Below are 57,671 nucleotides of genomic sequence, written 5' to 3' on the forward strand. Positions count from 1 at the left end.
TGCCATGTCCCGAGATCACGCGGTCCGCGAAGGCTTCGGCGCCGAAGGCCGTCTGGATGACGTAGTGCATCAGCGAGGCCGGATAGCAGCCGAGATTGTAGAGCGTTCCGCCGCCCGCGGGATTGACGACCCGCCAGATATCGGCGGCATAGGCGCCCGAAATCGAGCGTATGGTGCCGAGACGGCCGGACCGGATGATGTTGCCAAGCTCGGCGATCGCGGGATGGCTGAGATACATCAGCCCTTCGAGAAAAAAGATGTCGGCCTGCTCGACAGCCGCGGCAAGCGCATGCGCTTCTTCCATCGTCGTGGTCAGCGATTTTTCCGACAGCACCGGCTTGCCGCGGGCCGCCGCCTCGATGACCGCGTCGTGATGCACGTTGTTGGGCAGTCCAACGTAGATCACGTCGATATCGGGGTCGTCGACGATCGCATCGATGCTGGAATGCCTGACGGCGATGCCGTAGCGGTCGGCGAATGCTGCGAGGCGCTCGGGATCGCGACCGAAGACCGCGCCGATCACCGATCCGTCGCTGCCGTTTATGGCCTCTGCCACGGTATTCGAGATGAAGCTCGTTCCGAGAATTCCCCAGCGCAGCATTCCGTGTCGCCTTTCACCAGCATTTCCGTGTGACTGTTGGTTCTATAGCTGGATCGGCCGACCAGTACAGGGGCTTCGTGCTCCGACGGCCATATCGAGAGCTCCGCGCCAAGCGCATGGCGCATGGCTGCCTTGCGCAAACTTGCCTACCGTTTAGGCGCAGAGGTGTGTATATACATATCCATCGAAGCGATGCATCCTCCTCCCGCAGAGCTTCGACTTTGCAAGTGCCTCACTCCTCCTCCCAGAGGGACTTGCGCGAACAGTAGCACTCCTCCTCCCAGCTGCTGTTCATTTGTTTTAAAAAGCCTGTCGCACCTCCTCCCGCGACAGGCTTTTTTATTTTCTGCTCTATCCCAAGACGATCTCAGGACACCGACACAGGCTTCGAGCGCAAACGGCTCGCCGTTGCCGGATCCGCACGCCGGCAAAGCTGCGGTGGCAGGCCTTTCATGATAAGTTCGGCGTCGGCGACGGCCATCGTGCCGAGTTCGTAGAAGGCATCGCGGGTGCCGCCGGTGCGATGCGCCGAGAGCAGCAAACCCGGAAGCTCGCGTACCGGATCGTCGGCGGCCACGGGCTCTTCCGGAAAGACGTCGGTTGCGGCGATGATGTGGCCGGATTTCACGGCCTCCAGCATGGCGGGAAAATCGACCACTGCCGCGCGGCTCATCAAGAGAAAGGCGGCGCCCGGTTTCATCAGCTGAAACTCGCGGCGGCCGATGAAGCCCTCGTTGTCGCTGGTCACGCTGGCGAAGACGAAAACCACCTGGCTCTCGCTCAATGTCTCGTCCAGACTGGATGGCACGCAATCCAGGCGCTCGATGATCTCGTTGGGCAGCCATGGGTCGAACACGCGCACCGTGTTCTTGAACGGGCGGATCAGATCGCGCAACTGCCTGCCGAGATCGCCGAAGCCGATGATCCCGACCGGCGCGCCGGCGAAGCGGAAGACGCCGTCGTTGCCGGCCAGCCCATATTGTTCGCTTCCCTCCCGGAAATTGCGGTCGGCCCGGGTGATGCCGCGGGCAAGATCGAGCGCCATGCCGAGTGCAGCCTCAGCCACGGGCGATGCGAAGGCCGATGCCGGGGTGATCACCCAGATGCCGCGTTCCACACAGGCTTGATAATCGATATTCGGCATGAAGTTGGACTCGACATTGATGATCGCCTTCAGCTTCGGTGCCCGGTCCAGTCGCTCGCGCGGCATATCCGTCTGCCCGAAGATCAGCACCGTCTCGGGAAGCAATGCGTCGACCTGCTCAGCCGGCATCTGCCGATCTTCGGAAATCACCAGCTCGCCGAGATTTTCCAGCCGGCGGCGAACATCCGGCTTCATGATCAGATCGAGCGTTCGTGGCAAAGGGTCCACCAGAACAATATTGCGGCTCATCACGTCCTCCTCCATTCCCTGAGAGCAAGACTTATCAGCAAATGCCGCTTGGAACAGGGGGGCTGTCGGCCGGTCATCGCAAAACGACGAGAGGCCGCTGCGCGGGCAGCGGCCTCTCATTTCTATTCTGTTTGACGCCAGACAGCTCAGTCAGACGATGTCGTGCATCTCACGCAAACGGCTCGGTCGGGCTCTTGCCCGGCTGCGTGAACCATGCCGCGCCGGTCTCTGTCATGTGGATATGATCTTCGAGGCGGATCCCGTAACGGCGGGGGAAAACGATCATCGGTTCGTTCGAGAAGCACATGCCAGGCTCCAGCACCGTCTGGTTGCCGCGCACGATATAGGGCTCCTCGTGAATTTCCAGGCCGAGACCGTGGCCGGCCCTGTGCGGCAGGCCGGGCAGCGCGTAATCAGGCCCAAGCCCATGGCGAACCATGACCGCGCGGGCCGCGTCATCCAGGCTGGAGCAGGCGGCGCCGAGCTTGGCCGCGTCGAAAACGGCCTGCTGCGCTTCGCGCTCGATCGCCCAGGCGCGGGCGAAATCCGCATCCGGCTCGTCCAGAACATAAGTCCGCGTCAGATCCGAATGATACCCGTCGATACGGCATCCGGTGTCGACCAGAATGACATCGCCGGCCGCGTAGGTCTGCTCGCCGTCCGCGCCATGCGGCAGCGAGGTCGCCTCGCCGAAGGAGACGATGCAGAAGCTCGATCCGCCCGCAGCACCAAGCGCGCGGTGCTGTTCGTCGATATAGCGCACGACATCCGAAGCCAGGACGCCGGGCTTGATAAAGGCGTGCGCACGGCGGTGGACTTCCAGCGTCAGGTTCATCGCGTATTGGATGATGCCGATTTCAGCCGCGGACTTGAGCAGGCGGATATCGCGGATTAGCCGCGCGCCATCGACAAGGCGCTCCGCGCCGAGCGCCTTGGCTAGCGCGTGATAGACGAATAGCGGCAAGGCGTCGTCGAGCGCCACGCGGCCCTTCGCCGAAAGCAGGCCGGCCACGGTCTCTGCGCTGTTTTCGTCTTCCTCCCAGGTCACGATCGCACCATCGAGTTTCGGCAGGCTGTCGACGCGGCTGCGCTCGAAACCCGGCACGATGTAGAAGAGGTCAGCCAGAGTGATCAGCGCGCCGACCAGCCGCTCGCTCTGATGCCAGACAAGGCCGGTGAAATAGCGCAGGCTTTCCGTCGAGCCGAGGAGCACGGCATCCACGCCGGCGGCACCCATGCGGTTGCGCAGCGTCGAAAGCCGCTCGCGGCGTTCGGTTTCGGAAATCGGGGCGGGGCGGGGTGTGGCCGACATGGCTATTCCTCTTGATATCGATCTGCTGATTTGCCGGCGCACCTGCACCGCCATGTCAGCAATCAAGTCGCGGCTTGATCGCGCGCAGCTAGTCCTGCTCCGGCCGTCAAGTCAACCGGAAGCGGGCTGTCGATGTCAGTTGTTAGGGTTGGCGTGTTGCCAGAAGCTCGACCTTGCGCACGAGGTCGGCGACCGAGCGAACCTCCATCTTGCGCATGACGTTGCCGCGATGAAGCTTGACGGTGATCTCGCTGATCCCGAGATCATAAGCGATCTGCTTGTTCATCAGCCCTTTGCTGACAGCCATCATCACCTCGCGCTCGCGTGGCGTCAGCGTCTCGGCCAAGGTGACGACGGCATCGCCCTCGGCATTGTCGCGGCGTTGCACCGCGTCGCGCTCGATCGCGGTGGAGACGGCATCGAGCAGGTCCTGGTCGCGAAACGGCTTGACCAGAAAATCCACCGCGCCGGCCTTCATCGCCCGCACGCTCATCGGAATATCGCCGAAACCGCTCATGAAGACGATCGGCAGCTTGCTTCCCATGCGCTCCAGCTGCCCCTGGAAATCGAGGCCGCTTAGGCCCGGGAGACGAACGTCGAGCAAGATGCATCCGGGCCGCTTCAGGTCGGCGCCGGCAAGAAGCGCTGCGGGGCTGTCGAAAGCGGAAACATCGATCCGGACCGACTGAAAGAGATCGACAAGTGCCTCACGCACGGAAATGTCGTCATCGACGATCAGCACCATGGGGGATACTGGCTGCACCACGGTCGCTCGTCGCATGTCACTCACGGTATGTCTCCAGAGCTGGGTCATTTCGCGGAGCCTCCCTCATCCTGTCGCTTCGAATGCGGCGTGCTCGTCCCTGCACGTTGTGCCCGCATCTTTGCAGCGAAGCAACCATAGCCAGACATGGAGATCGGCCACACTATACTTAGGTTTGGGGTCGTTGTGACCGCCAGGCTCGCGATTGACGTCGCATCAGAATGTCGGTGGCGTGCAGGCGCTGATCACCTCGCATGGGACCGGTCCGACGCAGCGAAAGCGGTGTGGGCGCCGGCTCTCGAAATAATAGGCATCGCCGGGGCCCAGGATGCGGCGCTCGTCTTCGACCGTCACTTCCATGCGGCCCGAAAGCACGATGCCGCCTTCCTCGCCTTCGTGCACGAGCATGACCTTGCCTGTGTCGGCGCCCGGTTGGTAGCATTCCTTGAGGACTTGTAGCTGTCGACCGAACAGGCTCTCGCCGATCTGGCGATAGGAAATCGGTCCCTTGCCGATCTCGACCAGCTCCTCGGCGGCGTAAAACGCCTTACGCGATTTCTGCGGCTCGAAGGCGAAGAACTCGGCCAGGCCGATCGGGATTCCATCGAGAATGCGCTTCAAGGCGCCCACCGATGGGTTGGATGAATTGGATTCGATCAGCGAAATGGTGGAGTTGGTGACGCCCGCCCGCTTCGCCAGTTCGCGTTGCGAAAGATTGTGAAGCATGCGCAAATGGCGCAGGCGCTGGCCGATATCGACGGACATGGTGTTTCCAAGGTTTCGAGTGTTCGAAATATAACAACATTCGATTTCGGAAGCCATGATTTTCAAGGGGTTGAAAATAGCGAGAAAAGGGCTTGTTCGAGAATCTGAATTGGCCGATCACTTCATCATCACCATTCCGGAGAGACCTCATGGACCAGATCAGCAAAGCAAACAGCCCGTCGCTCGATAACTTCTGGATGCCGTTCACGGCCAACCGCCAGTTCAAGGCGGCCCCGCGTCTGCTCGCTTCCGCCGAAGGCATGTATTACACCGATGTCGACGGCAACAAGGTGCTGGATGGTACCGCCGGTCTGTGGTGTGTGAACGCCGGCCACGGCCGCAAGCGGATCGCCGAGGCGGTCGAGCGTCAGCTGATGACCATGGACTTTGCTCCGACCTTCCAGATGGGCCATCAGATCGCATTCGATTTCGCCGAGCGCCTCGCCAAGATCGCCCCTGGTGGTCCGAGCGCGCAGCTTGATCGCGTGTTCTTCACTGGTTCCGGTTCTGAATCCGTCGACACGGCGCTTAAGATCGCCATCGCCTATCAGCGCGCCATCGGGCAGGGCACCCGCACCCGCATCATCGGTCGTGAGAAGGGCTATCACGGCGTCGGCTTCGGCGGCATCTCCGTTGGTGGCCTCGTCAACAACCGTCGCGTCTTCCCGCAGATCCCGGCCGATCACATGCGCCATACGCTCGATGTCGAGCGCAATGCCTTCAGCAAGGGCCTGCCCGCCCATGGCATCGAGCTTGCCGAAGACCTGGAGCGTCTGGTCGGCCTGCATGGCGCCGAGACCATCGCGGCTGTTATCGTCGAGCCGATGTCCGGCTCCGCCGGCGTTATCCTGCCGCCCAAGGGCTATCTCGACCGCCTGCGTGCGATCGCTGACAAATACGGCATCCTGCTGATCTTCGATGAAGTCATCACCGGCTTTGGCCGCCTCGGTACGCCGTTCGCGACCGATTATTTCGGCGTCGTGCCCGATCTCGTTACCACGGCGAAGGGCCTGACCAACGGCGCGATCCCGATGGGCGCGGTGTTTGCAAGCCGCAAGGTCTATGATGCGATGATGACCGGCCCTGAGAACGCCATCGAACTCTTCCACGGCTACACCTATTCCGGTCACCCGGTTGCCAGCGCCGCCGGCATCGCCACGCTTGAGGTCTACGAAGAAGAAGGCCTGCTGACACGCGGCGCCGGTCTGACGGAAACCTGGCAGGAGGCGCTTCACTCGCTGAAGGGCCTGCCGAACGTCGTCGACATCCGCAATCTCGGCCTGGTCGGCGCCATCGAGCTGTCGTCGCGCGAAGGTGCGATCGGCGCCCGCGCCTATGACGTCTTCGTCGATTGCTTCAAAAAGGGTCTGCTGATCCGCGTCACCGGCGACACCATCGCGCTCTCGCCGCCGCTGATCATCGAAAAGGATCAGATCGAGACCATCGTCTCGATTATCGGCGACGCGCTGAAGCGCGCAGCCTGATCAACTCGTTCCGGGCCTCGTTTTGACGAGGCCCGGAACACACATCGAGCCTACTGCGCCGTCGCGCCCGTGACCGTCACCGGGACGCCCTTGTAAGCCGGTGTGCCCGAGTTGCGGTCGTAGGCCGAGAGCGCGATCAGCGCGTTCATCTCAGGGTAATAGCCGGCGATCGATCCTTTCGGAATATTGTACTCGATCGCGGTCAGGCCGTGCGCGCTGCGCGACTTTCCATCGGGTGACGGAAGGGAGACGACATTGATGATGTCGCCATCCGCCAATCCGCGTTTCGCCAGATCATCCTTGTTCATGAAGATCACGTCGCGGCGACCGAAAACGCCGCGATAGCGATCATCCATGCCGTAGATCGTCGTGTTGTACTGGTCGTGGCTGCGCAGCGTCGTCAGCACAAGTGCGTCGGGGTTCTTCACCAGCGGGTCCTCATGCAGGCCACGGCCGATGAGGAAATTCGCCTTGCCGCTCTCCGTCTTCCAGCGACGCTCCGAGGCCGGGACATCCAGCCTGAAGCCGCCGCGCACGCGCACGCGCTTGTTGAAGTCGAAGAAATCGGGAAAGACGATTTCGATCTTGTCGCGAATCCTGTCGTAATCAGCGACCATGCCATCCCAATCAATGCCATAGCGATCCCCGAGCGTCGCTTTCGCGATGCCGGCGACGATGGCCGGTTCGGATTTGAGCATCTCGCTCGGTGGGTTCAGGAAGCCGCGCGACGCATGGACCATCGACATGGAATCCTCGACGGTCACCGATTGTGGACCCGTCGCCTGGGTGTCGAGGTCGGTACGGCCGAGGCAGGGGAGAATGATCGAGGTCTTGGCGATCAGCAGATGCGAGCGGTTCAGCTTGGTGGTGATGTGTACCGCGAGGTCCAGCTTGCGCATAGCTTCGAAGGTGACCTCGGTGTCGGACATGGCGACCGCCAGATTGCCGCCGAGGCAGATCAGCGCCTTCGAGGTGCCCTCCATGATCGCCTCGACGGATTCGATCGCGTTGTGTCCCTTCAGGTCTGTCGGCCGGAAGCCGAAGGCCCGCTCCATGCCGTCGATCAGCGCCTTGTTGGGGATCTCGGTGATGCCGACCGTCCGGTCGCCCTGGACATTGGAATGGCCGCGCAGCGGGCAGATGCCGGCGCCGGGGCGGCCGATATTGCCGCGCAGCATCAAGAGATTGGCGAGCTGCTGGACATTGCCCGTGCCGTTGCTGTGCTGGGTGATGCCCATGCCGTAGCAAAGGATGACGCTCTTGGCCTTCACGTAGACATCGGCAGCACTTTTCAGCGCTTCCCTTGTCAGGCCGGATACGGTGACGATGCTGTCCCAGCTGGTATTGTCGATATCCTCGCGCAGCGCCTCCAGGCCGGTCGTATGTTCGGCGATGAAGGCGCGGTCGAGGACACCAGGACCACCGGCTGCAACATCGGCATCATCGATTTCGAATACGCACTTCATCAGGCCCTTGAGGGCTGCGAGATCGCCGCCGGTGCGCACCTGATGATAGGCCGACGCAATCCGTGTCGACGACAGCGTCGCCATTTCGACCGGATCCTGCGGCGAGGCGAATTTCTCGAGTGCGCGCTCCTTCAGCGGATTGAAGACGATGATCGGCACGCCGCGCCGCGACGCCTCATGCAGCGTCGCCATCATGCGCGGATGGTTGGTGCCCGGATTGTGGCCGAAGCTGAAGATCGCATCGGTGTGGTCGAAATCCTCAAGGAGAACCGTGCCCTTGCCGACGCCGATCGACTTCGGCAGGCCGACGCTCGTCGCCTCATGGCACATGTTCGAGCAGTCGGGAAAATTGTTGGTGCCATAGGCGCGCACCAGCAGCTGATAGAGAAAGGCGGCCTCGTTGGACGCGCGCCCGGATGTATAGAACTCCGCCTGATGCGGATCCTCCAGCCGGTTCAGCCCGACGCCGATGCGCGCGAAGGCATCGTCCCATTCGATCACCTCGTAGCGATCGGTCTCGGCATTGTAGATCATCGGATGCGTCAGACGGCCCTCGTCTTCGAGACTGTGGTCGGTCCATTCCCACAATTCAGACACCGTATGCTCGGCGAAAAAGCTCGGATCGACACGCTTGGCCGTTGATTCCCAAGTGATGGCCTTGGCACCGTTTTCGCAGAACTCGAAGGACGAAGTGTGCTTGGGATCCGGCCACGCGCAACCGGGACAATCGAAGCCCTCGGGCTTATTGGCCTTCAGAAGCGTTGCGGACCCCTGGGCGACCACCTGTTGGTGGGCAAGTGTCTTGGCGACAGCGCGCAACGCGCCCCATCCGCCGGCCGGTGCGTCATACTTCTCAATCCCTTCGGGCCGCTTCTTCGCCATGGTCCTGCTTCTCCACGCTTAATACAGTCAGCTTAGCATCTGTCGATGCCGCGCTGCACTATACCCAAGCATAGGACGTTGCCATAGCTCTATAAGCGCTCCCTTACGCCGCCAGATTGCGTCGAGCAGATTGCCGGAGACATGCGAATGCCGCACGCAAGCGGTCGTAGCCTATAGGTCTCGGCCGAGCGAAGACGACGTGGCGGATGATGCGTGATCACATGAAAACGGATTGGCACGCGACCGCGCCAATCCGCAATGGAGAGCTTACACTGTTGGTTGGCTGTAATCAGCCGACCAGTTCGCCGACGCGGCTCGAAATGCGCCGCGAAACCGTCTTGAACGGATCCCGCATCGGAACGATGGGCGAAACGCCAAGCAACAGAAGAGCCTTCAGATGCTGCCGTCCGCTTTCTTCGCCGACCACAGGCGCATAAGGCGCCATGCTGGGGCGGTGTTCGACCGGATAGAGCTTCTCGAGTTCGACAAAATTGTCGAAGCTCTCGTAGTGGCTGCCGCGCAGCTGGAATGTCTCGACCGGCGTACCTGCAGCAATCACCACGTCATGGCTGTCAAGCAGGACGTTGTAGTATTCGATCGTTTCGCTTTGATCAGGCAGGGCCGCTACGATCGAGCTACCGTTGACCAGATCCCTCGCGCGGACGAGAGCGCCATCGACGTAAAGAGCGTGGCCAGCGGAGATGTAGAGATCCTGGCTCGGCATGCCGTCATCCAGCGCGCCCTTTGAAATGCGGACCGGCATGACGGTCGGATGCCAGGATGCGACGCTCTTGCGGAATGTCTGGCGACCGATCCAGCGGATTGGCTTGGCTTCGCCTGAGATCGTTTCGACGAGATCACCCAAGCGCAGATCCTCGATCGCGACTTCGCCTGTCGGCGTAGCGATCAACGTACCGCGCAGCAGGCACTTCGCCCCGCCGTCGCCGCCGCCCGAGCTTCCTCCACCGGAATTGCCGCCACCACCACCGCCACCGCCGGAAGAACCGCCGCCACCGCCGCCGCCGCCGCCGCGACCGCCGCCCCAGTTACGTCCCATGGCTTTTGCGGGCGAAGAGGCGATTGCCATGGTCGCAACAGCGATTCCGGCAACTCTTGCGCCGGTTGCGGCCGCAACGCCAAGAAAATGTCGGCGTGCACGGTTAGAGGGTGTTTCTTCCGGGTCCATCGATGACATAATGCTCTCCGTCTTTTGGGTTACACCTATCTATTTCTGATTGCTGTTAACCATCCTACACCAACTTCATCCGCGATAAACTCAGCCGAATAGGTTCACGGCTACTCAAATAGCGGTATGCAATGTAGGGAATCGCAAGTTGCGCGAATATCGATAGATGGACAACCTTAGCGAGATTCTTGATAAAGAGTGTCCCCCATGGCTGGACCCCGACCTATCGCCGATCTGGTGGGGCGGACAGACTGGCGCCAAGACGCAGGCGTGTGATGAGCGTGGCGCTGGCCGACTGGATTATACTTGCGATCGGGCCATTCGGGAGGACGGAATTGACATGACACGGCCATCTTGCAGTGGGCTATGGCTCGTCAGCTTCAACGCGAAAAGTCTTCGCGTTCCGCTATTGCGACAGCTGCATCGATGTAGGGTCATTTATCCATCACCGGAGGATATTTCCCTTCGATTCGCACCGTCATTGACGCGGATATACGCTCCTGCAAGCCGTCGCGATCGATCGAACCTGTCTCCATCGGCCCTGCCCGAGCGCCGTCCTCAACAGGAGACGAAGCCCCGGCATTGAAAAGCGAGCGCCGGGGTCGAATTGCTGCGCCAGCCTCTTCAACTCAAACGAAACGTTCGTATCATCTTCGTTGAACGCCATACAGGCTTGCTTCATCGAATCTTTCGCCAGGTCTTTCATCACTATCCGCCGAAGCAACGGTACGTCCTGACCATGCCGCCCGGCTTCCTCTAGGAAAAGCTCAAAGGCAGCCAGCCGTTGCTTAACGTCAGGCAATCTCGCAGACGCATAAGCGCGGGACATGTTCTGTGCGTGCACTCTGTAAACCGCCTGCGGCTCGTAGACGAAACCCACGGGCCCCGCGGCCGCCAGCAGTAGCCACATCGCGAGGTCGCCAGCGTGCGGCAAGTCATGATTATACCCGCCAGCCTGTTTCTGTGCGCTTGTCCTGACGACAGCGCTTGGGGTCGGGACGATATTCCTTCCCCCCAGGGCTTCCACAAAATTGCGGCAGGACAGGATCGTTGAGTGAGCGCCTCGGCTTTTGCCAAGCGGCTCGCCCAGAACACGAATGCCCTCATCGTTCTGCAGTATCGCGTTGCCGAACACAAAACTCAAATCGGGCCGATCCGCCATCATTTGTGCGACGCGCTGGAGAGCTCCAGGCAGCAGGGCATCATCAGCCGACAGGAGAAGGAATAGGTCGGACCCAGCCCATTCGATGCCTTCATTGTAGGTCGATATATGTCCCTTGTTGCTGGCATGGCGACGGAATTCGACGCATGGGTGCAGCGCGGCCAATTCCTCGCCAATCTCCTGCGTGTTGTCTGGAGAACAGTCGTCTATGATCAGAACCCGAACATCGACACCGACCTGTGACACGACGCTGTTAACAGCCTCGGCAAGAAATCTTCCGTAGTTGTAGCACGGTATGACGACGTCGACTGAAGTTCTCATTCAAATCCCCACATGCAGACACAGCGTTTATTCGCCAATATTATGCGAGTTTAAAATCAAGCACACTACTTCAATACGGACGTTATACTTTAGGATACCTTAGAAAAGAGTCGTATAGAAATGCGTGCCAATTCAAGAGAATTGATTGCGCGATATGGTGAAATTGGAAAAATGCATAATATTGTCAAGCGGCTAGGCAGACTGCAGTCGCTTGATCGCACCAGGCCACAACATTCGACGAGCCTTCTTCATGCCGGAAGAGATCACCAATCCTGCGCTGAACGGATGATCCAAAACACTCGCTACCAGAAAGCGGTTGGCCGATCGTCTTTTTCCAAGTTTGAACAGATGTCTGCTCAGTCCCAAAAGCAAGAGCGCTCTTTGATATCTTAGGCTCTTAAGCGTCAGCCTGTTCTTACGAAGGATACGCAGTTGCCCTATCGCCTCCCGACGTGCGTTTCTGGAGATGCTATCCGACGAAATAAAGCCAAGCACTACCGGCTCGATATCTTCGTGGATTGTCGTTTGTTGAGCCAGCCTTATCGCGAACTCCCAATCTTCATTCGCTCGCGCACAAAGATCGAACCAATCGGTGCCGGAAAAGCACCCCCGGCGAAATAGAGCGTTCTGAACACTAAGTCTGTTTTCTGTCAGAAGTCTCACGACCTGATTTTCGTCGGTTCGAAGACGGCTCTCCGGGGAAGGCGCGTATGCCACCTTTGCGGCCCCGAAATTGAAATGAGAATCTCTCCCATAGATAATCTTTGCCCCTGTCACGACACCAACGTGAGCCGGAAGGCTTGAAAGAAGCTCGATCTGCTTTGCGAGTTTTTTCGGAAGCCAGATGTCATCGCTGTCCTGAAACGCGATGTAATCGCCCTTGGCGTGAGCAAGGCCGGTGTTTCGAGCAGCCCCGGCGCCGCCGTTCCGAGGACGGCGAACATAGCGCACCCGATCATCGCCGATGCTGCTGACGATCGCTTCGATATCCTCTGAAGAAGCATCATCGACAATGATCAGTTCCAGATCCCGATAGGACTGCATCAATACGCTATTGATCGCAGCGGTAAGACTGTGGCTTCGATTGTAGGTTGGAAGTATGACTGAGACAGTGGCTGACATGAAACTCCTCCGGACACCTACAACTTCGCAAGCGCGTACTTGCCTGCGGGGCACTGGAATTCGACGCTAAGGCGTTATGCGGCTTAGCCGCTTTCTTTCGAGATCAGCGCTATGCGCTGCTTTTGAAATCCCGTTTCTCCGCACTCACGAATAATGTCGGCGAGGCAGGTATGACCTGCCCGCAAACAAGAGTAGCTTCATAAGGCGCAGCACGTTGAATGGGGTAAGAGAATAGGCCCTCACCATCTCCCTGCTTGCCTCGCCGGAGCGATGCCTAGCATCCAGATAGTTCGCCAGATGAGAGCATTTGGCGGCAAGCCTCTTGCACGCTACGCGACTGGCTCGCTTGTGCTCTCTGGCCGTCCGATCGACGATTCGCTCGAATACCGTCTTCAGGCTCCGCAAGGACTTTTCGCTATCGTTCGGTGTCTGATTGCTGTGGAATCTTCGCTGAAGCAGAGGGCGGGAGTCGTAATGAAAACGCTTGGTAAGCGAAGCTCTGCTGAACCAATCTTCGTCCTCGCCCATAGAAAGTCCCGGATCGAAGAAACCGACCTCCAGAAAGGCAGCGCGGGTGCAGAGCATCGTGCCCAGATGGAAATAGCGTCCTTCGGCAACATCAAGCACGGCGTCGACGACGAAGCCGTCCGCGTCGACTCGCGGCCAGATCACCTGCGACACCTGCTTCAGCAAAAAGGTGTCTGCATCAGCATCGACAAACCAGCCTACACCTTGGAAGCTGACGACACCGTCCGATATTACGTGGTCCAGTTGCGCGCGCAGCTTTCCGGGCGCCCACAGATCGTCGCTGTCGAGAAACGCGATCAGCTTCGCCGAACTCTCGACGACTCCGCGATTTCGTGCTGCACTAACGCCACCGTTTGGCTGGTAAACATAGCGCACGCCTGGGCGGTGTTCTTGGAAGAGCTCCCGGGTGCCATCAGTCGAGCCATCATCGACAACGATGACTTCCACGCCGCTTATGCCCTGACTAAGAACGCTCTCGACGGCAGCCATGACCAATTGGCCGCGGTTGAAGGTCGGGATGATGACCGATACCGTTCGATCAACGGCGATGGAGCCGAAGCTCTCCTTTGGTTCGAGACCGGCATTGTGGGACTGATCGTTATCAATAAACACGGCTATCATCCTCCGTGTGGCTCTGTGCAATGATGGCCGGCCTTGCGCTTCGAAAGCCCTTCGCCAAAGACCACACTGATCGAACAAGGGACGATCTCTTCAGAAGCTTGTGTGCCAAGATCGCAATTTCTTCTCGTGCGATTTCAGACATGCTGCGTGCGAACCTCGTCTTTGCGCGCACAGCATCATAGCAGGCCGCATTCACGCTCATACTGGAAGGCTTCCAAGGCTTCGACTTGGTAATGAAATGAGCGATTGCCGGTCGCTCCGCGTCGACCGGGGACACAATACTTTCATGCGGCTCGCATTGAAAATTCCATTTATTGTCGAGCTGTTTCCAGTAGCCGTCGCACGCAACGTTAAGGGCATCTTGATCCGAAAATGGCGAGTTCGGGAACCGATCAAGATAGTGCAACGCCTTTTCCGTCACCTGCGCGTTGCGCCAGTTGCCGAGATCGATGAGCAGGACGCCTGCATTGAAATAGTGGCCAACGCGCGGAACCTTCTCAAGACCAAGCTTGTTTTGCTTGACGGGCGCATCAAGGGGATCGAGAGCGGCGCCGATGACGGCATCGCCCAAATCGATGTCGCATAGAGGCGACAGGTCGCCAAAAACAAGAATGTCGCTATCGAGATATAGTACTTTTCCAGCTTTATCGGCCAAAACACCTGGCAACACCAAGCGCGCAAACGTCATTCTCGATATGTAGGGCAACGGAATGTAGTCGCTGGCGAACAGTGAAACATCAATTGTGTGCCAGTCGATCGTGACAGAGCCGAGAGGGGAGGAGTCGAAGATCCTCTGCTGCGTTGCGCCGTCAATTCCATCGTGGATGACATGGATTTCCAAGGGCCAAGCACCGGCATTTGCTTCCGCGACGGACCTTATGGTTGTAGCAAGCGGCATTGCATAAGCAGAGTCGGCCGCGAGCACCAGCGGGCATAGCCTTCGGCTCATGCCCGAGGTCTGACCGGCGCGTCGCGCGCTTTCTAAGCCCAGTTTGTTCGCTTCACAGATGTCCACTAGGGTTGCCCCGATACTTACGCGCCTAAAGCTGTCTGTCTGTATTGTCGTCCAACAACCAAAGTCCGGCAAGCCGGCGGCACTAAGCTAAACGGTTATGTCACGCTAACGCTTAAGCTACAGCGCTCCACCGCTTTACGCCTTTTGAACCTACCGTATTCTCAAGCTCGCCGGGCAAGTCGGCGCGGCAGTCGGGCAGGTTTCAGCCTGGCTATTCTCCGTGCCGGCGACGGCGTCGTCATGGACGTCTTGAGCTGACAAAGAACACCGGTCATCTATTTCAAGAATCGAGATTTACTTCACTTCACAGTAAGGCATGCGCCGAGAGGTACGCCTTTAGATGCAAAAGGTACAACATTTGTCATTCTTTACTGAGAAACGAAAAAGCTATTCTTTTGATGTCGAAGATAACGACCCAGTTGCTGTGGTCTTGGTTAGTTGTGTGAAGCGTGCGGGGTTCAAGCATGATTGCTGCAAGCGTAAAGCTGGGTGACGACGTCGTCATTCACCACCCGGATCTTGTAAATCTCTATGGCTGCTCGATTGGCTCGGGCACACGTGTCGGCACGTTCGTCGAGATCCAGAAAAACGCTATGATCGGTGAAAACTGCAAGATCTCCAGCCACTCCTTCGTCTGCGAGGGCGTGAGGATCGAAGACGGCGTCTTCATCGGCCACGGCGTCATGTTCACCAACGATCTTCAGCCACGAGCCGTCAATCTTGATGGCTCGCTTCAGTCGGACGCCGATTGGGCCGTCGTTCCGACGCTCGTCAAGCGCTACGCCTCTATCGGCAGCAACGCGACCATCGTCGCCGGCATCACGATCGGCGAAGGCGCGCAGATCGGCGCCGGCGCGGTCGTGACCAAGGATGTTCCGGCATACGCAATTGCAGCAGGCGTTCCCGCGCGGATTATTGGCCGCGCCAAGGACGCTCCAGTCGAAATTCTGTCATCTGGGAGGGCACGATGATCGGTATTGCCGTCGTCGGTTATGGCTATTGGGGACCCAATCTGGTCCGAAATTTCGCGGAAACGCCAGGCGCGCAGCTGTTGTGGGTCTGCGATCTGAAGAAGGACCGGCTGGGCGCCGTGCAGATGCGCTATCCGACCGTCCAGATCACCGATGATTTCGACGAGGTCCTGCGCGATCCCCGCGTCGACGCGATCGCGATCGCGACACCGGTATTCGCCCATTACAAGCTTGCCATGCAGGCGATGATGGCCGGCAAGCACGTGTTCGTCGAAAAGCCGATGGCTTCGACCTCTGAAGAGGCGCGCCGCATGGTGGAAGAAGCCACCCGTAGGGGCCTTATCCTCGCCGTCGACCACACCTTCATCCACACCGGAGCAGTGCGCAAGATGCGTGAGATCATCGAGACCGGTCTCGGCGACGTCTATTATTACGACTCCGTGCGCGTCAATCTCGGCCTCTTCCAGCATGACGTCAGCGTCGTCTGGGACCTGGCGGTACACGACCTCTCGATCATGGACTACGTGCTGCCGGAAAAGCCGGTCGCGGTGTCCGCCACCGGCATGGGGCATGTGGCCGGCGAGCCCGAGAATATCGCGTATCTGACGCTGTTTTTCGAAAGCAAGCTGATCGCCCATATCCATGTGAACTGGTTGGCGCCGGTGAAGGTGCGCCGCACGTTGATCGGCGGCAGCAACAAGATGATCGTCTATGACGATCTTGAGCCCAGCGAAAAGATCAAGGTCTACGACAAGGGCATCACGCTGAACGGCAATACCGAGCAGAACGGCGACAAGGTGTACGAGATGCGCGTCGGTTACCGCACCGGCGACATGTACGCCCCGCAGCTCGACATGACGGAAGCGCTCGGTCGCGAGCTGAAGCAATTCGTCGATTGCGTCACCAACAAGACGCAACCGCTCGCCGATGGCCATGCCGGCCTGCGCGTGGTGCGCATCCTCGAAGCCGCGACGCAATCGCTTGCCCAGCGCGGCCGTGTCATCGAACTCGAACAGGCAAGGCTGATAGCATGATCCCGTTGCTCGACCTGAAGGCTCAATACGCGTCGATCAAGGACGACGTCGATGCCGCGGTTCTCCGCGTGCTTGCCTCCGGCCACTATGTTCTCGGCGAGGAAGTCGCGCGCTTCGAAGAAGAATTCGCGCGCTATTGCGGCACGAAACATGCCATTGCCGTCAATACCGGCACCAGCGCATTGCACCTGTCTCTGCTCGCGGCCGGCGTCGGACCAGAGGATGAGGTCGTCACCGTATCGCTGACCTTCGTCGCGACCACCGCGGCTATCTGCTACACCGGTGCGCGGCCGGTTTTCGTCGATGTCGAACCGGTGACGCTCACCATGGACCCGGCGAAGCTGGAAGCGGCGATCACCCGCAAGACCAAGGCGATCGTCCCGGTTCATCTCTATGGCCAGATGGCCGATATGGACGCCATCAAGGTGATCGCCGACAAATACGGCCTGCCCATTATCGAGGACGCCTGCCAGGCACATGGCGCCGAATATCAGGGCAAGCGCGCCGGCAGCATCGGGCTCTCCGGCAGCTTCAGTTTCTATCCGGGCAAGAACCTCGGCGCCTGCGGCGAAGGCGGCATCATCGTCACCAATGACGACGAGCAGGCCAAGGCGATGCGCATGCTGCGCGATTGGGGCCAGGAGAAGCGCTATCACCACGTGATGAAGGGCTACAACTACCGTATGGACGAGATCCAGGGCGCCATCCTCAGGATCAAGCTGCGGCATCTCGAAGACTGGACCGAAGCCCGCCGCACGCGCGCCGCGCGCTACTCGGCGCTGCTCGCCGGATCGAGAAGCGTCCAGGCGCCGGTTGCCGCAAGCGATCGCCGCCATGTCTATCACGTCTACGCGGTGCGCACCCCTGATCGCGATCACCTGCAGCAGGCGTTGCGCGACGAAGGTATCCACACCGGTCTGCACTATCCCGTACCGGTTCACCTGCAGGAAGCACATGCGGATCTCGGCTATCAGGTCGGCGATTTCCCGGTTTCGGAGGCAGCGGCGCGCGAAGTGCTTTCGCTGCCGATCTATCCGGAGTTGACGATGCGTCAGGTCGAAGAGGTCGCGGCCGCGGTGGAGCAGGACGCCTATGTCAGCTGACCCAGCCCCTCTCGTCCGGCTTGTTCAATCGGTACATGGACTGAAGGAAAACGCGTCCGATCCGCTATACCAGAGCGAACTCGCCAAGCAGCTGCGCCAGACATACGGGCTGGCGGGGCTGGTGGAACTCTACGCGCGTTTCGCCAATGGCGACGGCTTCGTCGATGCATTCATGCGCAAGGTGATCTGGAACAGCTTCACGCGCTCTTGCGGCTCGGGGCTGCAGGTTGGCAGCGGCGTCGGTTTCAAGCATCCGGAAACCTTCGAAATCGGCAACGGCGTATTCATCGGCTCCCAAGCCTATATCCAGGGTCGTTTCGACGGCACCTGCAAGATCGGCGACAATACGTGGATCGGCCCGCAGGCCTATTTCGACGCCCGCAATCTCATTCTTGAGGAATGCGTCGGCTGGGGGCCGGGGGCCAAGGTTCTCGGCTCCAGCCATACCGCTCTTCCGGTCGACGTGCCGATCATCCGCACCGATCTGGAAATCAAGCCGGTGCGCATCGGCGCCTGGGCCGATATCGGCACCAACGCCACCATCCTGCCCGGCGTTACCGTCGGCAAGGGCGCGATCGTCGGCGCCGGCGCGGTGGTCGTGGCGGACGTGGAACCGTTCTCGGTCGTCGCCGGCGTGCCGGCCAAATTCATCCGGTGGCGCGAAGACTCCGATCCCTCAACTGTAAAAAGCGTGGAGTAGTCATGAAGAACCAGCGAATTCTGATCACCGGCGGCGCGGGCCTCATCGGCTCGCATATCGCGGACCTCGTTGCGCTGGAAGAGCCCCGCGAGATCGTCATCATCGACAACTTCGGGCGTGGTCGCCGAGAAAATCTGGCCGAGGCGATCAAGGCAGCGCCTGTCACGATCATCGAGGGCGACATCCGCGACCGCAAGCTACTCAAGGAAACATTCGCCGGTATCGATACCGTATTCCACCAGGCGGCCATCCGCATCACCCAATGCGCCGAAGAGCCGCGTCTGGCCTTCGATGTTCTCGCCGGCGGCACCTTCGATGTGCTCGAGGCGGCTGTGGAAGCGAAGGTTTCCAAGGTCGTCGCGGCATCGTCCGCCTCCGTGCTCGGCCTTGCCGAGAGCTTCCCGACCACCGAGGACCACCATCCCTACAACAACCGCACGATCTACGGCGCCGCCAAGGCCTTCAACGAAGGGTTGCTCAGAAGCTTCGCCGAGATGTACGGCCTGCGCTACGTCGCGCTTCGCTATTTCAACGTCTACGGGCCGCGCATGGATGTGCATGGCGTCTATACCGAGGTGCTGATCCGCTGGATGGAGCGCATCGCCAGCGGTCTGCCGCCCATCATCCACGGCGATGGCCTGTCCACCATGGATTTCGTGCATGTCCACGATATCGCCCGCGTCAACATGCTTGCGGCGAAGTCCGACGTGACGGACGAAGTGTTCAATGTCGCCAGCGGCGAAGAGACCAGCCTGCGCGATCTCGCAGAGCTGCTGATGAAGGTCATGGGCGCATCGATGGACGTGCAATACGGGCCGGCGCGCAAGGTTAATGCCGTTCCGCGTCGCCTTGCCTCGACGGTCAAGGCGGAGACCATGCTCGGCTTCAAATCCGAAATCAGCATGGAGCAGGGCCTGCGCGATCTCGTCGCCTGGTGGCGGAATGAGAAGATGCTGAGCACCGGGGAAGCGGCATGAGCCAAATTCCTGTCGCAAAACCTGTTCTCGACGAGCGGGAAGTAGAGGCGGTGCGCCGCGTCATCCTGTCCGGCTGGGTCACGCAAGGCCCTGAAGTCGCAGCCTTCGAACGCGAATTCGCCGATTTCGTCGGCGCCGCACACGCCTGCGCCGTCTCCAACTGCACGACGGCGCTGCATCTTGCCCTGCTTGCCGTGGGTGTCATGGCCGGCGACGAGGTCATCACCGTCAGCCACTCGTTTATCGCAACGGCAAATGCCATCCGCTATTGCAACGCGACGCCTGTCTTCGTCGATATCGAAGAACATGGCTTCAATATCGATCCGGATCTGATCGAAGCCGCGATAACACCGCGCACGAAAGCCATCATCTGCGTTCACCAGGTCGGCATGCCATGCGATATGAGCCGCATCGTCGAGATCGCAGACCGCCGCGGCATACCTGTTATCGAGGACGCGGCCTGCGCCACAGGCAGCGAGATTCTTTGGAAAGGCCGGTGGGAGAAGATCGGCAAACCGCATGGCGACATCGCCTGCTTCTCGTTCCATCCGCGAAAGGTGGTAACGACCGGCGACGGCGGCATGCTGACAACCTCCAATCCCGACTACGATCGCAAATTCAGGCTTTGGCGCCAGCACAGCATGAGCGTCAACGACACCGTGCGCCATGGCTCCAAGCAGGTCATCTACGAGAGCTATCCAGAGGTCGGCTTCAACTACCGAATGACGGACATGCAGGCGGCGGTAGGGCGCGAGCAGCTGAACCGCTTGCCTGAGATCATCGCGCGCCGACGCGAACTTGCCGCGCACTATACGGCGGAGCTCGGCGATGCCGTCGGCATGAGACTGCCTGTCGAGCCGCATTGGGCGCGCAGCAATTGGCAGAGCTTTTGCGTAGGCATTCCGGATCACTGCGATCAGCAGGAATTCATGCAGATGCTGCTCGATCGTGGTGTGTCGACACGGCGCGGGATCATGAACAGCCATCTCGAGCCTGCCTATCACGGCGCGGAAACCCATCGGGTGGCGGGAAGCCTGAAAAACAGCGTCGATGCGCAGAACGGTTCGGTGGTCCTGCCACTGTTTGTACAGATGACCGACCGCGATCTCCTCGAGGTCACGGCGGCCATCAAGGACAGCATTGCGCTTTCAACACAGACAATTGCCAAGGCGGGCTGATGAGTCCCGCAGTTTCAGCATACGAAAATTCGCGCGCCACACGGAATGTGCATCTTAGGTTGTGTGCCGCGACTATCTTTGCAGATTGTGCGATCGGCAAAGGTCAGTGACGTGCATACCGCTATCTGAGTACATCTAAGCCTATTCGGTCGCCTTTATCGTGCCGGAACCTGGTGTAGGGTGATTTTTAGCAGGGAGAATGGATAGGTGTAACCCAAAAGACGGAGACAAGAATGTCATCGATGGACCCAAATGAAATACCCTCTAGCCGTGCACGGCGCCATTTTCTGGGAGTAGCAGGGGCGACAGGCGCGAAGCTTGCTGGCATTGCTGCGGTAACAATGGCCGCCGCCTCCTCACCCGCACGGGCCATGGGCCGAAACTGGGGTCCGCGTGGCGGAGGAAGTGGCGGCGGCGGCAATGGTGGCGGAGGTGACGGCGGGGGCGCAAGCTGCCTTCTCCACGGAACCTCCATCAAGACACCGACAGGATACGAGCGGATTGAGGATCTGCGCATCGGAGATCTCGTTGAAACCGTATCAGGCAAAGTTAAGCCGATCCGCTGGATCGGGCATCAGACATTTCGGAAAAGCCATGCCTCATGGCCGGAAAACGTCGTATCCGTGCGCGTCGCGAAAGATTCCCTGCGGCGCGGAGTTCCCAGCAGCGACGTCTACGTGTCGCCTGGTCACGCCGTCTACGTCAATGATACGCTCGTACGCGCAAAAGACCTGGTGAACGGCTCGTCGATCGCGCCTGCATTGCCGACCGACAGCACGACGATTGAATATTTCAACATCATGCTCGACACGCACGACGTCATTACGGCCGATGGACTGCCTGTCGAGACCTTTCAGCTACGCGGGAGCAACTACGAGAAGTTCGATAATTTCACCGAAATGGAACGGCTTTATGTAGCCGGCACTCGCCCGGAGATGGCACCTTACGCCGCCGTCGTCGGAGAAGAAAGCGGCCGCCAACACCTTAAGGCATTGCTGATGATCGGCGTTTCCAAGATTATTCCGAGGCAACATGCAATCAAGCTTGAGGCGGCCCCAGCCGCCGCCCGTGTTGAAGAGTTGATCCCTTAGGCCGGGTGTCAATCGTCACGATAAGGGTCAATGAGTGAAACGACCGCAATTCCTCTAACAGGGGTTGCGGTCATTTTTTTGTAGGCATTCACTCGCTATGGGCGTGTCGCAACGAGTCGACCGTTCGTCGGAAGACTCAGCGTGCCGGAAAAGAGTAGATCGAGACGGTCATGAGGTCGCCGATCGCAGCATGACGAGACAGCGGCGCGACAGAAGCCTTCCGGGTTGACTGAGCCGTGGCGGAGCAGATCTTTCTTCCGAGTAGAGACGCGGCCGTAGCGGCTTGGGCATTTGTCGACAGCTGTTCGTCCCAGTTTGACCTGCCTATGCCTCCGCAGGTTTCGTCACCCTCAAAAAGTGTTCATACCGGCAATCAGTAAGCGGGAAGTCACAAACATGCAGGCTGCCCAAAGCGCATGCCCATATAGTTCAAGGCTGTTACTGACCTGCCTGGGCAATGGAGCCAGGCGTAGAGCTCTGTTGCGCGTCAGCACTCTGAGTCGGTATCTGACTCGCATGCAGCGTTACCTTGACGACGTCTCCAGGCGAAAGCTCAGTCGTCTCGGCCGCTTCCACCTCGGCCTTCTGCCGCACTATCGTAAATGAGATCGGGGGGCTCTCACCCGGACGTGCCGAGCCGGCAGCAACAGACAGGTTGTCCATCATCAGCTTCTGGGCCGTTTCCCGCTTGACCTGCAACTGCACAAGCGATGCCCTCTCGGCTTGAAGTTCGGAAGCAACCTCCGTCTTCCGTTCGTCATAAAGGGCCTGAAGATCTCGATTGGTCTGGCTGATATTCTGCCGCGCGCGCATGATGGCTGTAATGATGTCAAGCTTATCGTCTTGGTAGCTCCTCAGGGCGCGCTCCACTTCCGCCTGCCTGGTCGCAACAACTGCACCTTTTGCCACAAGCGCAGCAGTGCTATCCACCTGCTGCTGTATCGATGCGATGTTTGCATCCGTGCTTTTCGTCTTTTCGTCAAGCACATGCATTTCTTCGGTCAGCAGATCACGCAGCTCCGTTAGAGACTTGGACTTTCGATCCAGCGCGTTCGTTCGCGCAGCAAATATCACCTGTTCTTGACCATAGATTGCGTTGGTAAACTGGTCGGCGCTGCCTGCAGGCTTCGAAAACTCGACGGCTTTGGCTCCCGCCATTTCTGCTTGAAGCCGTTCTATCTTCGCCCTGCTGCGCAATATGGCATCGTCGAGTTCCTTTATGTCCCCTAGCAGCCGCGTCACATCCATCGAATTTTGCAGAAGATTACCCGGCCGCAGCTCACCACCACCCAAGGCCAAAGCTTGCAGTACGGTCAGCCCAGTACTGAATTTGTATTCGCCCGGTCTGTTGACATCGCCTACAACATAGATAGGCGCGTAGGCGAGAATCTCGACCGTTGCTGTCGGTGCATCGACCAATCCGATCTTGAGCTTAAGGCGCTGAGCGATATCGGCTGCAAGCCCGGCATCGTCGAGATCACCGACGGGGATGCTTCCCAGAACCGGCATAGAGATCGTCCCGGCATCCGATACCGTGAATTCACCGCCGATTGCACCCCATTGCTCATAGGTACCTTTCGTCGGCATCCATTGAACAATTGTGAGCTTTATTCTTGTAAGGGCGGGCAGTGGGGCGGCATGGGCGGAGCCCGCAAGAAGCACGGCCGTAAATGCAGCCAATCCGATTGGTGTCCGACTGAATGCACTCAGACAGGCGGTGAGTGAGCGACGCATACCCTTCTCCAACATACTGTTACTCGCTGCCGAACGGGATTCCAAAGATACGCAAATATAAATGGAGAAAATGGCAATAATTTAATCGTATATAAAATATAAAATCGAGGCATTATGATTACATATAAACAACGATAACCATAAACCCAACCTCGCGCAGGCTACCAAAATTGATGATGCCATCGGCCAGGCCGCGGAAGGCGACGCAGTCTGCCTTTTGTGATCAGCATGTGCTTTTTGGCCTAAACGGCAGTCCAGTCTCTCTTGTGCTCTCGGCTGCAGGCGATAGAAGTCATGTTTTCCGGCGCTTCCCCGTGTCGTCAAACACCCCTCAACTGTTCGCACTCGCAGGATGACAAGTATCTTTTCAGCGCATGGGCATGTCTGAGCGCAAAATTCGTATATTAAAACCCGCCTACCCAAATGTACTAGATCGGGTACACGCACATAACCTATCGAGGAACTACCGATTGCTTGGGAAGCGCATAAGATAAAATCTCACAGGCACCTCATCGGTTTGTAAGGTTTAGGTGATCGCGTAATGAACGCCATTGATCTGAAGTTTTATCTGTCGCTTGTCATTCGGAGATGGCCGCATGTACTCATAATCATCTGCCTGTGCACGGCCACATCGATTGTCGTCGCGCTGCTGATGCCGCGCCAATATCAGTCGACGGCAAAGATTCTCGTTGAAGCACCCCAGATCCCTTCGGAGTTGGTCAGGTCCACGGTGCCGACGAGCGCGCTGCAGCAACTGCAGATCATCCAACAACAGATAACCACCCGCGAGAACCTGGTCGAGCTGGCTGACAAGCTTGATATCTATAGCGGAGAGCGGGCAAAGCTGGCCGGGGACAAATTGGTCCGCGACATGCAGTCTCGCATCAGCTTCCTGGAATTGCCGCTGAGCAGTGACGGCATGGGCGGCGCGACACTTCTTAGCGTCTCCTTCGATGCGGAGACGCCCGCTTTGGCGGCCAAAGGCGCCAATGAGGTCGCATCGCTTATATTGACGAGCAACCAGCGCCAGAGAACCGACCGTGCAGGCGATACGCTGCAATTCTTCAACGATGAAGTGAAGCGGCTGGATGATGAACTTGCTCGCAACGAAGCGGAGTTGTTGAAATTCAAGACCGAGCACAAGGACACTCTTCCGGAAAGTCTCAATTTTCGCCGCCAGCAGCAGAGCAACCAGCAGGAGCGTCTGGTTTCACTGGAGCGCGAGGAAGCGGATCTGCGCGCAAGACGCAGTATGCTGGTCGAGAGTTTCCGCGCGACCGGCCAATACGCCAACGGTCCCATCAGCCCCGAGCAGCAGATGCTTCAGGATCTGAACAAGGCACTGGCGGATCAGCTGGCAATCTTTTCCGAAACGAGCCCCAACATTGTCGCGCTCCGCGGCCGTATAGCAGCGTTGCGAGCCAAAAGCATGTCCAAGGACGGACAGTCAGAAGGCGGTTCGGCATCGACCGGATTTGAGCTTCAATTGTCGGACATTACCGATCGCCTGCAGGCGATCGGTCGGGAAAAGGCGGCCCTGAACCTCAGCATTCTGGAGCTGACGCGCTCCGTCGGCGCGACACCGTCAACGGAAACCCAGCTGAATGCGCTGGAGCGGACGGTGGCAAACGTTCAGACCCAGTACAACACTGCTATCGCGCGACGCGCGGATGCCTCGATGGGTAACCAGATCGAAGCGCGCTCGGATGGCGGTCGTTTCTCTCTGCTTGAACGTGCTACCGAACCCGAAAATGCATTGCGATCGCGTCGCCGGCTGATCGTTGCAATGGGGTTGGCGGCCGGCATCGGATTGGCGCTGGCATACATCGTCCTTCTTGAGATTTCGAACAGAACGATCCGGAGACCCTCCGAGCTCACCCAGTTACTGCAGCGTCAGCCTCTGGCGGTCATTCCCTACATTCCGGCTCCCTCCGAAGTCCGCTCGCCTTATGCAACGCGCCAACTGGCGACGGCGCTGTCGGCGGGTGCTGTTCCCGCATCTCTGCTTGTCGTGCACTATTTCTATATGCCCCTGGGGGCAGCATTCCAGAAGCTGCTTTCCAGCCTCAGCAAGAGTGGGTGACCGGTGAGTTTCGAAACCGAAGCATACTCACAATCTCTGGAAGTAACCGTTGGGGTCCAAGTCATGGAACGCAAGAATGTATCTACACTGAGCCCGGACGTACTAAAGGACAAGGACCGCATGGTCACATCACGTTTGCACGAGCTGTTGGCTTGGAGCGAACTGTCTCCTCTGAAACTCGACCCCGACGCGATAACACGAAACCGCATAGTGACGGCAAATCGGTCGGACGCTTCGCATGTCGCTTTTGATATGATGCGCACGAAGCTTTTGCAGACGATGAGGCAGAACAATTGGAAATCGGCCGCGATAACGTCGCCGACGCCGGCGTGCGGCAAAACCTTTACGGCGTTGAATCTCGCCTTCAGCTTTGGAAATCAACCGGATTGCCGAACGCTGCTGCTAGATCTCGACCTCAGGCGACCGCAGGTCGGCAAGTCTTTGGGTGTCCGTAATGCCGCATCGATGGAGAGTTTCCTGCGAGGCGAAATCGAGATCGACGACATTTTCCTGCGCCACGGAGACAATCTGGCAATTGCGCCGAACAACAGCCCCGCCCATTACTCCGCCGAACTCCTGCAGAGTTCAACCACGGCGGACGTGCTGGCCAATCTGCACAGAAGAGTAAATCCGGACATCGTGCTTTTTGATCTTCCGCCCATGCTGTCGACTGATGACGCATTGGCATTCCTGCCGAACGTGGATTGCGTTGTTCTCATCGCCGCAGCCGAACAAAGCACGCTGAACGAAATCGACATTTGCGAGCAGACGCTCTCCGAAAAGACCAACGTGTTGGGGGTCGTGCTGAACAAGTGTCAATTCAGCGCTGAACGATATGGTTACTGATACACGGCATGCCGTTTCCAGTCGGCGGCCGAATAGGCCTGGCTGCGCCGCGAAATGTGATCGAAGAAAAGCAGTTCGGCTTGACGCGGGCTCTTTCGCCGTTGCCGTGTCGCATCGAATTTTCCATTGTTTTGGTCCGAGATACCGTGCGGCCCAGACATTTTCCGCGATGGGTGTGGCTTGCGACCTCGCCGACGCGACCTGAGAGAAAATGAGGCACCAGATGAACCAGACAAGGCGACGTGACGTTCTGAAGGCAATGGCTTCACTGCCGCTGGCAAACCTCGGCTTGGGTATGAGCGGCATGAACGCCGTCCATGCAGCAGAGCGCCCTCTGCTTCCCGGGCCGAGCTTCTTTGTGCGCGGCGCTTACCAGCAGCCGGTTGAAAAGATGGCACACTGGAAAGCTCTTGGCGTCAACACCATTTTCACGATGAATCGTGGCGCTGACCGCGCAGAATGGTCGAAAGTGGCGGCAAAGTACGGACTATACATGGTCCGAGAGCCGGCCGGCGTCGATGGCGATTACGTTCTCACAGACGCCGCGGCATTCGAAAAAGACATTGCCAATCCCTATTTTCTGGCGGTTGCCATGATCGATGAGCCGTCCAACTTAAAAGAGGGTGGCCAAGGGATCACCTATGAGGATGTCTCGGTTACGCCCGCTCAAGTCGACACCGTCGCGCGAGTCTTGTCTCGTGGCGGGAAACCCCTGTGGATGAATCATGTCGGAAACCACGTCACCAATATCTATCTAGAAAAGATCATGTCCGACTACGCCGATAGTCCGTACATTGATTGGCTGGCACACGACTGCTATCCTATCGCCACTGGAAACGATCTTGTCATCGACATCGACGACTATGCATCGACCCAACAAGGGCATGCTATCGACCGGCTTTTGCGATGGAGCGGTGGTCGTCCGCAGTTTTCGTTCATCGCGCTGACAAAGTACGATGCGTCGTCGCCGGGAAGGAAGACAACGCCGGCAGAATTCCGAGCACAGGCGTGGTCCTCCATTATTCACGGCGCCGTCGGTATCATCTATTTTCCGTTCATGTTCTCCCCGGAATTTTCATACGACGCGACTCCGGAAGACCTGCAGAAGGAGCTACTGGCGTTTCACTCGGAAATCGATGAGATCGAAGACATTCTTGTCGACAAAGTAAAAGGCGGCAGGCGGTCCTACACGTTGATCAAGTCTATTCGCACGAAGGAAAAACAGCCGGATGGCACCCTGCCTTTCCCATTTGAAGCATCGGCGATCCCGACTAGCTCTGGCGAGTACAAGATTATCCAGAACCTGTCGCCGGAACCAGCCGAGCTCACCTATGAGGCGTGGGGGCTGGATGGGGTCAAGTTCCAGCCATATGAATGCAAACGCGGCTTTACGGTAGCGGATCTCACCAAGAGCTGACTTGTAATCGCCTTCTCAAATTGATCACACTGGTCACCACCTGCAGGCCGGCGGTGGGATCTCTGTTGGTTGTCCGGATCCGGATGGCGTCGGCGCCGACGCGTTGGATCGTCATGTCGGCGCTGCGGTCGCCGTGACGAGCCTGGACCAGAACGGAAAGATTGATGGTCTCGCTGCCCAGGCCTGAGAGGTTTTCGGTCCGGCCTACATAGCGGCTGACTATCTGCTGCGGGTCGCGGTCAAATACGCCGACACGGCGCGGGAGCGACAAGCAGATCACAGCATTTGCTTCTCATCGACATCACTTTGCCGTTAGTGCTCTATTGAGAGCTGCGATCCAGTTTGATCGGAGACGAGGCTATCGTTCATTTCATCATGCTGGCCCTGCTCATTCGTTGGCAAGCGACTTCAGGAAGGCGTTTCGTTGGCGCTGGCGCCTGTCGATGAAACGATCAGGCAGGCAGGTGCTATGAGCGGCCGACCGTTGATGATGCTCTCCGGAGGGATATTCGTTAATCGTGATGCCGAGCGAGCCGCCTACTGGCGCTGATGATGACGGCTAAAGAGTTCCCTGGCGAACAAGTGCAACAGCGGACCGACGGCGAAAACATATCGTCGCCACAGCCGTCTGGGGTCCGATGCCAGCCGGTGCGCCCACTCCAGCCCCAGCTGGCGCATCCATATCGGCGCGCGCGCCTTGGCCCCAAGTAGAAACTCCAGCGATGCGCCGATGCACAGGCCGACGCCGCATGCTTCCGGCCGCTGGGCAAGTGCATAGGCAATCTTTTCGGACTGCGGCGATCCGATGGCGATGAAGACAAAGCGTGCGGGTTCCGCTGCCACGAAATCCACGCAGGCCTGCAAGCCGGCAGGGTCTTTCAGAACATTTGGAGGAGGAACGAGGCTTCGGAAACGGACGCCCGGAAACATTGTTTCCATTTGCTCTGAGACCATCGAATTGGCTGCGATCAGGGTAATGCGATCGCCCGGCCGGATTACCGTTTTGAAGATACGTGCTGTCAAGTCCGATCCCGTGACGAGCGGCAAGTCAAGCGCCACGGCGTGCGACAGCGTCGAGATCGGCTTGCTGTCGCAGAGCGACATCCAGGCATCGTCATAATAGGGCGCAAGCAACCGATCGCCGTTGAGGCGGACGACGTGATCGACATTCGGCGTCACGATATAGCGAAAGCGATCCAGCGATTCACTGTTGCTCACCAGATCGATAGCTGCATCCTGCGCTATCGTATCGAACGGTGCGCCGAGAAAATAATGGCGTGTCCGGCTTGTCGGCGGAGCAGGCTGCGGAGAACGAACTTCCAGTAGCGGCATCTGCCCCTCTCTTTGCGCAGGCAAGCGTCGGCGCGGCGCGACGCAGCAGAGATGAATATTATTTTCGATTTCCAAGTTAAATTATCAGCGAATTCGAGCAATTGACCGAACGTCAGCAATTGGATGTATTTATTTTTACGCGATCTAATCCGCCTAATCACAAGGGACTACCGTAGGCCGATGGGATAGACGATCGTTGATGTGGTATTAGTTTTAAAATACGCACCAACGGAGAGGCGATAATCTTGCTATACATGATAGCGTTTCTGTCACTCACGGTGGCTGGCATCGCCTGCTTCGCGCTTGTGGCTATTTTCGCGATCGAATGTGTCGCCGGCGTCTGGCCTTCCGGCCGGCGCGCCGAACAGGCGCTTTCCGTTCGGCCCGCAATTGCCGTTCTGATACCGGCCCACAATGAAGCGCTTGGGATTGCCGCGACGCTGAGAAGCATCGGCGATCAGATCCGCACCGGCGACCGGATCGTCGTGGTGGCCGACAATTGCGATGACGAGACGGCGGCGATTGCGCGCAGTTTCGGGGCGGAGGTGATAGAGCGGCGCGATTCCGTCAACCGTGGCAAGGGCCACGCGCTAGCTGCTGGCGTTGCGCATCTGCGGCAGGCGCCGCCGGCAATCGTCGTCTTCATCGACGCGGACTGCCAGATTGCAAGCGGTACGCTGGATGCGCTGGCCGCCGATGTCATGGCATTCGAACGCCCGGTGCAAGCGCGGAACCTGCAGGTGACGCAGCCGGGCGCGAGCATAGGCCTGGCGATCGGCGAATTCGCCTTCCGTATCAAGAACCATGTCCGGCCACTAGGAATGAGCAGGCTCGGCCTGCCATGCCTGATGACGGGGACCGGTATGGCGCTGCCATGGAACCTCGTGGAACGGGCAAATCTTGCGACCGGGCACCTCGTGGAAGACATGAAGTTCGCGCTCGAACTGGCGCAGAATGGCGCGCCACCGCGTTTCTGCGAGCGGGCCCTGGTGACAAGTCTTTTCCCAACCTCCACGGAAGCCGTGGAAACACAGCGGCGGCGCTGGGAGGGGGGGCATCTAGCAATGATGCGCTTCGCAGTCGGCGCGCTTTCCCGTCCGAGCGCATGGCGCAGTGCGGCTTACTGTGCCCTCCTTCTTGACGTGCTCGTGCCGCCGCTTACGCTGCTTGCCGCCGCCGTTGCCTTTATGACATTGGTCGCGGCATGCGCGGCTCTCTTGGGCGTCGGCCTGCTGCCTCTGGTAATTGCGGCGGCGGCCGCTTTGGTTTTTCTGTTTGCAATCGGTCTCAGCTGGGCGGCATTCGCGACCGAGCTTCTGCCGCCGAGGCAGCTCGTCAGACTCCCGGCCTATGCCATCGCGAAACTATACAAATATCCCAGGATGCTGCTTTCATCCGGCCGGCACGAATGGGTGAGGACCGATCGCTCGCGCTCGCAATGAAGACGGGTACCATTCGGGCGGGTCTCAGCGTCTGATCCGCCGCACAGCCATTGCGGAAGAAGTGCTTTGCCGCCAGGCTGACTATCCGGGAACGGTACGCGTCGCCTAAGGGGACGGAATTCGTACGATCCGATCTCGCCACTCGAACCTTCGCTACTGACGTGACATTGGACTTCTGGCGCCCTGACAGCCGGCCGCAGATCCTTCTTTTGCGCCGGTGCAATGGTAAGCCGCCGGCTTTATAAACCCGATCAAGTATCTGCAGGTCGTTCACGACAGATCGCCGATGCCCGCCCATTGAGATTACAATGCGCAGGATACTCGCCGGCGAACGAACTGGAGCAAATCCACCGCTTCGCGTTCAGGCCCCACAGGCTTGCCGCTCAGCAGCCAAAGCCCGAAGCTCGCGCCGCAATAACTGATCCCGCCGATCAGTACCATGGTGATCAGCTGCAGGGCCTCCGGCTCGTTGTTGGTCATCAGGCTGACGTTCCACACACAGCCAGCCATGAACAACGAGGCAACGCTCGCACGCCAGCCGGCGAGAAACTGAGCCTTTACTGAGACGCCGACGAGACGCCTAGCCAGGAAAACATACATCATGATGCCGATAGCAGCGCTGATACACCGCGCAAACAGAAGACCATTCAGCCCACCCAGGAACAAGCCGGCGAAAATCAGTGGAAAGCGGATGAAGATGAAGGCGAGGTCAAGCTGGAACAGCGACCGTGTGCAACCGAGGCCCATGGCCAAGGGGGTCACCGGCATTTTAAAGGCGCTGGTTGCCAAGACCACGCTCAACACCTGAGCCACCAGCGCGGCCGATGACCATGCGGGGCCAAGAACAATGTCGATGAAGGGTCTAGCGACAAGCGCGAAGCCGATACCAACCGGCAGTGCTGCCGCAGCAAGCAGGCTCTGAGATCGAAGGAATGCATGCCGCAGGCGTTCGGGATCGTCCTGAAGTCGCGCAAAGGCTGGGAAGAGCAAGCCCGAGATTGGCGCGGTCGATTCACGCACCGGCAGCGAGGAGAGCCTGTCACCTACGGTATACTGGCCCAGAGGGCCGGCGCCTAGCATGGCGCCAAGCGCGAGCTGGTCAGCGCGCCAATTGACCTCATTGAGGCCGGAGCTTAGAGCCACCCACCCGGAAAACGAGAACAGATTTCTCCAGTGAGCAAACGAAATGCGCGGCAGATAAGGAAGCAGAACATACGACATCACCACACCGACCACCTGCGATGCGAGCGTGCTGATCACAAGCGCCCAATAGCTGCGGAAAACCAACGCGATGGCAACGGCGACGACCACGCCAACCAGTCTGTTGATCAGGTCGATGAATATCTCTTGGTGAAAGGAAAGGCGCCGCCGGAAGTCCACAAGCCGGGGGTTCGCGAGGCCGCCGATCAGCGCTCCGCCTGCAAGCGCGAAAAATATGCTGATGAGCCGGTCGTCGTGATAAATCCACGCGACGGGATAACCCGCGACGACCAGCACGACGCCGATCCCCGCCGCACGCAGCGCGTTCAGCGTCCAGGCCGTATCATAGTGCTCCCGCTGCGGGTTCTTGTGCTGGATGAGCGCCGAACTGAGCGAAAGCTCGGTTACAGCCGCAACGATCGAAAGGACGATGGTCGCAAGCGTCACCAGGCCAAAATCGACGGGCGTCAGCAGTCGAGCCAGTACCAGCATACTGACCACACCGAGGAGATTCGAGACAACGCGTCCGCCGGCGGTCCAGATTGCTCCGACACTCAGCTGTTTGCGTACACCTTCCAACGTCGTCTCCTTGCCTATGTCTGCTGTACCGATGCGGCGTGGTTCTAAAGATAGATATTTATCAGCCGGTCGTAACCGGCCATATCGTGCTCGAGGTCTGAGACGAGCAGGAGATCTTTACTGATGGCAACGGCAAAAAACCTCGACCAGGCAACTACCGATCTGATTGGTCGCAACTCCCCAGAAGAGCTGAAGAATATTGATCTGACTCATCGCGATAGCCATGCCGGGCGCCTCTCAAACCAGCTCGCTAAACCCGGGTCCTTCGCGCCATGGCAAGCGCAATGTCGAGGGCCTCCCCATGTGTATCGGCCCAGTGGACAGTGCTGTGATTCCGACTTGTATACTCGTAAACAGCACGGTTCTTGCCGAAGCGGTCAGGTAGCAGCACGCTATGTTGCGAACGCAGCGTGCAGAGAATGTGCGGATGCATGCGGTCGGTAACCAGCACCTTACCCGTATCGAGTCTGCGGTTGCCGCTCGCGAGCATGTAACGCGAAAAGCGATCGTAGCTGCCGGCAATATGCCTGTTGGCGATCGGACTGAGCGCTGGCGCTAGCTTGCGGATACGGGAGAAGAAGCGCCCCGGAAAGAGGACCCGCATGCCCGCGGGATCATGGTGCGTCCAGTCGAACACCTCCACCCCACTTGGTGCTGACGATCCGACGCCCTCGATGTCGTCGCGGGCGAGCCAGATGACATCATGCTTGGGCGCGATGAGCCTCTGCTGTGGCGGTAGGAGCAGCGCTGAATCGTGTACCGCTTCCACACGGACGTTATCCGGGAATACATCGCGTGCCGACTCCGCGCTGACCGGATCCCTGGCCAGAAGCACAACATCGCGATGGTTTCCGAATATCGTTCTCGCCTCAAGGCGATCCTCGTCATCGACGAACAGCATGGTAGAGGGCAACGAGACGAGACGATTATTAGGGCACGCTTGGGCAACGATGCGCTTGATCTCCGCGTGGCGCGGCCATAGACGCGATATCGTGACTCCGCCCGAAAACAATATCACGCCGTCCCCGACAGCTCGTATCATTTCCTGAAGATCGAAGTTAAGCCCATGCGCGGTGTAGGCGATGGACACATTGCGTTGCTTCAAATAGTCCATGGCGGCCACCCACATCATATGGTTGCCGACATTGAAGTCGAACGGGAACTGCAGAATCGCCACCGGCTTGGATTCAGGTATGTATCGGTCAAGACACTCCCGAATCGTTTGCCGTTGCCGCTCCAATTGTGCCGCGTCTTCCGTCGAAAGCGCCTGACCGGTCACGTGACCATACTCTCGATTATATACTGCAGCGGCTGGCATCGGTTCTCGAAGTCCTTGCTGTATGTGATGCTGGGTGCCGTCTGAAACGTATCTTCCAGGACGGAGAAGGTTCAGCGCATTCGGGTCACAAGCATGTGTCCGGCCGAGATGTCAAAGTTCAGTCCTTCCCGTCCTACGCGGGAGAAGTAGTCGTCTGCCGCCTTTCTGCATCCTGACCAATCCGAATAGGCGCGAAGTGCAACGGCGCCGCCGACGATGACATGCGGCATGATCCGCTCCAGGCAAGCGGTGACGGGCTCGTACCAATCCACATCGATATTGGCCAAAGCGACCGGCTCAGCGACTGCAACTGTGTCTTGCGCCTTACCCTTTATGAGTTGGACGTTGTTGGCTCCAACGGGATAGCCATACCTGGCGAAGTTGTTCGTCACTGTCGCCATCAGGTCTTCATCGTAAAGATAATATTGGTCACCTCCGAGGCCGACAGCGTCGCCGGCAGTAATCTCAGCATACCGGGCTTTCATATCGTCCCCGTCGTGCTCCGATGGCGGCGGGAGCATCGCAAACAGGTCGTACACGCGCATCGGGCGCTGCGGTGCCTTGGCAGAACACATCAGGATTGCCGAACCGCCGCGCGCGCACCCCGTTTCAATGATCAGAGCTCCGCTTGAGGCGGTTCGACGCACGACCTCGAGCAACTGATGAAGCTGGCGATCAGTCGTGTAGGAAAGATTTTCGTCGCGTACCCTCGACCAGGCCTGTCGAACGGCCCGTGGGTATGCGGTTCGACGAGCGAGTTCCGAAAACGCTCCGATGCGCCAACGCGCCGCATGCGCCACCCTAGTTACTGCTTCCATCACGCCCGATCTCCTTGCAACAGCGCCTGTCTCGGCAAACCCTCAACTAATCCCTGTATTCCTCCGCAGAGGAAAAAGCCCGCCAGCTTTATGTCTTGCTCTTCTCATCGACATGCTCGTCGTTGGCAAAGCTGAGCTGCTTTCATGATACGACCATCTTCGGTTCTCACTCACGTACTTAAAGACGTTGACAGGCAGCTCGGCGGTTCATCAGAACTAGGTAAGCCAGGAAGAGGGGGTCTGCGGTCTCACACCCATCTCCGAAAAAACATTGACCGTCATCTGCTGCGCTCGTCTATCCGCGCTGGGCACGTTCCTTATGGGAACGACGAAGACCAGGGACAGCAAACCCTTTATCCAGTTCTTTATTCTTCTCCGCCAACTGAACCGTGGAGGTTGGAAAGTCCAATTGTTGTCCAAGCCCCATACCCATTGAATCGAGCCAGTCGAAAATACCAGCGCTCCACTCGCCGCTCTGTAGTAGGCAGCATTGGAGATATTGGGGTTTGTGCCACCCGGTAGTGGCGCCACAACTTCGTTGGCACGCGTAGGGGATTTCGAAAGAATGACGAGACCGGCGGGGGTTTCCCTATTGTCTTGAACTGCATCCCATTCGTACCCGACCAGTCCTTTCAGCCTGTCGCCGTTTTTTAGACCTGTGCCCGCATAGATAGGGTCGGTGGCATTGGAAACGATGAAATCGAACCCCTCATAGATGCTATCTTGTTCGGACACATAGGCCACCCCTATCAACGCATTCTCCGGTCTATTGACCTCTCCAGAACGAAACCGCGTCGTCGACGCCGGCGGATCTACGTCAGTCACCGGATCGAGCGATGGGCCGGCCCCAATGCCCGACGAGTCCTTATATACGGTCAGGACGCGGTTCGCCTGACCCTGGCTAGAGTTATCGAAACGGATTTGCCAATAAGCAGTATTGGCAGAGTAAAAGGCGAGATTAATTCCGCCATCGCGCGACAGCTCTAGCCTATTTCGTTGCTCCCCTGACCAGTACTCATCATGACCGACCGAAAGAAATATTCTATATGAAAAAAGTTGTAAAGTATTTCTGTGAACGTCAATATTTGAATAATAGGATATATCGTAGCCTTGGCACTCCAACCATCGGACCATATTATACTCCCAAGTGAGCATATTATTGCAATTGAATCCGTCAGTATTGCTGAAGCCTAGGTGTGTTGCGCTGTAGGGGCGGTCAAAGCTTACTTGATGCGCTCTTGTGTTGTTGTCGCTATTGACGTCATAGACACTAAAGCCACCGAAAGCATTATAGGCTTGCGCAGTCGTTACCGCGTCCTGGAAGCCTATGTCGCTGGGGTGATTGTCTTTGCGCAGAACAAACGGGACAAGCGACTGTTTGCCGCTTCTGCAATCCGTTAGCTTGATAACATAAAGTCCGCTTGTCCAAGCTGCGGATGTCTGCAGTTCATACGACACGTCCCACAGGCATTCGACCAGGCGCGTGTCCTTATTGGTCATCACAGGGCTTGCTTGGGTCAATCCGTCCAGACCTAGCGCGCTCGCCATGAGTCTACCGCCGGCGCCACCGTAATAGCCAAGGCGATATACCTCGAGATTATATTGTCCAGCAGCAGACAAGGAAACCTTTAGGTTCAGACCGTCTCCGGCATTGACACTCGTGGCATCCGCATAGGCCTCGATCTCGTGGTTTGTTGCCAGATTTGTAATCTTCCAATCTGTTGTGCCAGCATTTAAGTTTTCGACTACAATCGAATTTCGGGCGTTGATGCCGACCTCGCCACTGCTGACGCTGTTAAGGCCCTTGGCCGTGGATAGGACCGTTAGAGCGCGGATTTGGCTGCCAAGAAGATCCGACGATATACTGATGTGAGCGCTCGTCTCTCCGGCAATATTTTCCCATTCACCGTCGATTTGTTGTTGCCAACGGTAAGTCGTTTCGTTGTCAACACTTTGGCCGCGTTCATCAAAGACACTTGCGGTCAGAATATTTCCAACGGTTGCGCTGCCCCTGAGGATAACATGATAGGTGTATTCTTCAGTCGATGAAGTCGGCATCTCTTGTGTGTTACTCTCTACACCACCATGCATACGCGTACACGTCCCTTGACCGTTGTCACATATCGGTTTGCAGTGATTTTTTGCCGTTTGTCATAGTTGCCTTCCGGCGGAGCCCGTTGCTTCAGAACTTTAGAAAAAAACAGAATAAAACCATTGCTCTGCAAGACCTTTGACAAGATTTATGGACGCTCTCAAAGTCTCCGTCAACGGCCGACTGGTGCTGCTGAGGCCACCTTTTGGCTGTGTGGCGAGGGATCGCCACCGCCCGTTTGATGGCGTCGACAAAGCCATTTATTCTCCATTTGGGGGTCTGCGAGATAGTGGCTTTAGATTGTGAGCGACCCGCGACCTGCAACGACGGCGCATCAATACACCGGAGATATACACGCCTTGTTGCCAACGTTACTTTGGCGGATCTGTTTTTCGGATCATGTGACTGACAAGCTGCAAGGTTCCTAGAACCAGGGACCTTCCGAGTTGCAGAAAGAGGCTCAGGTCGGGCGGCGACCGCCATGGGGTGCGCGCGTTCGCAAAAATCGCCCCGAAGTCTTGTCGGCACGCCCTGCGTCCAGCAGCCAGACGCCGCAACCCACGAGGAAAAAGAACCAGCAGTATACAGCTGACCAGAAATGAACCGTAGATCCGACAAACACGAAACTGGCCATACAGATCAGATAGGCTCTCAGGTAGGGCTGAAGCGCTGGCGCGACATCCCGTTTGCGGGCCAAGGCGACACAGATAGACATAATGGAAATGAAAATGATGATGAGCGACGGCAAGCCATAGCTCATCGCTGTCATCAGCCAGAAGTTGTCTACCGAGCCGCTGACCATCCACGGCGGGCGGACCCAGTCAGCCTTTCCTATACCAAACAGTGGATGGTTCATGACGGAAGCCGACCCAAAATCCCAGATGAGAAGACGGTACCAGCCAGTCTGTCGATCGAAGGTGAAGTGTGAAATGTAGAACTGCACCGGGGTCTGATTGGATCCAAACTCGACCACGAGGTAGCTCACAAGTGCAATCGCCCAAAGCAGCTTCCACTGCCACCAGAACCGCCCCAGCGCCCTGCTCCAGATCAATAGCGCCGCCTGCAAGGCGATGCCGGCGATCGGCGCGGAGGACATAGACAGAAATGTCGTCGCGACGACCAGGCTCACGGAAAGCCAGCGTCCGAAAATCAGCCGCCTCGAAACATCCACCGAAGCCGCCAATGCGACCAGACTCCCGCAGAAGACGCCGAAAAGAATGGAATGGCTGAATGGGCCTTGCACGCGATACACGCCCATACGCGGCGGCATTGGCGCCAATTCGACAGTGGGGAACACCTTGCCAAACAGCTCCAGCAGGATCGCGTGGCCGGTCATCCACTCATAGAGGGCGAAGGGAAGCATTAGCGCAATGAGTTTGACAGCAAACGCCACCATGTTGCTAAAATCCTCGGCATTGCGAATATAGCATCGCGCCAGCAGATAAGCGCCCATCCCATCGATGAAATATGACGCGCTCGGCTGCAGCGCCGCTGGAATGCCAGCAGTGATGGTGAGGGCAATAGCGATCCAAAGGCAATAGAGAAGAACGCCAACATCGGCGGCACGAACTGGACCTGCCTTTCCTGTGAGCCAGGACGCCATCGAGGGCATCAGCGTCATTATCAGAACGATGCGGTAGACCGGCAGGTTAACGCCCGCCAAGGGCACCACCCATGGAATGATGAGGCCAATCATGAAGAGCTTCACCGCTGGGTGAAGGCTTGCCTTTGAATGTTTCGCGCGCTCAGAGGGTACCGCTCTCGGTTGCCGTCGCGATCTAAAGCTCGCAATGTCGTCCCGCTCCGCCTGCTCCTCCAGCTTACCGCCGATTTCCTGTACACTGGACAGCGCGCGCCTAGACATAGAGCGGCCCGCCCGCGTCCAGCGCTGTTGCTCCAAGCTGGCCTCGCACCACCACCTTGTACGAGCCGGAAAAATGATCGTGAAGCACGAGCGAAACCGTAGGAATGCAGGGTCGGCGATCAGCCCGTGTCATCCATCAGCTCCTGAGCAGCATGAAATCGGCACCTTTGAGCAGCGGTCGCAAGGAGCTTGAGAAGGCTGCGCGGTGTGATGGATTGCGCCAGCAGCGTAGTGCCTCACCGGTGGCAACGGCGGCGCGGAACACCAATGTCGCAAGCATACCGTGGCGCAATGCGTAATAACGGATGCGGTTAGCGGTCTGAAGCGCGAAAAGCTTGGGATTGCGACCGCTGCCTCCACCGGCGTGCATAACCTTGGCGCGCGGCTCGTAAAAAACACCGAACCCAGCCTCCCGCACGCGCCGGAGAAAATCGACTTCCTCGCTATACAGGAAGAAAGATTCATCCCATTGACCGACTGCCTTGCGGGCCTTCGCCGATACGAGGAGTGCCGAACCGGTCGCCCAGTCGACCAGACCGGACCTGTCATAAGAACTGGCTTTGGTTATCGTCTCACCCAAACCGAGTCGTCCCGCGATACCACCACCCAAAAGGGCGTCCGCCCAGGCCGTCGTCATCGATGGTTCCCGCCTTAAGCTTGGATCGACATGCCCCTCTTCGCTATAGTTCGTGGGCACAACGACACCCACGGAGGGGTCGGAAAGTCGCTCAAGTAGCGGCATTGCCGCACCGGCATAGAGACGCAAATCAGGATTAAGGACGAGAATGGCGCGATCGTCGTCCACGGTCGCGACGGCGGCGTTGATTGCAGCAGCATAACCCGCATTGCGTCCCATGCGGATCACTCTCGGGCCGACGGGATGCGCTTCAGCCAACTCTGCCGATCCGTCATGAGAGGCGTTATCCGCGATAACGATTTCAAAATCGTCCACTCCCTCCAAGCCGGAGGGGATCGAATCGAGAAGCGGAAGCAGAGCGTCGGCACTGTTGTACGTCACGATCACCACAGCCAAACCAGTCTGGCCGTCTTGCTGATCTCCGTGTGTTTCGCCTGACATGTGTCTCTTCCTCGCCTCATCTATTGTCCTGTGGCGACGTCCGATCTTGTATCCCCCAGCCATCCAAGGGGGGCGCCGTCACATACCACGCTCGTTTTTATTTAGTCATTACGAGCTGCGGGAAGGTAGTTAAACAAAAGTACAATTCGGGCGTAGTAAGGCTTAGCTTGACCTTGCGCACTATGCTGCGAAGCAATGGGCTTGAATGAACGCAATTTCCTGGTTCATGCTTGCGAGCGGCTGCATGACGAAATCACGCGTGGATCCTGCAAAGCGCGGCTAATGACTTCGTCGGGCAACGGCATCGACAATTCGCCCAAGCCCTTGAACTTACGGCGGGAACCGAATCCTTGCTCGCGGTGTTTCTGCGGTATGGACCAAGCGATCAACCAACCGGATATCCCTGCCGCAGCATTAGCGTCGTCTCGGCTGGTTTATACCACCGATATAGAGAGCGGGATCACGCGCAAGGCGGGGAAAAATGGATTCCTCTACTACGCTCCCGATGGGCGCAGGATCACGGACAGCGCGGAAATTTCGCGGCTGAATGCGCTGGCGATCCCGCCGGCCTATGTCAACGTCCGCATATCGCTCAATCCGCTCTCGCATCTGCAGGCGATCGGCATCGATGCGCGCGGACGCAGGCAGTATCGTTATCATCCGGAATGGCATTCGGAGCGAGCCCGCGCCAAGTTCGACCAGCTGCTTGAGTTCGGCGAACGCCTGCCCGACATCCGAGAACGTGTCGATGCCGATCTGCGGGCGCGCGCGCCGACGATGGACAAGGCGCTGGCCACCATCGTCTGGATGCTCGACAATCTCTACATCCGCATCGGAAATGCTGCCTATGCAGAGGATAACGGCTCTTTCGGCCTCACGACCCTGCGGCGGCGGCACGTCAAGATCGACGGCTCCAAGGTGAAGTTCCGCTTCAAGGGGAAGTCCGGGAAGGAGTGGAATCTGGTGCATACGGACCGGCGCATTGCGCGTGTTGTCCGCAGCCTGCAGGAATTACCGGGGCAGCAATTGTTTCAGTATGTCTGCGAGGACGGGGCCCGCCGGCAAATATCGTCGCAGGACGTCAACGAGTATATCCGGGCGGTATCGGGCGCCGAGTTCAGCTCCCGCCAGTTTCGGACATGGGGCGCCACCTGTGCGGCCGTCACTGCCTTCACGCCTTTGGAAGTCGCCGCCACCGAGGCCGCAATCGCGCGACAGATGAACGAAGTGATCGACGCCATCGCGGCCATGCTCGTCAATACGCGCGCGGTCTGTCGCTCGTCCTATATCCATCCCGCCGTGTTCGACGAGTTCAAGGCCGGCAGATTGGGCCAGTTGCTGCGCACGAGGCCAACGCGAAGCAAGCGGTTGCTGAAGTGGATGGATGCGGAAGAGGCCCGTGTGCTGGGGTGGCTGAAGTCGGTGTCTTGAACCGACGCGCATTCGGGCCGAAGGACTGCCCGACAAAACTTGATCACTCGCGGCAAACGCTCCAGAAAACTGACCATGGCTGCAGGTTGCTGCCAGATGACGCGCCAAGGCCGAAGATTGCTTCGGCCTCATCCGCCGCCGGGTCCATTGCAATCGCCTCGTCTCCAAGGTTCGCCCGCAGGCACAACCGGCCGCCGCTCGCCAATGGCCAATCGACCGCTACTGCCGTGAAGCCGGATTCGGCGGCGGTTTCGCCGCGGCGCATCCCGGCCAGAAGCGGAACGATCTTCTGGTGACGGATCGCAAGCAGCGAGGTGTAGAAGTCGTACATATCGACGCTTTCGGGCTCGGTGAGATTGGACCAATCGAGCTTGGCCATCTCGAACGTCGATGGTGCGGTCGGGTCCAGCAGGTCATCCGTGTCGAAGCCCGGCAGACGCGAGAGCTCCTCGCGGCGTCCGTTTCGCACCATTTCGTTCAGGTCTTCATTGAGATCGCAGAAATAGGGGAACGCATCCCGCGCGCCCCATTCCTCGCCCATGAACAACATCGGTATCTGCGGCGCGAGCAGATAGACGGCCGCCATCGCTTTCATGACGTGAACGGGCTGCGCGGCGATGATCCGGTCACCCATCGCGCGGTTGCCGATCTGGTCATGGTTCTGGATGAAGGAGACGAAGGCCGTCGGTGGCAGTTCGCTGGTGCTCTTGCCTCTGCTTCCGCCGCGATAGGGCATGTGCTGGCCCTGAAACACAAATCCCTCCGCGAGCGAACGCGCAAGCGCTGCGCTATCCTCAGCGTAGTCGGCGTAATAGCCGAAGCGCTCGCCGGTGGCGGCGACATGCAGTGTGTGGTGGACGTCGTCGTTCCATTGTGCCGTGAACAGGCCTGTTTCGCCGTTACTAGCGCGCTTCAGGAGATCGCTGTCGTTTTCCTCGTTCTCGACGATCAGGTGGATATGGCGATCGCCGGCGGCTACGCGCACGCGCCGTGCGAGTTCGTGAAGCAGATGTTCCTCGCTGCCGTCACTGATGGCATGAACGGCATCGAGCCGCAGGCCGTCCAGTCTGAAGACGGTGATCCAGTAGATGGCATTCTGGATGACGAATTCGCGCATCGGCCGCGCCATCGCGCCATCGTAATCGATGCCCTTTCCCCACGGTGTCTTGTGCCGGTCGGTGAAGATAGGAGCATAGAGCGGAAGATAATTGCCGTCGGGGCCGAAGTGATTGTAGACGACATCCAGGAAGACCGAGATCCCGCGTTCGTGGGCAGCATCCACCAGCGCCATCAAATGCTCGGGCCTGCCGTAGCTGCTATCGGGCGCATAGGGCAGCACACCGTCATAGCCCCAGCCGTAACGTCCCGGAAAATCGGCAACCGGCATGATCTGGATCGCCGTCACACCCAGCCGCGCGAGATGATCTAGGCGTCCGATCGCTGCGAGAAAGGTGCCCTCCTCGGTGAAGGTGCCGATATGCAATTCGTAGAGTACGGTCTTTTCCCATGGGCGCCCACGCCAGGCTTCTTCCTTCCAATCATAGGTCGCGAGGTCCTCGACCTCGCTGAACCCATGCACGTCGTGCGGCTGAAAGCGTGAGGCCGGATCGGGCACCTGTAATCCATCAGGCAGAACAAACCGGTAAAGCGCGCCGGCACCGATGCCTGCGACCTCCAGCTCGTGCCACCCGTCCGCGAGCTGACGCATGGGTTGGGGCTCATGGTCTTCCAGCTTCAGGCGGATGTTGTCGAGAAGAGGCGCCCAAAGCCGGAAGGTGACACCCCTGTCGGAAATGACGGGTCCGAATTGCAAGTCAGTCACGTGAAGCCTTTCGACAAATATGATTGGCTGCACTCAACGCAGCCGGGGCCGAAAAGTTCGCGGCGGTCGGAAGGCAGTTTGTCGCGGACGTCTTGTTGGTGGCCTTTGGCTGATTATTTGCCCTCTAGAAATGCGACCGGTTGTGTTCCCAGCAGCTGCGCGACGCGAACAGATGTCGCAGCGTCGATCGACCGTTCCGTCAGAAGATCACGTTTCGGGCCCCTTAATTCGACCGGCAGGACGATGGCGGTGTCGCCCCAGAATTCTGGACCGGCATAAAGCCTTCCAGGCTCCAGCTGCCCCAGCATCATGCGCGGTGTCACCGTGATGGTGAACGCATCGCCCAGCCGCCGACCGAATGCGACGACATGGCGGCTGCGGCTGCCCGTCACCGACAAAGGTACATAATCTCCCTCGGCAAACAGGGCAGGTAGGCGCTTGCGTAGATTGAGGCCGATCCGGATGATGCGCTGTTTGAGGGCCGGAACGGTCAGCTCCGAAATCGGCTCCCGCGTTGCCAGCATGCGGGCCAGCATCTTGGTGTCGATCGGGCGCCGGTTGTCGGGATCGACAAGGCTGAAGTCGCAAGCTTCCGAGCCCTGATAGATATCGGGCACGCCGGGGGCCGTGAGCTTGATCAGCGTTTGCGACAGGCTGTTCAGGTAGCCTGCGGCCATCACCGGCCGGAGCGTCTCGGCGAAGTCTTCGTGGAAGGTCAGGCTGGCGGAGGCGGTGAGCGCCGCCGCGTAGCTTTTGACCGCTGCCTCGTATTGTTCGTGCGGCGCATTCCAGTCCGTCACAAGCTTTGCCTCGCGCACTGCCTTCTCGGCATAGGCGACAAAACGATCCGTCAGGTTTGCAGCAGCGCCATCGCGAAACTCTTCCGGCCATATGCCGGCCAATGCTTGATAGAACATCCATTCGACATTGGTGTCGGGCGTGAGGCCCGCCGGCAATTCGGTCAGGTGGCTGCGGTTCATGTCCCGCCAGCGCTCCACACCAAGCCGCCACACGTCCGGTTCTTCGCTCAGCACGTAAAGGCGTGCGCGCGCATCCTCGCCGCGCTTGGTATCGTGCGTGGAGGTGGCCGTGAGACCGTGCGGCTGCAGCTTTGGCCTTTGCTGCATCAACTCGTGAAATGCATCGACGCCGCCTGCCGGCCTGTCGGGCTCGCCGCCGACCTCGTTGGCGCCAAGAAGCAAGTTGTGGCGATAAAACAGCGTGTCTTCCATGGCCTTCGCCATGATGGGGCCGCTCAGTTGCTGAAAGCGTCGCTGGAACTCTTCTGCACGAGGGCCGCCGTCGAGAAGCCCCGCTACCGCGTCCAACGCATCGCGGTCTCCGGTTTGCATAGCGGCTTTGTCAACGGCCTGCTCGATCAGCCGGTGATCGCTGTCCGACAATTTTCCGGCGCGGCCATAGGTGCGATAGAAGGGAAACGCGACGAGCAGCTCCTTGATCGCGGATGCAAGCCGCTGCTCATCCGTATCGGCCAGAAGCGAATGCGCGATCGCCACCAGCCGGCTCGTCTCGCCCTCGAAATTGCGCTCGATCATCACCAGTTTCGCCTGGCGCAGGCCGGCGGCGAAATCGGCCGCATCCGGCGAGAGATTGGCATAGGCATGGCCAAGTTCGCGCGTGCCATCGGGATCGATGAAGAGATTGCTGAGCGCCAAGATGAACTCGTATCCGGTCGTGCCCTCGATCGGCCAGTCGATCGGCAGCGTCTCGCCATGCCCGACGATCTTCTCGGCGACGATATAGATCTCGGGGCCAACAGCCGCACGCAGGCGGTCGAGATAAGCCGAGGGATCGGCGAGCCCGTCTATGTGATCTAGCCGCAGCCCCTGCACGTGGCCGGCGCGCATAAGCTCAAGCACCAGCGCATGACTGTCGGCAAAGACGTGCTCGTCCTCGACCCGCAGCCCGACCAACCCGGTGACTTCGAAGAAGCGCCGATAGCTGAGCGTCTTCGCGGCGTCCTGCCAGAATGTCAGCCGCCAGGGTTGCTGGTCATGGACGCTCGATATCAGCGACCGATCCTTGAGGTCACCGGATATCCGCGCTGTGCTATCAGGGTTGAGCGGCAATCGGGTCTCGAAATAGCCGAGCGACCAATCGCCGGTTTGCGGATCGCGTTGCAACTCGAACTCGCCATCGGCGAGCGCCTCATCGAAGCTCTTCCCGAGGGTCGGCAATGTCAGCCGCTGGCTCCAGTCGATGTCAAAATGGCCGGCATATTTGCTGTCCACGCCGAACTTCAGAACATCCGCCCACCAGGCATTTTCGGTCGAGGCGGCCATGTGGTTCGGCACGAGATCGAGGATCAGGCCGAGGCCCTCGGCCTTCAGTGTGGCGCTCAGGCGCTCGAAGCCATCGCGGCCGCCGATCGCCGGGTCGATCTCGTTGCAGTCGGTGACGTCGTAGCCATGCGTCGATCTCGAGGTGGCGGTGAAGATCGGCGAGGCATAGAGATGGCTGATGCCGAGCGATTTCAGATAGGGGATGAAATCGATGGCGGTGTCGAAGGTCATGCCATCTCGAAATTGCAGCCTGTAGGTCGATGTCGGTATGTGCATCTGTCGCCTCTGGTGGGATCGCGACACAGCAACAGCACCAGCGCACCTTTTGTTCCCCCGCAATTTCCTGATGCCTTTAAGGCAGTCAGAATTTCAGCGTGATCAGCAACGGCAGGTGATCGGAGGCGCGCTTTGCCATCGGCGTGGAAATGACGTTGGCGGCGCTGACTTTGAGGTCTTGCGATAGAAACACATGATCGATCCGCAGCAGCGGAAATCGCGACGGAAAAGTCGACCTCGGCCGTTCCGCCGCGCTGAGCTGAGCGTCACGAAACTGGCCGCCCAACATCCTGTAGGCCGGCGATGATGGTCGCGCATTGAGGTCGCCGCAGATGATAGATGGTGCCGCGTGAAAATCCGGGCTCCCGATCCACTCGTCCGAGAGCAGCGTCCGCACCTGCTTTATGCGGTCGATGTTGCGCAGGCCGAGATGAGTGTTCAGCAAATTGAGCTTTCGTCCGCCGGCATCCACCTGCGTCCAGATCGCCCCCCGCGTCTCGCCGACCGAGGGCAGGGGGCCGGCCTTCATCAGTCGTGTCGGCAGGGCGGTCAGGATGGCATCGCCGTATTTCTCTTCCTGCACATGCAGCGCCGGGTGAAAATGGGCCTCCATCTTCAAAAGCGTTGCGATCATCTGCGCCTGATCGACACCGCCGGTGCGCTTGCGCCCGACATCCAGCTCCTGCAGCGCGATGATGTCGGCGCCTGATTGCGCGATCACATCGGCGATCCTACCGGGGTCGAGCAGCCGGTCGGTGCCGATGCAGCTGTGCACATTGTAGGTGAGGATTCTCAGTTCCTGCTGTTCAGCCTGATGTGAAGTGTCTGTCGATACGCTCATCGACAGGGAACCCGATTTCGTCCTGTTTCGTTCCATTGCTGGAAGATCAATCGGAATGGAATGTTCATGTCGGCGAAGCGTGTCCTCATCAATGCAACCCTGGTTCTCGGACTGTTGCTCGCGGCCTATCTCCTTTACAAGGTCTTCAGCCGCTACTCGATCGATGAGATCACACGGTCGATCGCCGCAATCCCAGTGTCACGTTTGCTCTCCGGGCTAGGGTTCGCCGCACTCTCCTACCTGTGCCTCACTGGCTTCGATTGGATGGGGTTGCGCTATGCCGGCAAACCCCTGAGCTATCCGAAAGCGGCGATTGCCTCCTTCACCGGTCTTTCCATCGGGCATAATCTCGGCGTGGCCGCCTTGAGCAGTGGTGCTGTTCGCTATCGCTACTATGCGCGGTGGGGCCTGAGCGCCGAGGAAGTGGCAAAAGTCATCCTGTTTTGTGGTGTCACTGTGGGCATCGGGCTGTCGGTGCTGGCCGGCTTGGCTCTCCTGGTCAATCCAAGCGATGCGGCCAACCTGCTCGCCATGAGCGCCGATGGCCTGTTCATGCTGGGCCTGGCCTGCCTCGCCATCCCGGCCGCCTATGTCCTTCTCGCTGCCACCGTGCGCGCGCCGCTGCGCCTGTGGAAGTGGAGCTTCGAGATGCCGCGTCTCGGGCTTGCGATCGGTCAGGTCGTCATCGGCACGCTGAACTTCGTGTTTGTCGCCGCTTGCCTTCACCAGATGTTGGCGGCGCAGGGCGATGTCAGTTTCGTGCAGACGGCGACGGCCTTCGTGCTTGCCAACATCGCCATCCTCATCACCCATGTTCCGGGTGGCCTCGGCGTGCTTGAGGCAACTGTCAGCCATGTCCTGCCGGGTGCTGCGTCGATCGGCGCGCTCGTGGCGTTCCGCGTGATCTATTTCATTGTGCCGCTGTTGATCGGCATTCCCGTCTTCGCGATCAGCGAGGTGGTGCTGCGCAAGCGCGGCAAAGCCGCGTCAGAAGATCGCGGCGGCCAGCCGTCCGACGCGCAGGCGCAGCTTTTGTAGCGGCCAGTAGGGGCGACGCGGGTCGACAAGCGTGGTGCCTGTCAGCGGCGACGTCTCGCCTTTCGAGACATCGATCGCGAAGTGCCTCAGCCCGCGCTTGCCGGCATTTAGCGCGTCCACCGCGGCATTCAGCGACCGCATGCTGCGCTCGGTCTCGCGCACGGTTTCCGGCGTCGTCTCCAGATGTTCCGCCAGCAGCCGGTAACGCAGCGTTGAAATTGCCTCACGATGTGCGTCGGTCGAGGCTTCGATCGCCAGGTCGCATTCCGTATCCAAGCCCTCGGAGCGGTTGTTCAGATTGGAAGAGCCGACGCGAATGAAATGGTTGTCGACGATCAGCAACTTGGAGTGAATGACCAACTCCTTCTCGCCGCCCTGCCTATCGGGAACCACCGCGTACATGACCCGCAGCCGATCATATTGGTCGATGCGCTTCAGCCTACGGATCAGCCTGTCCCGGTTGTTGCCCATCGTCAGCTTCTCAAGAAAGCCGTGGGAGCTCTTGGTGACGAGCACGGTGATTTCCGGCCCATCGCTCTCCTTCAGCCGCTTGGCGATGGTGCGGGCGACGCCGAAGGAGGCGAGATACTGGGTCTCGATGTAAATCAGCCTGCGCGCGGCCTTGATTGCATCACGCGTCAGACGAAAGGCCTCGTAGTGGCCGCGCTTGCCGATCAGCCCGGGTTCCGTCAGCGCAATCGCGGCGGTTGCATTCGCAAGGTCGGGGGCTACGCCTGCAGGCCACGATGCCCCGCCTTCGGGAGCCGGCGCCGGGCGTTCGCCCGTGGCGCGCTTCCATCGTCTGCGGGCAACATCACCGATCAGCCGGGCCGCGTGGCCGGATACCATCGACTGCATGTCGTGCACGGGGTCATATGGTGTGCCATCCGGCGATTTCCGCAGCGTGTTGGTCATCTTGTGGTCCGGCTCGTCCCACCGCCTGGCGGTCAGGTCTATGCCGCCGAGGAAAGCCAGACTGTCGTCGATCGAGACGAGCTTCTGGTGATGGCAGCCGCGGATCGGGTGGCGCAAATCGAAACGCATGCTGATCTGCGGATGGGCGGAGAACTCGCTCTCGCGGAAGAGGCGCAGCGATTTGCCGGAATAGATCGGCCCCATGCCCCATACCAGTATGCGGATACGCAGATCCGGCTTCTCATCGGCGAGCGACAGGAGAAGCTCACCCAGCGTCTCCGAGCTTTGATGGGGTCTGAGCCTGATATTGGGGTTGAAGTCCCATCCGACGATCCAGATCGTATGAGCCGCCTTGCGAAGCGCCTGGTCGAGCGCCAGGAAATAGGCGGCGCCATCGATCAGGAAGGCGGCCTTCTCGACCTGGCCGACCTGCCAGGCGTTGCGGCGTTGGCGAATGATGCCGCCGGGCAAAGCGGGAAGAGAAGCTTCTGTCTTGCGGGTTGCGCGTTTCAGTAACTCGGTTGCCTTAGACGCCTTCAGTCGATCGGCGATGGGTTGAAATTCTGTCATTCTGCTGTCCGGCGCCCCGCTTGGTATTTGACGTGGCCGTAACGCTCGAAGGCGTGACTTGTTCCGTCGAGGTGCACCGCATTTTCCGGGGGATGCCGGCCCATCGGACGTCGCGCGAAAACAATCGCGGAACGAAAAGCCATTTCAATTGTTTACTTCACGGTAAAGGATGAGCCGAGGAGTAAAATCATGATCAGAGCTATTCTGTTGGTAACCGCGGTGGCGGGTAGTCTTGCGTCGTGCACCGCGACCGAACAAGGCACGGCGATCGGTGCGGGGACCGGCGCTGTCATCGGTGGCGTGGCCACCAATAGCTGGGGCGGCGCGGCCGTAGGCGCTGTCGCCGGTGGTGCGGTCGGTGCCTTGATCGGCCAGTCGCAGGAACGTCGCGGCTACTGCGTCTATCGCGACCGCTATGGCCGCACCTACGAGGCGCGCTGCCGATAACCGGCTGAGCCGGACAGATTTGAATTCTCGACGTGCGTGATGCCCTGCAGGCGTCGCGTGCGTCGAATCTTGTGCAATCGGCGCAAACGTTATGCCCGCGCCATGATGCCGACCCATTCTTTTGCTGATGAGAAACCTTCGGCAACGCGTCTTGGGCGAGCGCATGAACTGGATAAATCGTTATATTGATGAGCCGCTGCTGCAGGGCGCCGCAACGGTCATGAAACTCTGGCACGGCCATACCGGCCAGCGACCTGATCTCCTCGAGCCGGTCTGGAACCTTCTCTCCATCGCGTTTTTGTTGATCGCAGCCATGCAATGCTTGGGCGGCGAAGCGCTGTGGCTGAGCGAGGCTGCCCTCGTCATGCTCGCGCTGCCATCGGTATTGAAGCTTTACAAGGCTAGCGCGGCGTCGGCCGACTATGACTTGAAAGATTACAAGACGCTGCGAGCGACCGCCTTGCAGAAGCGCGAAAACGAGTGGGCTCTCAGGCTTGCGGTCCTTGTCGGCGCGCTGGTCTTGCCGCTCGCCAAGCCGGTCGACGATGTCACGAGCGCCTATTTCATGTTGGGGGCGTGCCTCTGGTTCTCGCTGACCGCGCCCGCGCGGTTTTATTTGAACGCGGCCGAGCCGCCGGCGCCGGATGAGGGCGATCGTCTGGTCCGTCCCGCGCTCGGTTCGGCAGCGTAGGTTCCACAGCAAAGGCCCATCGCGGACACCTGCGACGGGCCTCTGTGCTTTCTAGCCAATCAATCGCAGATCGCTTCCGCCTCGATCTCGACCTCGTAATCGCCGATCAGATTGCCGGCCTCGATCAGCGTGTTGGCGGGGAGCACCTCAGCAAAGGCGCGTCCATGCGCGCGCGACACCGGCTCCCACTGATCGGCATCGCGCAGATAGATGCGCGTCCTGACGACGTCTTCCATCTTGCCGCCGAGCGCCGATATCGAAGCCGCGATCTTGTCGAGGATGTAGGTCGCTTGTGCGCCGGCGTCGCCGGGGGCAATGCAGCGGTTCGTGCCATGCGTCGCGGTCGTGCCCGAAACGAGAATGCGGTCGCCCACCCGGACGGCGCGGCTATAGCCGGCGATCGGCTCCCAGATGCTGCCGGATGAGACGCGCGAACGGCCCGGACGGCCCGGCACGGACTGAGCTGTGTAGACCGACGGAATGGCGTCCAGATGGTGGCTGAGATCGCCGGATGCGGTGAGGAATGGCGGCTTGCGGTACTCGTCGCCGCAGTCACCGGGGATGGGTTGCGTCTTGGCGAAGGCGGCGTTCAGCGCGGCGTGATCCTCTTCGTCGAGCGCAAAGGAGAAGACGTTCAGATTGTCGCCGCGATGCTCGTTCTCGCCGATGCGCGCGCCGACGATCGTGGCAGCGACGGCCTCGTGTTCCAGAACCCAGCGGCTCGCGACGTTGGAGATCGACACGCCATGCTTGGCCGCGATGGTTTGGGCGGCGCTGAGAATGCCCTGGAAGGCCTCCCAGCTGCCGGCGGTGTCGATGAAGCGCTTGTATTTCGAGCGGCTCCAATCGGCGATCGACGTCGGCTCGGGCTGGCCCAGCCACTTCTCGGAGAGGAAGCCGCCGCACAGCGTCCCGTAGGCGAGAAGCTTGACGCCGCTTTCGGCGCAGAGCTTCGAGAGCGCACCCGCAGCCCGGCGGTCGACCAGCGAGAACGAGACCTGATTGCTGGCGATCTCGATGCCATCGGCAAGCGCCAGCGCCAGATGTCCGGCGTCGAAATTGGTGAGGCCGAGCGCGCCGATCAGGCCTTCCTCGCGCAGGCGCTGCATCTCGTGCAGGGCGTCGAGCCATGCCGGATGCTCGAAACTCCACCAGTGGAATTGCAGGAGATCGACTTTGTCGACGCCAAGCCGCGTCAGCCGCTCCTGGACGCCGCGGCGCACGACGTCAGCCGTCATCGGTCCGGGCTCCGGGCACCATTTGGTGAAGGCGACGGGCCGCTGGCCATTCTGATAGCGCGAGAGCAGTCGCCCCGTGATCAGTTCCGCCGAGCCGTAGTGATCGGCCATGTCGAACGTGTCGAAGCCGTCACGCGCATAGGCCTGAAGCACATCGGCGCCCTTGTCGGGATCGATCACCGTGCCGTTCTTCTCGATGTCGGCAACTTGCCAGAGACCGCAGACAATGCGGCTGATGGAGATATCCTTGGTGAGCGCTATGCGTGGGGGCGTGGTGGACATGTTTCTATTCCCTGGATGTCTGTTTGCGCTTGCCCGTCAGCGAGGCCAGCGCGTTGGAAGCGCCGAGAATGCCGCGGGGACGCAGGAGCAGGATGAGGCAGAGCCCGACGCCGATCATCACGATCTGCAGCGATGCCGCGCGCGCCTGCTGTTCGGGCGGCACGAAGGCGGAGACGGCGGCGGCCGACAGCGCCCAAAGTCCCCAGACCAGCACCGCGCCGAGAATGGCGCCGCGATTGTTGCCAGAGCCGCCGACGATCAGCATCGCCCAGACCTGGAAGGTCAGGATCGGCAGATAGTTGTCGGGCGCGATGAAGCCGATGAAATGTCCTTGCGCGGCACCGGCAAGCCCCATGATGGCGCCGCCGATGGTGAAGGCTTGCAGGCGAAAGCGGATCGGCCGCTTGCCGAGCGCCTGCGCCGCGCTCTCATCCTCGCGGATCGCACGCAGCACGCGGCCCCAGGGGCTCTTGGCGAGATGCTGGAGCGCCAGATAGAGTGCCAGCACGACGGCCGTCATCAAAGCGAGATTGGAAAGGGAAAACGCCAGCGGATCGGCGGCAAGGCCTCCAAAAGGGCGCGGAATGAAGCCGATACCGAAGGCGCCGCCGGTCAGCGGCTGCAGGTTGAGCACACAGAGCTGCACCGTGACCGCAACGCCGAAGGTGGCGATGGCGAGGTAATCGGAGCGTAGCCTTATGGTGAGCGCGCCGACCAGCCACGCGGCGAGCCCCGCGAACAGCGCGCCGCCGAGCCAGCCGATGGCGATCGGCATGTCGAAACCGCCGAAGCGGCCGGGCGCATCCGGCGTCGTCAAAAGCGCCGATACGTAAGCGCCGATCGCGACGAAGGCGGCGATGCCGACGTTGAACAGGCCTGTCTGGCCCCACTGCACATTGAGCCCGAGGCACATGATGGCATAGGTGAGCGCCATCGTGAGGAAGAAGGCGGCGTAGGCGATCAGATCAAGGCTCATGCCGCTCTCCCGAACAGGCCGCGCGGGCGAAGAAGCAGGACTGCCACCAGGATGACGAAGGAAACAGCCGCGCGCCACTCGGCGCCGACGATCTGCACGGCCGCCGCTTCCGACAGGCCGACGATCAGCCCCGCGATCATCGCGCCTGGGACGCTACCAATCCCGCCGAGGATCGCGGCGGCAAACAACGGCAGCAGGAGGTCGTGTCCGAGATAGGGACGGATCTGCACGAGGAGCCCGGTCATGATGCCTGCGATGCAGGCAAGGGCGGCGCCGACGAACCAGACGACGCGGATCACGCGGCGCACGTCAACACCTGCGATGCCCGCCAGAGCCGGATTCTCACTGACGGCGCGCATCGAGCGGCCGATATCGGTGCGGGTCATCAGCAGATGGATGGCGACGACCGCGACCAAGGACAGGCCGAGCGACAAGAGCTGATCGGGCGTGGCGCGCAGGCCACCGCCGATCTTCACGGCGATCTGCAGCGCCTTGGTGTAATAGGCGGGCTTCGAGGTGAAAATGAACTCGAGCAGGCTGCGAAGCGCAAGCGAGGCGCCGAAGCTCGCCATGACGAGGATGATGATGGCGCCGCCGCGCGCCCGCAGACGTCCGAATAGCACCGCATCGACGGCGAGCGCAAGCAAGCCCGTGAGCAGGATCGCGATGACGGCCGCAAGCGGCAGTGACCAGCCGAAGGAGAAGGGGCCGATCGGCTTGGTCAGCGACGTCGAGAGGAGCCCGAGGCCGCCGCTGACGGCAAGCGCCAGATAAGCGCCCCAGGAAAGCATCTCGCCATGGGCGAAATTGGCGAAGCGCAGGATCGAATAGGTTAGCGTCACGCCGATCGCACCAAGGCCGATCATCGCGCCCGCGACCAGGCCATCCATGAGAAATTGCGGGTTCATGGTGCCTCCGACGCCTGCTTGGTGGTGCCGAGATAGAGCTTGGCGATCAGCGGGTCGTCGAGCAGCGACGAGGCCTCGCCCTCGTGCCTGATCCTGCCTTCGACAAGAATGACGGCACGGCTGGCGATCGCCAGCGCCGCCTTGACGTTCTGCTCGACGAGAATGACGGTGACGCCGCCGGCATTGATCTCCTTCAGCATCGAAAACACCTCGCCGACGATTTTCGGCGACAGGCCGGCGGAGGGTTCATCGAGGATGAGCACGGAGGGATCGACGATCAGCGCTCGGGCAACCGCCAGCATCTGCCGCTGCCCGCCCGACAGCGCGCCGGCCAGGCGCGAGGGTTTGCTGGCGAGATCGGGGAAACGATGATAGAGCGCGGCGATCCTGTCTGACCGCTGCGCCTTCGGCAGGACGGCTGCGGCAAGCTGCAGGTTTTCGTGGATGGTCAGCGTCGCGAAGATGTTTTCTGTCTGCGGCACGAAGGCAAGGCCTTCACCGATCTTGCGGTGGGACGCGACGCGGGTGATCTCCCGCTCGCCGAGCATCACGCTTCCCGAGTGGATAGGCACCACGCCGGCGATCGCCTTGACGAAGGTCGACTTCCCGGCCCCGTTCGGCCCGAGCAGGACCAGAAGCTCTCCGGGCGCCACTGAGAGATCGACGCCACGCACGATCGGCAGGTCGGGTTCGTATCCTGCGACCAGCGCGCGGGTTTCAAGAGCCGGCGCGGTCATGCTGCCGCTCCGAGATAAGCTTCGATGACATCCGGATTGGAGGCGACGTCGGCAGGCGTGCCCTCTGCCAGCGGCTTGCCGAGCGCCATGGCGACGACGCGGGTGCAGAGCCGCGACACCATATCCATATTGTGTTCGATCAGCAGGATCGACTTGCCCTGCGCATTGAGATCCAGCACGCGCTCCATGATCGTTTCCAACAGCGCCGGGTTGACGCCCGCCGCCGGCTCGTCGAGCAGGATCGCCTGCGGATCGGCCATCAGGATACGCGCGAGTTCGAGCAGCTTGCGCTGTCCGCCCGACAGCACCTTGGCAGGTTGTCCCTCGAGGCCGGAGAGGGTGACGAACTCCAGCAGCGTACGCGCCTTCTCGATCGCCAATCGTTCCTGTTGTCTGACATGGCCGAAGCGCAGGAAGTTGGCAAACAGCCGCTCACCGTCCTGCGCCTGCGCGCCGACGAGCACGTTTTCGAGCACGGTCATCTCGAGAAACGGCTTCGGGATCTGGAAGGTGCGGCCGACGCCGCGGCCAATTCTCTGCTCTGGACTTTCCTGCGACACCTCGCGGCCGCCAATCCAGATCTCGCCCGATGTCGGCTTCAGGCTGCCGGCGATCAGATTGAACAGCGTCGTCTTACCGGCGCCGTTCGGGCCGATGAGGCCAACCATCTCGCCTTCGCCAAGTCGTAGCGACATGCCGCCGACGGCCATATTGCCCTGAAACGACTTCACCAGCTCGCGCGCGTCGATCACGGCTCTGGCGGGGTCTGCCGTTTTCGGTAGGGCGTCTGGCACTGGCAAAGGCATGGAGAAAAGAAGTCTCTTGATTTGATTGGTGATGTTTGATCAAACTTCACCCCATGGTGAAAAGCAACCGAAAAAAGCAGCGCGCTGTGGAGGAGGCCCGATGGTAGTCCCCTCTGCAGGAGCCCATGCGAGCAAACCGGCCGATCGCGACGACGCACTGTCGCCGGTCGGGCGCGAAACGCTGCAGGACCGCGTCTACGCGCAGCTGCGTAATTCGCTGATCAACGGGATGTTTGATGCCGGCGATGTGCTGCGCATCGTCGATCTGGCCGAGCGGCTGCAGACCAGCACCATGCCGGTGCGCGAGGCGCTTGGCCGTCTCGTGTCCGAACAGGCGCTGGAATCGTTACCCAATCGCTCGGTGCGCGTGCCGTTGATCACCCGTCAGCGTCTCAACGATCTGGCCCGCGCCCGCATCCTGATCGAGGGCCAGATGGTGGCGCTGGCGCTGCCCAATCTGACGGATGACGATTTTGCGGTGCTGAAGCAGATCAATGTCGATTGCGATCTGGCTTTCGAGCAGCATGGCAAGGATATCGGCCATGTCACCTCGGCGCTGAACCAGCAGTTCCATTTCCACATCTATCATGCGGCGCGCTCGCAGGTGCTGATCCCGATCGTCGAGAGCCTGTGGCTGCAATCGGGCGCGATCATCCGCAAGGCCGCACACATTCACGACGAACAGGGCGGACTTGCCGCCACCAATCATCATTGGGCGCTGATCGATGCGCTCGAAAAGCGCGATGTCGAGGCCGCGATGCAATCGCTCTCCAACGACATCAGCCGCTCTTTCGATCTCATCCGCGGGCGGCTGGATGTTGATCCTGAGGGCAACGCCTCGGGAGGCCACCATGGCTGAACCCATCGACGACGGCTTCGACCTGTTCGATCTGAGGGTCGACGTGATCATTCCAGAGGGCGGCGCGGTCTATTGCGGCGCCAGGCCGGGCGATCATTTCGAGCTCAAGGGCGAGATGCTGCACCTGCCGGAAGGGCAGGGGATCTCGATCTACTCGCTCTCCTCCGTGCTGCCGCTGCTCGCGGCCAAGCAGCGTCCAACGGATCGCAACGACTGGATGACGACGGACGCCGACATCGCTTGCCCGGACCCCAATTGCTCGACACGGCTGAGGATCACCCGCACGGGTATCCGCCGTTTCAGCCATGCCGCTACCACGGCGGTTCCCTTGAATGACGAATAGGTCGAATACATGCAGCGCATCATCATCGCTCCCGGTTACGAAATCTCCCGCGTCATCCGCGGCGGCTGGCAGTTGGCCGGTGGGCACGGCGCGATCGATGGCGACAGCGCTGTCGAGGACATGATCGCATTCGCGGATGCGGGGATCACCACCTTCGACTGCGCCGACATCTATACCGGTGTAGAGGAGCTGATCGGCCGTTTCCGCGTCGCCTACAAGAACCTGCGCGGCGCCGAGGCGCTGTCGCGCATCCGCGTCCACACCAAGTTCGTGCCCGATCTCACGGTCCTGCCAAACATCAGCAAGGCTTATGTCGAAGGGGTCATCGATACCTCGCGCAAGCGGCTCAACCTCGACTGCCTCGATCTCGTGCAGTTCCACTGGTGGGCCTATGATATCGAGGGCTGGCTGGAGACGGCGGGGTGGCTGAAGGAGCTGCATGAGGCCGGCAAGATCGGCAAGATCAGCGGCACCAACTTCGACACCGATCATATCGAGGCGATCATCGGCTCGGGTGTGCACTTCACCTCGTTGCAGCTGCAATACTCGCTTCTCGACCGGCGCCCGGAAAAGCGCATGGTGGCTCTTGCGGCCGAGAAGAACTTCGCGCTGTTCTGCTACGGCACCGTGGCCGGGGGCTTCCTCGGCGATCGCTGGCTCGGCCAGAAGGAGCCGGAGCATCCGCTCGAAAACCGCTCGCTGACGAAATACAAGCTGATCATCGACGATTTCGGCGGCTGGGATCTGTTCCAGGCGCTTCTGTCGACGCTGCGCGGGATCGCCGACCGGCACGACACCGATATCGCGACGATCGCCAGCGCTGCGATGTTGACCAAGCCAGGTGTCGCGGCCGTCATCGTCGGCGCCCGTAACAGGGAGCATCTGAAGTCCAATCTGGCCATCGCCGATATCGCGCTCAGCGAAACGGATAGAGCAGCGATCGATGCGATCCTTGCGCAATCAAAGCCGCTCGACGGCGACGTCTACACGCTGGAGCGGGACAGGGAAGGCCGCCACGGCAGCATCATGAAGTACAATCTCAACAAAGGGGAACAAAAATGAGAACGACATTCCTGCTTTCCGCCATGGTTGCTGCGCTTGCTGCATCGACGGCGCCGACGTTTGCTGCCGATTGCGACATCACCGTCGGCCTCGTCATGGAACTGACCGGCCCTGCCGGTGAATATGGCCAGGCGGGCGCGAAGTCCGTCGAGATGGCTTTCCGCGATATCAACGACGCCGGTGGCGTCAATGGTTGCAAGATCGTTGCCGACACACGCGACAGCCAGAGCCAGGGCAACGTCGCCGTCGATCAGGCGACCCAGCTCGTCAACATCAAGAAGGTGCCCGTCATCATCGGCGGCATCATCTCGTCCGTCTCGATCCCGATCCTGACATCGGTGACGGCGCCGGCCGGCGTCGTGCAGGTCTCGCCCGCATCCTCTTCGCCGACGCTGACCGAGCTTGGCCGCAGCGGCAAGACCAATGGCGTCTTCTTCCGCACCATCACCTCGGACGCGCTGCAGGGCACGGCGGCCGCGAAATTCGCGATGGATCAGGGCCTGAAGAAGATCGCGATCATCAATGTCAACAACGACTTCGGCGTCAACATGGTCAAGGAGTTCGCGACCGCCTATCAGAAGCTCGGCGGCACGATCACCTCGACGACGCCCTATAACGAGAAGCAGTCGAGCTACGCGTCCGAAGCCA

50 protein-coding genes (2 of these 50 running past the window's edge) are annotated in these 57,671 nt (G+C 59.7%); 20 read left to right on the forward strand and 30 right to left on the reverse strand.

Annotated elements, in window-relative coordinates; translation table 11 throughout:
• The 5 genes from J5286_RS27980 to J5286_RS28000 form a co-directional block, all read right to left on the reverse strand.
• A protein-coding gene (locus J5286_RS27980) for a Gfo/Idh/MocA family protein (RefSeq protein ID WP_209193229.1) crosses the window boundary here: on the reverse strand, positions 1-601 show its 5' portion. Its footprint begins 386 nt before the window's first position; 601 of the gene's 987 nt are visible here — the first part of the coding sequence; its start codon is at positions 599-601; its stop codon lies off the left edge, out of view.
• 367 nt (positions 602-968) lie between these two features.
• On the reverse strand, positions 969-1,994 hold the full coding sequence (locus J5286_RS27985; protein ID WP_209193230.1) for a hydroxyacid dehydrogenase: 1,026 nt from the start codon (positions 1,992-1,994) through the stop codon (positions 969-971).
• A 169-nt stretch (positions 1,995-2,163) separates the two neighbouring features.
• Positions 2,164-3,306, reverse strand: a complete 1,143-nt coding sequence (locus tag J5286_RS27990) for a M24 family metallopeptidase (protein WP_209193231.1) — start codon at positions 3,304-3,306, stop codon at positions 2,164-2,166.
• Between the two features lie 142 nt (positions 3,307-3,448).
• Positions 3,449-4,096, reverse strand: a complete 648-nt coding sequence (locus J5286_RS27995; protein ID WP_449090041.1) for a response regulator transcription factor — start codon at positions 4,094-4,096, stop codon at positions 3,449-3,451.
• A gap of 189 nt (positions 4,097-4,285) precedes the next feature.
• Positions 4,286-4,834, reverse strand: a complete 549-nt coding sequence (locus J5286_RS28000) for a cupin domain-containing protein (RefSeq protein ID WP_209193232.1) — start codon at positions 4,832-4,834, stop codon at positions 4,286-4,288.
• 149 nt (positions 4,835-4,983) lie between these two features.
• On the opposite strand from J5286_RS28000, the gene aptA reads away from it, so the two are divergent.
• A complete protein-coding gene (gene aptA, locus J5286_RS28005; RefSeq protein ID WP_111560766.1) occupies positions 4,984-6,318 on the forward strand; it encodes an omega-aminotransferase AptA in 1,335 nt (444 codons plus the stop codon).
• Positions 6,319-6,368: 50 nt separating this feature from the next.
• Here aptA and J5286_RS28010 read toward each other — a convergent pair whose 3' ends face one another.
• From J5286_RS28010 to J5286_RS28035, 6 genes are all read right to left on the reverse strand, one after another.
• Entirely contained in the window at positions 6,369-8,666 is a 2,298-nt protein-coding gene (locus tag J5286_RS28010; RefSeq protein ID WP_209193233.1) for an FdhF/YdeP family oxidoreductase, read from the reverse strand.
• 289 nt (positions 8,667-8,955) lie between these two features.
• Complete coding sequence (locus J5286_RS28015; protein WP_209193234.1) at positions 8,956-9,861, reverse strand: Hint domain-containing protein; 906 nt, start codon at positions 9,859-9,861, stop codon at positions 8,956-8,958.
• Between the two features lie 469 nt (positions 9,862-10,330).
• On the reverse strand, positions 10,331-11,335 hold the full coding sequence (locus J5286_RS28020) for a glycosyltransferase family 2 protein (RefSeq protein WP_209193235.1): 1,005 nt from the start codon (positions 11,333-11,335) through the stop codon (positions 10,331-10,333).
• A gap of 192 nt (positions 11,336-11,527) precedes the next feature.
• Positions 11,528-12,457: a glycosyltransferase family 2 protein gene (locus J5286_RS28025; protein ID WP_209193236.1), complete on the reverse strand. Its 930-nt coding sequence runs from the start codon at positions 12,455-12,457 to the stop codon at positions 11,528-11,530.
• A 144-nt stretch (positions 12,458-12,601) separates the two neighbouring features.
• Positions 12,602-13,597, reverse strand: a complete 996-nt coding sequence (locus tag J5286_RS28030; RefSeq protein ID WP_209193237.1) for a glycosyltransferase family 2 protein — start codon at positions 13,595-13,597, stop codon at positions 12,602-12,604.
• Entirely contained in the window at positions 13,587-14,621 is a 1,035-nt protein-coding gene (locus tag J5286_RS28035; RefSeq protein ID WP_348529297.1) for a glycosyltransferase family 8 protein, read from the reverse strand. Before J5286_RS28035 ends, J5286_RS28030 begins: the two co-directional genes overlap by 11 nt.
• A gap of 464 nt (positions 14,622-15,085) precedes the next feature.
• Between J5286_RS28035 and J5286_RS28040 the strand changes: the two genes are divergently transcribed.
• From J5286_RS28040 to J5286_RS28070, 7 genes are all read left to right on the forward strand, one after another.
• Entirely contained in the window at positions 15,086-15,592 is a 507-nt protein-coding gene (locus tag J5286_RS28040; protein WP_209193238.1) for an acyltransferase, read from the forward strand.
• On the forward strand, positions 15,589-16,626 hold the full coding sequence (locus J5286_RS28045; protein ID WP_209193239.1) for a Gfo/Idh/MocA family protein: 1,038 nt from the start codon (positions 15,589-15,591) through the stop codon (positions 16,624-16,626). Before J5286_RS28040 ends, J5286_RS28045 begins: the two co-directional genes overlap by 4 nt.
• Entirely contained in the window at positions 16,623-17,729 is a 1,107-nt protein-coding gene (locus J5286_RS28050; RefSeq protein ID WP_209193240.1) for a DegT/DnrJ/EryC1/StrS family aminotransferase, read from the forward strand. Before J5286_RS28045 ends, J5286_RS28050 begins: the two co-directional genes overlap by 4 nt.
• Complete coding sequence (locus J5286_RS28055; RefSeq protein ID WP_209193241.1) at positions 17,719-18,429, forward strand: acyltransferase; 711 nt, start codon at positions 17,719-17,721, stop codon at positions 18,427-18,429. Before J5286_RS28050 ends, J5286_RS28055 begins: the two co-directional genes overlap by 11 nt.
• Before the next feature lie 2 nt (positions 18,430-18,431).
• On the forward strand, positions 18,432-19,406 hold the full coding sequence (locus J5286_RS28060; RefSeq protein ID WP_209193242.1) for an NAD-dependent epimerase/dehydratase family protein: 975 nt from the start codon (positions 18,432-18,434) through the stop codon (positions 19,404-19,406).
• Positions 19,403-20,584, forward strand: coding sequence for a DegT/DnrJ/EryC1/StrS family aminotransferase (locus tag J5286_RS28065; RefSeq protein WP_209193243.1), 1,182 nt, complete (start codon positions 19,403-19,405; stop codon positions 20,582-20,584). Before J5286_RS28060 ends, J5286_RS28065 begins: the two co-directional genes overlap by 4 nt.
• 233 nt (positions 20,585-20,817) lie before the next feature.
• Positions 20,818-21,675, forward strand: coding sequence for a Hint domain-containing protein (locus J5286_RS28070; protein ID WP_209193244.1), 858 nt, complete (start codon positions 20,818-20,820; stop codon positions 21,673-21,675).
• A gap of 438 nt (positions 21,676-22,113) precedes the next feature.
• On the opposite strand, the gene J5286_RS28075 is transcribed toward J5286_RS28070, so the two are convergent.
• Complete coding sequence (locus tag J5286_RS28075; RefSeq protein ID WP_245206605.1) at positions 22,114-23,409, reverse strand: polysaccharide biosynthesis/export family protein; 1,296 nt, start codon at positions 23,407-23,409, stop codon at positions 22,114-22,116.
• Positions 23,410-23,950: 541 nt separating this feature from the next.
• Between J5286_RS28075 and J5286_RS28080 the strand changes: the two genes are divergently transcribed.
• The 3 genes from J5286_RS28080 (at position 23,951) to J5286_RS28090 (ending at position 27,755) form a co-directional block, all read left to right on the forward strand.
• Positions 23,951-25,492, forward strand: coding sequence for a GumC family protein (locus J5286_RS28080; RefSeq protein ID WP_209193246.1), 1,542 nt, complete (start codon positions 23,951-23,953; stop codon positions 25,490-25,492).
• A 63-nt stretch (positions 25,493-25,555) separates the two neighbouring features.
• Positions 25,556-26,338, forward strand: a complete 783-nt coding sequence (locus tag J5286_RS28085) for a CpsD/CapB family tyrosine-protein kinase (protein ID WP_209193247.1) — start codon at positions 25,556-25,558, stop codon at positions 26,336-26,338.
• Between the two features lie 223 nt (positions 26,339-26,561).
• Positions 26,562-27,755, forward strand: a complete 1,194-nt coding sequence (locus J5286_RS28090; RefSeq protein WP_209193248.1) for a hypothetical protein — start codon at positions 26,562-26,564, stop codon at positions 27,753-27,755.
• Here the strand turns inward: J5286_RS28090 and J5286_RS28095 are convergent.
• Entirely contained in the window at positions 27,742-28,035 is a 294-nt protein-coding gene (locus J5286_RS28095; protein ID WP_209193249.1) for a hypothetical protein, read from the reverse strand. The two genes, J5286_RS28090 and J5286_RS28095, sit on opposite strands and share 14 nt — an antisense overlap.
• Positions 28,036-28,292: 257 nt before the next feature.
• Positions 28,293-29,162, reverse strand: coding sequence for a WecB/TagA/CpsF family glycosyltransferase (locus J5286_RS28100; RefSeq protein WP_245206606.1), 870 nt, complete (start codon positions 29,160-29,162; stop codon positions 28,293-28,295).
• A gap of 179 nt (positions 29,163-29,341) precedes the next feature.
• Here J5286_RS28100 and J5286_RS28105 point away from each other — a divergent pair, with 179 nt between their 5' ends.
• Positions 29,342-30,529, forward strand: coding sequence for a glycosyltransferase family 2 protein (locus J5286_RS28105; RefSeq protein ID WP_245206630.1), 1,188 nt, complete (start codon positions 29,342-29,344; stop codon positions 30,527-30,529).
• Positions 30,530-30,832: 303 nt separating this feature from the next.
• Here the strand turns inward: J5286_RS28105 and J5286_RS28110 are convergent, their stop codons facing one another.
• From J5286_RS28110 to J5286_RS28140, 7 genes are all read right to left on the reverse strand, one after another.
• Entirely contained in the window at positions 30,833-32,308 is a 1,476-nt protein-coding gene (locus J5286_RS28110; RefSeq protein ID WP_209193251.1) for a lipopolysaccharide biosynthesis protein, read from the reverse strand.
• Between the two features lie 250 nt (positions 32,309-32,558).
• Positions 32,559-33,626 (reverse strand): polysaccharide pyruvyl transferase family protein, encoded by a 1,068-nt coding sequence (locus J5286_RS28115; RefSeq protein ID WP_209193252.1) that lies wholly within the window; start codon positions 33,624-33,626, stop codon positions 32,559-32,561.
• Between the two features lie 71 nt (positions 33,627-33,697).
• Positions 33,698-34,444, reverse strand: a complete 747-nt coding sequence (locus tag J5286_RS28120) for a TylF/MycF/NovP-related O-methyltransferase (RefSeq protein WP_209193253.1) — start codon at positions 34,442-34,444, stop codon at positions 33,698-33,700.
• Positions 34,445-34,660: 216 nt separating this feature from the next.
• Positions 34,661-36,535, reverse strand: coding sequence for a N,N-dimethylformamidase beta subunit family domain-containing protein (locus J5286_RS28125; protein WP_209193254.1), 1,875 nt, complete (start codon positions 36,533-36,535; stop codon positions 34,661-34,663).
• 461 nt (positions 36,536-36,996) lie between these two features.
• The gene (locus J5286_RS28130) at positions 36,997-38,232 is read right to left on the reverse strand and encodes an O-antigen ligase family protein (RefSeq protein ID WP_245206607.1); all 1,236 of its coding nucleotides are present in this window, start codon (positions 38,230-38,232) and stop codon (positions 36,997-36,999) included.
• A gap of 160 nt (positions 38,233-38,392) precedes the next feature.
• Positions 38,393-38,533, reverse strand: a complete 141-nt coding sequence (locus tag J5286_RS28135; RefSeq protein WP_209193395.1) for a hypothetical protein — start codon at positions 38,531-38,533, stop codon at positions 38,393-38,395.
• A 3-nt stretch (positions 38,534-38,536) separates the two neighbouring features.
• A complete protein-coding gene (locus J5286_RS28140; RefSeq protein ID WP_209193255.1) occupies positions 38,537-39,478 on the reverse strand; it encodes a glycosyltransferase in 942 nt (313 codons plus the stop codon).
• Between the two features lie 372 nt (positions 39,479-39,850).
• Between J5286_RS28140 and J5286_RS28145 the strand changes: the two genes are divergently transcribed.
• Positions 39,851-40,909, forward strand: coding sequence for a DNA topoisomerase IB (locus J5286_RS28145; RefSeq protein ID WP_209193256.1), 1,059 nt, complete (start codon positions 39,851-39,853; stop codon positions 40,907-40,909).
• Positions 40,910-40,952: 43 nt separating this feature from the next.
• Here the strand turns inward: J5286_RS28145 and treZ are convergent, their stop codons facing one another.
• From treZ to J5286_RS28160, 3 genes are all read right to left on the reverse strand, one after another.
• The gene (treZ, locus tag J5286_RS28150; RefSeq protein WP_209193257.1) at positions 40,953-42,731 is read right to left on the reverse strand and encodes a malto-oligosyltrehalose trehalohydrolase; all 1,779 of its coding nucleotides are present in this window, start codon (positions 42,729-42,731) and stop codon (positions 40,953-40,955) included.
• 113 nt (positions 42,732-42,844) lie between these two features.
• The gene (treY, locus tag J5286_RS28155; RefSeq protein WP_209193258.1) at positions 42,845-45,310 is read right to left on the reverse strand and encodes a malto-oligosyltrehalose synthase; all 2,466 of its coding nucleotides are present in this window, start codon (positions 45,308-45,310) and stop codon (positions 42,845-42,847) included.
• 85 nt (positions 45,311-45,395) lie between these two features.
• Positions 45,396-46,151, reverse strand: coding sequence for an endonuclease/exonuclease/phosphatase family protein (locus J5286_RS28160; protein ID WP_209193259.1), 756 nt, complete (start codon positions 46,149-46,151; stop codon positions 45,396-45,398).
• Between the two features lie 66 nt (positions 46,152-46,217).
• Here J5286_RS28160 and J5286_RS28165 point away from each other — a divergent pair, with 66 nt between their 5' ends.
• A complete protein-coding gene (locus tag J5286_RS28165; RefSeq protein ID WP_209193260.1) occupies positions 46,218-47,189 on the forward strand; it encodes a lysylphosphatidylglycerol synthase domain-containing protein in 972 nt (323 codons plus the stop codon).
• Here J5286_RS28165 and J5286_RS28170 read toward each other — a convergent pair.
• Positions 47,139-48,674 (reverse strand): phospholipase D-like domain-containing protein, encoded by a 1,536-nt coding sequence (locus J5286_RS28170; protein ID WP_209193261.1) that lies wholly within the window; start codon positions 48,672-48,674, stop codon positions 47,139-47,141. The two genes, J5286_RS28165 and J5286_RS28170, sit on opposite strands and share 51 nt — an antisense overlap.
• Positions 48,675-48,863: 189 nt before the next feature.
• Between J5286_RS28170 and J5286_RS28175 the strand changes: the two genes are divergently transcribed.
• Together J5286_RS28175 and J5286_RS28180 are read left to right on the forward strand one after the other, a co-directional pair.
• A complete protein-coding gene (locus J5286_RS28175; RefSeq protein ID WP_111560741.1) occupies positions 48,864-49,121 on the forward strand; it encodes a YMGG-like glycine zipper-containing protein in 258 nt (85 codons plus the stop codon).
• Positions 49,122-49,272: 151 nt separating this feature from the next.
• Complete coding sequence (locus J5286_RS28180; RefSeq protein WP_245206608.1) at positions 49,273-49,812, forward strand: hypothetical protein; 540 nt, start codon at positions 49,273-49,275, stop codon at positions 49,810-49,812.
• 59 nt (positions 49,813-49,871) lie between these two features.
• On the opposite strand, the gene J5286_RS28185 is transcribed toward J5286_RS28180, so the two are convergent.
• The 5 genes from J5286_RS28185 to J5286_RS28205 are packed head-to-tail and all read right to left on the reverse strand — an operon-like array spanning position 49,872 to position 54,759.
• Positions 49,872-51,332, reverse strand: coding sequence for an aldo/keto reductase (locus tag J5286_RS28185; RefSeq protein WP_209193262.1), 1,461 nt, complete (start codon positions 51,330-51,332; stop codon positions 49,872-49,874).
• Between the two features lie 4 nt (positions 51,333-51,336).
• Positions 51,337-52,308 (reverse strand): branched-chain amino acid ABC transporter permease, encoded by a 972-nt coding sequence (locus J5286_RS28190; RefSeq protein WP_209193263.1) that lies wholly within the window; start codon positions 52,306-52,308, stop codon positions 51,337-51,339.
• Positions 52,305-53,216 carry a branched-chain amino acid ABC transporter permease gene (locus tag J5286_RS28195; RefSeq protein ID WP_113235992.1) on the reverse strand — a complete coding sequence of 304 codons (912 nt, stop codon included), beginning with the start codon at positions 53,214-53,216 and terminating at the stop codon, positions 52,305-52,307. Before J5286_RS28195 ends, J5286_RS28190 begins: the two co-directional genes overlap by 4 nt.
• Positions 53,213-53,953 (reverse strand): ABC transporter ATP-binding protein, encoded by a 741-nt coding sequence (locus J5286_RS28200; protein ID WP_209193264.1) that lies wholly within the window; start codon positions 53,951-53,953, stop codon positions 53,213-53,215. The genes J5286_RS28195 and J5286_RS28200 overlap by 4 nt, the downstream gene beginning before the upstream one ends.
• Positions 53,950-54,759, reverse strand: coding sequence for an ABC transporter ATP-binding protein (locus J5286_RS28205; RefSeq protein ID WP_209193265.1), 810 nt, complete (start codon positions 54,757-54,759; stop codon positions 53,950-53,952). Before J5286_RS28205 ends, J5286_RS28200 begins: the two co-directional genes overlap by 4 nt.
• A 100-nt stretch (positions 54,760-54,859) precedes the next feature.
• Between J5286_RS28205 and J5286_RS28210 the strand changes: the two genes are divergently transcribed.
• The 4 genes in view from J5286_RS28210 to J5286_RS28225 are tightly spaced (at most 23 nt apart) and all read left to right on the forward strand, a layout consistent with a single transcriptional unit that may run on beyond the window.
• A complete protein-coding gene (locus J5286_RS28210; RefSeq protein ID WP_209193266.1) occupies positions 54,860-55,618 on the forward strand; it encodes a GntR family transcriptional regulator in 759 nt (252 codons plus the stop codon).
• Positions 55,611-55,961: a TIGR04076 family protein gene (locus J5286_RS28215; protein ID WP_018896740.1), complete on the forward strand. Its 351-nt coding sequence runs from the start codon at positions 55,611-55,613 to the stop codon at positions 55,959-55,961. Before J5286_RS28210 ends, J5286_RS28215 begins: the two co-directional genes overlap by 8 nt.
• Positions 55,962-55,970: 9 nt before the next feature.
• On the forward strand, positions 55,971-57,023 hold the full coding sequence (locus J5286_RS28220) for an aldo/keto reductase (protein WP_209193267.1): 1,053 nt from the start codon (positions 55,971-55,973) through the stop codon (positions 57,021-57,023).
• Between the two features lie 23 nt (positions 57,024-57,046).
• Positions 57,047-57,671, forward strand: partial view of an ABC transporter substrate-binding protein gene (locus J5286_RS28225; RefSeq protein WP_051110757.1) — the 5' portion only. Its footprint extends 608 nt past the window's final position; only the first 625 of its 1,233 coding nucleotides appear in the window; the start codon lies at positions 57,047-57,049; the stop codon falls past the right edge of the window.

It is taken from the genome of Rhizobium sp. 16-488-2b, from assembly GCF_017741815.1.
GTDB lineage: Bacteria > Pseudomonadota > Alphaproteobacteria > Rhizobiales > Rhizobiaceae > Rhizobium.

Coding starts and splice junctions, on each gene's coding strand:
- J5286_RS28220 (WP_209193267.1), top strand. CDS start 55,971: ATGCAGCGCATCATCATCGCTCCCGGTTACGAAATCTCCCGCGTCATC.
- J5286_RS27985 (WP_209193230.1), bottom strand. CDS start 1,994: ATGAGCCGCAATATTGTTCTGGTGGACCCTTTGCCACGAACGCTCGAT.
- J5286_RS28205 (WP_209193265.1), bottom strand. CDS start 54,759: ATGCCTTTGCCAGTGCCAGACGCCCTACCGAAAACGGCAGACCCCGCC.
- J5286_RS28210 (WP_209193266.1), top strand. CDS start 54,860: ATGGTAGTCCCCTCTGCAGGAGCCCATGCGAGCAAACCGGCCGATCGC.
- J5286_RS28050 (WP_209193240.1), top strand. CDS start 16,623: ATGATCCCGTTGCTCGACCTGAAGGCTCAATACGCGTCGATCAAGGAC.
- J5286_RS28175 (WP_111560741.1), top strand. CDS start 48,864: ATGATCAGAGCTATTCTGTTGGTAACCGCGGTGGCGGGTAGTCTTGCG.
- J5286_RS28185 (WP_209193262.1), bottom strand. CDS start 51,332: ATGTCCACCACGCCCCCACGCATAGCGCTCACCAAGGATATCTCCATC.
- J5286_RS28085 (WP_209193247.1), top strand. CDS start 25,556: ATGGAACGCAAGAATGTATCTACACTGAGCCCGGACGTACTAAAGGAC.
- J5286_RS28215 (WP_018896740.1), top strand. CDS start 55,611: ATGGCTGAACCCATCGACGACGGCTTCGACCTGTTCGATCTGAGGGTC.
- J5286_RS28200 (WP_209193264.1), bottom strand. CDS start 53,953: ATGACCGCGCCGGCTCTTGAAACCCGCGCGCTGGTCGCAGGATACGAA.
- J5286_RS28040 (WP_209193238.1), top strand. CDS start 15,086: ATGATTGCTGCAAGCGTAAAGCTGGGTGACGACGTCGTCATTCACCAC.
- J5286_RS28010 (WP_209193233.1), bottom strand. CDS start 8,666: ATGGCGAAGAAGCGGCCCGAAGGGATTGAGAAGTATGACGCACCGGCC.
- J5286_RS28120 (WP_209193253.1), bottom strand. CDS start 34,444: ATGGAAGCAGTAACTAGGGTGGCGCATGCGGCGCGTTGGCGCATCGGA.
- J5286_RS28080 (WP_209193246.1), top strand. CDS start 23,951: ATGAACGCCATTGATCTGAAGTTTTATCTGTCGCTTGTCATTCGGAGA.
- J5286_RS28045 (WP_209193239.1), top strand. CDS start 15,589: ATGATCGGTATTGCCGTCGTCGGTTATGGCTATTGGGGACCCAATCTG.
- J5286_RS28075 (WP_245206605.1), bottom strand. CDS start 23,409: ATGCGTCGCTCACTCACCGCCTGTCTGAGTGCATTCAGTCGGACACCA.
- J5286_RS28020 (WP_209193235.1), bottom strand. CDS start 11,335: ATGAGAACTTCAGTCGACGTCGTCATACCGTGCTACAACTACGGAAGA.
- J5286_RS28195 (WP_113235992.1), bottom strand. CDS start 53,216: ATGAACCCGCAATTTCTCATGGATGGCCTGGTCGCGGGCGCGATGATC.
- aptA (WP_111560766.1), top strand. CDS start 4,984: ATGGACCAGATCAGCAAAGCAAACAGCCCGTCGCTCGATAACTTCTGG.
- J5286_RS28165 (WP_209193260.1), top strand. CDS start 46,218: ATGTCGGCGAAGCGTGTCCTCATCAATGCAACCCTGGTTCTCGGACTG.
- J5286_RS28015 (WP_209193234.1), bottom strand. CDS start 9,861: ATGTCATCGATGGACCCGGAAGAAACACCCTCTAACCGTGCACGCCGA.
- J5286_RS28090 (WP_209193248.1), top strand. CDS start 26,562: ATGAACCAGACAAGGCGACGTGACGTTCTGAAGGCAATGGCTTCACTG.
- J5286_RS28060 (WP_209193242.1), top strand. CDS start 18,432: ATGAAGAACCAGCGAATTCTGATCACCGGCGGCGCGGGCCTCATCGGC.
- J5286_RS28140 (WP_209193255.1), bottom strand. CDS start 39,478: ATGTCAGGCGAAACACACGGAGATCAGCAAGACGGCCAGACTGGTTTG.
- J5286_RS28000 (WP_209193232.1), bottom strand. CDS start 4,834: ATGTCCGTCGATATCGGCCAGCGCCTGCGCCATTTGCGCATGCTTCAC.
- J5286_RS28135 (WP_209193395.1), bottom strand. CDS start 38,533: ATGACACGGGCTGATCGCCGACCCTGCATTCCTACGGTTTCGCTCGTG.
- J5286_RS28065 (WP_209193243.1), top strand. CDS start 19,403: ATGAGCCAAATTCCTGTCGCAAAACCTGTTCTCGACGAGCGGGAAGTA.
- J5286_RS28070 (WP_209193244.1), top strand. CDS start 20,818: ATGTCATCGATGGACCCAAATGAAATACCCTCTAGCCGTGCACGGCGC.
- J5286_RS28130 (WP_245206607.1), bottom strand. CDS start 38,232: ATGATTGGCCTCATCATTCCATGGGTGGTGCCCTTGGCGGGCGTTAAC.
- J5286_RS28145 (WP_209193256.1), top strand. CDS start 39,851: ATGGACCAAGCGATCAACCAACCGGATATCCCTGCCGCAGCATTAGCG.
- J5286_RS28025 (WP_209193236.1), bottom strand. CDS start 12,457: ATGTCAGCCACTGTCTCAGTCATACTTCCAACCTACAATCGAAGCCAC.
- treY (WP_209193258.1), bottom strand. CDS start 45,310: ATGCACATACCGACATCGACCTACAGGCTGCAATTTCGAGATGGCATG.
- J5286_RS28190 (WP_209193263.1), bottom strand. CDS start 52,308: ATGAGCCTTGATCTGATCGCCTACGCCGCCTTCTTCCTCACGATGGCG.
- J5286_RS28170 (WP_209193261.1), bottom strand. CDS start 48,674: ATGACAGAATTTCAACCCATCGCCGATCGACTGAAGGCGTCTAAGGCA.
- J5286_RS28055 (WP_209193241.1), top strand. CDS start 17,719: ATGTCAGCTGACCCAGCCCCTCTCGTCCGGCTTGTTCAATCGGTACAT.
- J5286_RS28125 (WP_209193254.1), bottom strand. CDS start 36,535: ATGCATGGTGGTGTAGAGAGTAACACACAAGAGATGCCGACTTCATCG.
- J5286_RS28105 (WP_245206630.1), top strand. CDS start 29,342: ATGATAGCGTTTCTGTCACTCACGGTGGCTGGCATCGCCTGCTTCGCG.
- J5286_RS27990 (WP_209193231.1), bottom strand. CDS start 3,306: ATGTCGGCCACACCCCGCCCCGCCCCGATTTCCGAAACCGAACGCCGC.
- J5286_RS28160 (WP_209193259.1), bottom strand. CDS start 46,151: ATGAGCGTATCGACAGACACTTCACATCAGGCTGAACAGCAGGAACTG.
- J5286_RS28115 (WP_209193252.1), bottom strand. CDS start 33,626: ATGCCAGCCGCTGCAGTATATAATCGAGAGTATGGTCACGTGACCGGT.